The sequence below is a fragment of the Bombella pluederhausensis genome, assembly GCF_026385525.1.
Classification (GTDB): domain Bacteria; phylum Pseudomonadota; class Alphaproteobacteria; order Acetobacterales; family Acetobacteraceae; genus Bombella; species Bombella pluederhausensis.
In genome coordinates this window covers 1-54,317 of record NZ_JANIDY010000006.1, presented here as the reverse complement: position 1 = coordinate 54,317, position 54,317 = coordinate 1, and the positions used below count along the sequence as shown (strand labels likewise).

General features: G+C 56.1%; 51 protein-coding genes, 1 other RNA gene and 1 pseudogene. 25 read left to right on the top strand and 28 right to left on the bottom strand.

Annotation, left to right across the window (positions count from 1 at the left end):
- The first annotated feature begins 277 nt into the window (after positions 1–277).
- The 9 genes from NQF86_RS09060 (at position 278) to NQF86_RS09020 (ending at position 10,318) form a co-directional block, all read left to right on the top strand.
- A complete protein-coding gene (locus tag NQF86_RS09060; RefSeq protein ID WP_266117327.1) occupies positions 278–4,525 on the top strand; it encodes a hemagglutinin repeat-containing protein in 4,248 nt (1,415 codons plus the stop codon).
- A gap of 10 nt (positions 4,526–4,535) precedes the next feature.
- Entirely contained in the window at positions 4,536–5,075 is a 540-nt protein-coding gene (locus NQF86_RS09055; protein WP_266117326.1) for a hypothetical protein, read from the top strand.
- Positions 5,076–5,166: 91 nt separating this feature from the next.
- A complete protein-coding gene (locus tag NQF86_RS09050; protein ID WP_266117325.1) occupies positions 5,167–5,721 on the top strand; it encodes a hypothetical protein in 555 nt (184 codons plus the stop codon).
- A 40-nt stretch (positions 5,722–5,761) separates the two neighbouring features.
- A complete protein-coding gene (locus tag NQF86_RS09045) occupies positions 5,762–6,178 on the top strand; it encodes a hypothetical protein (protein ID WP_266117324.1) in 417 nt (138 codons plus the stop codon).
- 214 nt (positions 6,179–6,392) lie between these two features.
- Positions 6,393–6,944 carry a hypothetical protein gene (locus tag NQF86_RS09040; protein ID WP_266117323.1) on the top strand — a complete coding sequence of 184 codons (552 nt, stop codon included), beginning with the start codon at positions 6,393–6,395 and terminating at the stop codon, positions 6,942–6,944.
- Between the two features lie 425 nt (positions 6,945–7,369).
- On the top strand, positions 7,370–7,573 hold the full coding sequence (locus NQF86_RS09035; RefSeq protein WP_266117322.1) for a hypothetical protein: 204 nt from the start codon (positions 7,370–7,372) through the stop codon (positions 7,571–7,573).
- A 347-nt stretch (positions 7,574–7,920) separates the two neighbouring features.
- Complete coding sequence (locus tag NQF86_RS09030) at positions 7,921–9,567, top strand: DNA/RNA non-specific endonuclease (RefSeq protein ID WP_266117321.1); 1,647 nt, start codon at positions 7,921–7,923, stop codon at positions 9,565–9,567.
- Positions 9,551–9,940, top strand: a complete 390-nt coding sequence (locus NQF86_RS09025) for a hypothetical protein (protein ID WP_182082410.1) — start codon at positions 9,551–9,553, stop codon at positions 9,938–9,940. Before NQF86_RS09030 ends, NQF86_RS09025 begins: the two co-directional genes overlap by 17 nt.
- Positions 9,941–9,988: 48 nt before the next feature.
- Positions 9,989–10,318: a hypothetical protein gene (locus NQF86_RS09020; protein ID WP_266117320.1), complete on the top strand. Its 330-nt coding sequence runs from the start codon at positions 9,989–9,991 to the stop codon at positions 10,316–10,318.
- 9 nt (positions 10,319–10,327) lie between these two features.
- Here NQF86_RS09020 and NQF86_RS09015 read toward each other — a convergent pair whose 3' ends face one another.
- The 7 genes from NQF86_RS09015 to NQF86_RS08985 all read right to left on the bottom strand — a co-directional run bounded on the left by NQF86_RS09015 (position 10,328) and on the right by NQF86_RS08985 (position 16,185).
- Positions 10,328–11,185 carry an NUDIX hydrolase gene (locus tag NQF86_RS09015; RefSeq protein WP_266117319.1) on the bottom strand — a complete coding sequence of 286 codons (858 nt, stop codon included), beginning with the start codon at positions 11,183–11,185 and terminating at the stop codon, positions 10,328–10,330.
- On the bottom strand, positions 11,182–12,387 hold the full coding sequence (locus NQF86_RS09010; protein WP_266117318.1) for a hypothetical protein: 1,206 nt from the start codon (positions 12,385–12,387) through the stop codon (positions 11,182–11,184). Before NQF86_RS09010 ends, NQF86_RS09015 begins: the two co-directional genes overlap by 4 nt.
- 221 nt (positions 12,388–12,608) lie before the next feature.
- Positions 12,609–13,364, bottom strand: coding sequence for a lysophospholipid acyltransferase family protein (locus NQF86_RS09005; RefSeq protein ID WP_266117328.1), 756 nt, complete (start codon positions 13,362–13,364; stop codon positions 12,609–12,611).
- A gap of 67 nt (positions 13,365–13,431) precedes the next feature.
- Positions 13,432–14,100, bottom strand: a complete 669-nt coding sequence (locus NQF86_RS09000) for a YdcF family protein (RefSeq protein WP_266117317.1) — start codon at positions 14,098–14,100, stop codon at positions 13,432–13,434.
- Entirely contained in the window at positions 14,097–14,981 is an 885-nt protein-coding gene (locus tag NQF86_RS08995) for a hypothetical protein (protein ID WP_266117316.1), read from the bottom strand. Before NQF86_RS08995 ends, NQF86_RS09000 begins: the two co-directional genes overlap by 4 nt.
- On the bottom strand, positions 14,978–15,769 hold the full coding sequence (locus NQF86_RS08990; protein ID WP_266117315.1) for an ATP-binding cassette domain-containing protein: 792 nt from the start codon (positions 15,767–15,769) through the stop codon (positions 14,978–14,980). Before NQF86_RS08990 ends, NQF86_RS08995 begins: the two co-directional genes overlap by 4 nt.
- A complete protein-coding gene (locus NQF86_RS08985; RefSeq protein ID WP_266117314.1) occupies positions 15,748–16,185 on the bottom strand; it encodes a hypothetical protein in 438 nt (145 codons plus the stop codon). The genes NQF86_RS08990 and NQF86_RS08985 overlap by 22 nt, the downstream gene beginning before the upstream one ends.
- Before the next feature lie 130 nt (positions 16,186–16,315).
- Between NQF86_RS08985 and NQF86_RS08980 the strand changes: the two genes are divergently transcribed.
- From NQF86_RS08980 to NQF86_RS08970, 3 genes are all read left to right on the top strand, one after another.
- A complete protein-coding gene (locus NQF86_RS08980) occupies positions 16,316–18,286 on the top strand; it encodes a hybrid sensor histidine kinase/response regulator (RefSeq protein WP_266117313.1) in 1,971 nt (656 codons plus the stop codon).
- Positions 18,234–19,736 carry an ATP-binding response regulator gene (locus tag NQF86_RS08975; protein ID WP_266117312.1) on the top strand — a complete coding sequence of 501 codons (1,503 nt, stop codon included), beginning with the start codon at positions 18,234–18,236 and terminating at the stop codon, positions 19,734–19,736. Before NQF86_RS08980 ends, NQF86_RS08975 begins: the two co-directional genes overlap by 53 nt.
- A 90-nt stretch (positions 19,737–19,826) precedes the next feature.
- On the top strand, positions 19,827–20,270 hold the full coding sequence (locus NQF86_RS08970; RefSeq protein WP_266117311.1) for a SufE family protein: 444 nt from the start codon (positions 19,827–19,829) through the stop codon (positions 20,268–20,270).
- An 88-nt stretch (positions 20,271–20,358) separates the two neighbouring features.
- Here the strand turns inward: NQF86_RS08970 and NQF86_RS08965 are convergent, their stop codons facing one another.
- On the bottom strand, positions 20,359–20,676 hold the full coding sequence (locus tag NQF86_RS08965) for a hypothetical protein (RefSeq protein ID WP_266117310.1): 318 nt from the start codon (positions 20,674–20,676) through the stop codon (positions 20,359–20,361).
- A 222-nt stretch (positions 20,677–20,898) separates the two neighbouring features.
- Complete coding sequence (locus NQF86_RS08960; RefSeq protein WP_266117309.1) at positions 20,899–23,346, bottom strand: glucose/quinate/shikimate family membrane-bound PQQ-dependent dehydrogenase; 2,448 nt, start codon at positions 23,344–23,346, stop codon at positions 20,899–20,901.
- A 373-nt stretch (positions 23,347–23,719) separates the two neighbouring features.
- Between NQF86_RS08960 and rpmI the strand changes: the two genes are divergently transcribed.
- The 5 genes from rpmI (at position 23,720) to lpxB (ending at position 29,266) form a co-directional block, all read left to right on the top strand.
- Positions 23,720–23,923, top strand: a complete 204-nt coding sequence (gene rpmI / locus NQF86_RS08955; protein WP_043557923.1) for a 50S ribosomal protein L35 — start codon at positions 23,720–23,722, stop codon at positions 23,921–23,923.
- 14 nt (positions 23,924–23,937) lie between these two features.
- The gene (gene rplT / locus NQF86_RS08950) at positions 23,938–24,291 is read left to right on the top strand and encodes a 50S ribosomal protein L20 (protein ID WP_043557924.1); all 354 of its coding nucleotides are present in this window, start codon (positions 23,938–23,940) and stop codon (positions 24,289–24,291) included.
- A 174-nt stretch (positions 24,292–24,465) separates the two neighbouring features.
- Positions 24,466–25,536 (top strand): phenylalanine--tRNA ligase subunit alpha, encoded by a 1,071-nt coding sequence (gene pheS / locus NQF86_RS08945; RefSeq protein ID WP_266117308.1) that lies wholly within the window; start codon positions 24,466–24,468, stop codon positions 25,534–25,536.
- Between the two features lies 1 nt (position 25,537).
- The gene (gene pheT, locus NQF86_RS08940; protein ID WP_266117307.1) at positions 25,538–28,006 is read left to right on the top strand and encodes a phenylalanine--tRNA ligase subunit beta; all 2,469 of its coding nucleotides are present in this window, start codon (positions 25,538–25,540) and stop codon (positions 28,004–28,006) included.
- 36 nt (positions 28,007–28,042) lie between these two features.
- Positions 28,043–29,266: a lipid-A-disaccharide synthase gene (gene lpxB / locus NQF86_RS08935; protein WP_266117306.1), complete on the top strand. Its 1,224-nt coding sequence runs from the start codon at positions 28,043–28,045 to the stop codon at positions 29,264–29,266.
- 55 nt (positions 29,267–29,321) lie between these two features.
- Here the strand turns inward: lpxB and trpS are convergent, their stop codons facing one another.
- The 17 genes and pseudogenes from trpS to NQF86_RS08850 all read right to left on the bottom strand — a co-directional run bounded on the left by trpS (position 29,322) and on the right by NQF86_RS08850 (position 48,502).
- Positions 29,322–30,311: a tryptophan--tRNA ligase gene (trpS, locus tag NQF86_RS08930; protein WP_266117305.1), complete on the bottom strand. Its 990-nt coding sequence runs from the start codon at positions 30,309–30,311 to the stop codon at positions 29,322–29,324.
- 102 nt (positions 30,312–30,413) lie between these two features.
- Positions 30,414–30,905, bottom strand: a complete 492-nt coding sequence (locus NQF86_RS08925; RefSeq protein ID WP_407652900.1) for an FKBP-type peptidyl-prolyl cis-trans isomerase — start codon at positions 30,903–30,905, stop codon at positions 30,414–30,416.
- 97 nt (positions 30,906–31,002) lie between these two features.
- A complete protein-coding gene (locus NQF86_RS08920) occupies positions 31,003–32,235 on the bottom strand; it encodes an argininosuccinate synthase (protein WP_266117303.1) in 1,233 nt (410 codons plus the stop codon).
- Positions 32,236–32,346: 111 nt separating this feature from the next.
- Positions 32,347–33,570, bottom strand: a complete 1,224-nt coding sequence (gene rlmN / locus NQF86_RS08915) for a 23S rRNA (adenine(2503)-C(2))-methyltransferase RlmN (RefSeq protein ID WP_266117302.1) — start codon at positions 33,568–33,570, stop codon at positions 32,347–32,349.
- A gap of 63 nt (positions 33,571–33,633) precedes the next feature.
- Entirely contained in the window at positions 33,634–34,386 is a 753-nt protein-coding gene (locus NQF86_RS08910) for a TlyA family RNA methyltransferase (RefSeq protein ID WP_266117301.1), read from the bottom strand.
- Positions 34,386–36,344: a 1-deoxy-D-xylulose-5-phosphate synthase gene (dxs, locus tag NQF86_RS08905; protein ID WP_266117300.1), complete on the bottom strand. Its 1,959-nt coding sequence runs from the start codon at positions 36,342–36,344 to the stop codon at positions 34,386–34,388. Before dxs ends, NQF86_RS08910 begins: the two co-directional genes overlap by 1 nt.
- A gap of 6 nt (positions 36,345–36,350) precedes the next feature.
- A complete protein-coding gene (locus NQF86_RS08900; protein ID WP_266117299.1) occupies positions 36,351–37,259 on the bottom strand; it encodes a polyprenyl synthetase family protein in 909 nt (302 codons plus the stop codon).
- A 181-nt stretch (positions 37,260–37,440) separates the two neighbouring features.
- Positions 37,441–37,686 (bottom strand): annotated as a pseudogene (locus NQF86_RS08895) (exodeoxyribonuclease VII small subunit); the annotation flags it as partial.
- Positions 37,687–37,885: 199 nt separating this feature from the next.
- On the bottom strand, positions 37,886–39,217 hold the full coding sequence (locus NQF86_RS08890) for an NCS2 family permease (protein ID WP_266117298.1): 1,332 nt from the start codon (positions 39,215–39,217) through the stop codon (positions 37,886–37,888).
- 35 nt (positions 39,218–39,252) lie between these two features.
- The gene (locus NQF86_RS08885; protein ID WP_266117297.1) at positions 39,253–40,650 is read right to left on the bottom strand and encodes a glycosyltransferase family 2 protein; all 1,398 of its coding nucleotides are present in this window, start codon (positions 40,648–40,650) and stop codon (positions 39,253–39,255) included.
- A 4-nt stretch (positions 40,651–40,654) separates the two neighbouring features.
- Positions 40,655–42,457 carry a translation elongation factor 4 gene (gene lepA, locus NQF86_RS08880; RefSeq protein WP_266117296.1) on the bottom strand — a complete coding sequence of 601 codons (1,803 nt, stop codon included), beginning with the start codon at positions 42,455–42,457 and terminating at the stop codon, positions 40,655–40,657.
- Between the two features lie 77 nt (positions 42,458–42,534).
- Entirely contained in the window at positions 42,535–43,503 is a 969-nt protein-coding gene (locus NQF86_RS08875; protein WP_266117295.1) for a peptidoglycan -binding protein, read from the bottom strand.
- Between the two features lie 2 nt (positions 43,504–43,505).
- A complete protein-coding gene (locus NQF86_RS08870; RefSeq protein ID WP_266117294.1) occupies positions 43,506–45,080 on the bottom strand; it encodes a MotA/TolQ/ExbB proton channel family protein in 1,575 nt (524 codons plus the stop codon).
- Complete coding sequence (locus tag NQF86_RS08865) at positions 45,077–45,805, bottom strand: OmpA family protein (RefSeq protein WP_266117293.1); 729 nt, start codon at positions 45,803–45,805, stop codon at positions 45,077–45,079. Before NQF86_RS08865 ends, NQF86_RS08870 begins: the two co-directional genes overlap by 4 nt.
- Positions 45,806–45,905: 100 nt before the next feature.
- Positions 45,906–46,733, bottom strand: a complete 828-nt coding sequence (locus NQF86_RS08860) for an inositol monophosphatase family protein (RefSeq protein WP_266117291.1) — start codon at positions 46,731–46,733, stop codon at positions 45,906–45,908.
- 2 nt (positions 46,734–46,735) lie between these two features.
- Positions 46,736–47,302 carry an elongation factor P gene (gene efp / locus NQF86_RS08855; RefSeq protein WP_266117290.1) on the bottom strand — a complete coding sequence of 189 codons (567 nt, stop codon included), beginning with the start codon at positions 47,300–47,302 and terminating at the stop codon, positions 46,736–46,738.
- A 135-nt stretch (positions 47,303–47,437) separates the two neighbouring features.
- Positions 47,438–48,502, bottom strand: coding sequence for a lysine-2,3-aminomutase-like protein (locus NQF86_RS08850; RefSeq protein WP_266117289.1), 1,065 nt, complete (start codon positions 48,500–48,502; stop codon positions 47,438–47,440).
- A gap of 112 nt (positions 48,503–48,614) precedes the next feature.
- Here NQF86_RS08850 and epmA point away from each other — a divergent pair, with 112 nt between their 5' ends.
- Genes epmA through NQF86_RS08835 form a run of 3 tightly spaced genes read left to right on the top strand, consistent with a single transcriptional unit; the run spans position 48,615 to position 50,774 of the window.
- Positions 48,615–49,619: an EF-P lysine aminoacylase EpmA gene (epmA, locus tag NQF86_RS08845; RefSeq protein WP_266117288.1), complete on the top strand. Its 1,005-nt coding sequence runs from the start codon at positions 48,615–48,617 to the stop codon at positions 49,617–49,619.
- A gap of 49 nt (positions 49,620–49,668) precedes the next feature.
- A complete protein-coding gene (locus NQF86_RS08840) occupies positions 49,669–50,070 on the top strand; it encodes a hypothetical protein (RefSeq protein ID WP_266117287.1) in 402 nt (133 codons plus the stop codon).
- Between the two features lie 5 nt (positions 50,071–50,075).
- Complete coding sequence (locus tag NQF86_RS08835; RefSeq protein WP_266117286.1) at positions 50,076–50,774, top strand: hypothetical protein; 699 nt, start codon at positions 50,076–50,078, stop codon at positions 50,772–50,774.
- 22 nt (positions 50,775–50,796) lie between these two features.
- Here NQF86_RS08835 and NQF86_RS08830 read toward each other — a convergent pair whose 3' ends face one another.
- Positions 50,797–51,378 carry a thiamine phosphate synthase gene (locus NQF86_RS08830; protein WP_266117285.1) on the bottom strand — a complete coding sequence of 194 codons (582 nt, stop codon included), beginning with the start codon at positions 51,376–51,378 and terminating at the stop codon, positions 50,797–50,799.
- 49 nt (positions 51,379–51,427) lie between these two features.
- Positions 51,428–51,796 carry a hypothetical protein gene (locus NQF86_RS08825; RefSeq protein ID WP_266117284.1) on the bottom strand — a complete coding sequence of 123 codons (369 nt, stop codon included), beginning with the start codon at positions 51,794–51,796 and terminating at the stop codon, positions 51,428–51,430.
- A 112-nt stretch (positions 51,797–51,908) separates the two neighbouring features.
- Here NQF86_RS08825 and NQF86_RS08820 point away from each other — a divergent pair, with 112 nt between their 5' ends.
- The 5 genes from NQF86_RS08820 to NQF86_RS08800 all read left to right on the top strand — a co-directional run bounded on the left by NQF86_RS08820 (position 51,909) and on the right by NQF86_RS08800 (position 54,207).
- Positions 51,909–52,172 carry a hypothetical protein gene (locus NQF86_RS08820; RefSeq protein WP_266117283.1) on the top strand — a complete coding sequence of 88 codons (264 nt, stop codon included), beginning with the start codon at positions 51,909–51,911 and terminating at the stop codon, positions 52,170–52,172.
- Between the two features lie 5 nt (positions 52,173–52,177).
- Entirely contained in the window at positions 52,178–52,561 is a 384-nt protein-coding gene (locus NQF86_RS08815; protein WP_266117282.1) for a cell division protein ZapA, read from the top strand.
- Between the two features lie 78 nt (positions 52,562–52,639).
- A non-coding RNA gene (ssrS, locus tag NQF86_RS08810) (6S RNA) lies at positions 52,640–52,799 on the top strand.
- Between the two features lie 12 nt (positions 52,800–52,811).
- Entirely contained in the window at positions 52,812–53,381 is a 570-nt protein-coding gene (locus tag NQF86_RS08805; RefSeq protein ID WP_266117281.1) for a 5-formyltetrahydrofolate cyclo-ligase, read from the top strand.
- 10 nt (positions 53,382–53,391) lie between these two features.
- Positions 53,392–54,207, top strand: a complete 816-nt coding sequence (locus tag NQF86_RS08800) for a TIGR00282 family metallophosphoesterase (RefSeq protein ID WP_266117280.1) — start codon at positions 53,392–53,394, stop codon at positions 54,205–54,207.
- The last annotated feature ends 110 nt before the right edge of the window (positions 54,208–54,317 follow it).

Here is a 54,317-nt window from a genome sequence, read left to right as displayed (position 1 = left end):
TCAGTCCACGCCATTCATGGCGTCTGGTGAGACACTGGCAGGTAGTGCTCCTATTCCTACAACGGGGGATAAGAGTTCCCTGTCAGTAGGGTCTGTGCATCAGAGGAATGAAACAGGACAGCTCTCTGGCTCCTCCACATCACTCACGACAGCGAATGGAGTGTTACCAGGTAACGTCTCTGCTCCTACAGAGAAGGTAGGACAGTTTGCGAGCCCGTCTACGCCATCTATGGCGCCTGGAAGAACAACGTTCGCATCAGGTCCTGTTTCAGGGAAAATGCCGAGCAGTGCCGTGCTTCATGTGCCGGCGACCAGCCTTCAGACGGTCATAGCGTCCATTCCGGCGGGTGGAACGCTCTTTGTGCCCAATCCGTCTCCATCGGTACATTATCTGCTGGAGACCAACCCACGTTATGCGACATTTGCGGGGCTTTACGGGTCGGATTACCTGCTGGGGCGTCTGGGCCATTCCATGGGGGATTACCGTTTCCTTGGGGATAGCGGGTTTGATACGCAGTATGTGCAGCAGCAGATCGTCTCGGCCACGGGGCAGACCTTCCTTGGTGGCAGCTATCAGACAGCCAATCAGCAGATGCAGACTCTGCTTGATAATGCGTCTCAGCAGTCTGATCAGCTCGGTCTGACCTTTGGGGCAGCGCTGACACCTGATGAACAGTCCAAGTTGACGGATAATATCGTCTGGTATGTTCCTGCGTCCGTGAATGGTCAGACGGTTCTGGTACCAAAACTGTATCTGGCTCCGGGTAAGGCCAAGCTTGCGAATGGTGGAGTCATTTCTGCAGGGAATGAGCTGTCGTTGCAGGGAGGAAGCATCAGCAATAGCGGGGCGATTTCCGCCGGGAATTCTCTGAGCCTCGTGGCCAGTCAGGGCGATCTGGTGAATGATGGCGGGAGCATATCAGGGGGAGATGTAACACTTGCCAGCCTTGCGGGCTCTATTGCGAATGACAGTCAGCTCAGGACAACCCGGATTGTCGGGGGAACACAGCAGGACCTTGGACAGCAGGGAACAATCACGGCAAGCGGTAATGCGCGTCTGAATGCTGCCAAGGATATCCTCTTTAAGGGGGCATCACTCAAGGCAGGTGGGGATGCTACGCTTGTGGCGGGGCAGGGCATTAGTCTGGATGCCCTTTCGGCTCGTGGCGCTGGGGGTGTGTCAAGGCGTCATTTCACGCAGACAGGCAGCTTTGTTCGTAATACTGGCTCCAGCGTCATGGGGGATGGGAACGTCACGCTGGCCGCTCTGGGAGGTGATATCAGCCTTGCGGGGTCTGGCGTGGTGGCCGGGAAAGATGCCTTCCTGCAGGCGAAGGGTAATCTGGCCCTGAAAGCTGTAACGGATGAGGACCATAGCTATAGTCGCATCGTCAAGAAGGGGTTCCTGAGCAAGAAAACCATTACGACCCGTAATGACAGCACGACAGAGATCGGCAGCCTTGTCGGGGCTAATGATAATGTCCTGATGAGCGCTGGCGGTGACCTTTCCGTGAAGGGAACTGTCAATGGTGGACAGAACACGACACTGACGGCTGGCGGCTCGCTGAGTATTGATGCTCTCCGTAATACGGATGCTTCTTATTATGAGAAGAAGAAAAGCGGCTTTTCCTTTCACATAGGGAGCCGGACCTCCATAGGGTACGGCAAGACCCATATTACGAATACGAGCGATGGCGTGAGCTGGACGGCCAGCACGGTAAGTGCTGGCAAGGGTGATTTGACCCTGCATGCCCAGACTCTGGCAAGCATTACGGGGTCGAACCTGAGTGCAGGGCACGATATCAGCCTTGATGCGTCTTCCGTTGCCTTCAAGGCCGTTGAGCAGACGCTGAAACAGACACAGGACAGGAAGCAGCTTTTTGCGGGTATTTCTGCCGGTTTGACGTCTGATTCTATTGTGGGGCAGGTTGAACAGTCGGCTCTTGCTGCCAGCAAGGCGCAGGGCAAGGGCAGCAGCCTTGTGACCCTCATGAATGGCGGTCAGGCCAGCTATATGCTGGCACAGGGTGCTGACAATCTGGCCCGTGTCAAAAGCCTTGATGCCATGAACATGCCGCTGATCGGGGTTGAGGCAAGTCTCGGCTTCAAGAAGACGGTCAGCCATTCTGCACAGGACCAGAGCGCGGTGCTGGGGAGCAGTGTCACGGCGGGGAACAGGCTTTCCATCGTGGCCCGTGGGGATCATCCGGATGTGGCGGATGATGGGTCAATCAGTGCCATAGCTGCCCATCTCTCTGCCAAAGATATGAGCCTTGATGCCCGGAAGGATATCAGCCTTCAGGCTGGTTGGGACAGGGCGAACAGTTATCTGACGCAGAAACAGACCAGTGCTTCCATTGGTGTCAAATATGAGCTTGGCGGGCCGCAGACAGGCTTCGGGATTACGGCTGGAGGCAGTCATCAGAGCCGGAAGCAGGAGAGCCATCAGTCCACGGCCGCCGATACGACTCTGACAGCCAGCAACAGCATCACGCTGCATTCTGGTGGCAGCACCGTGCTGCATGGGGCTGAGGTCACGGCTCCCCGGATTGATGTGAAGGCGGCCCAGCTTGAGATCACCAGTCCGCAGAACAGCTATGACTATCACAGTGTGACCCGTACGGCCGGTGGCAGCCTGTCGGTTCCGCTGAACAACCCGGCGGCCACGTCTGCCGGGGGGAGTTTCCAGCATCAGGTTCTGAAGGATCATTTTGTCTCCACCGGGAAGACGCTTTCCGGTCTTTATGCGGGTGATCAGGGGATCGGGATTGATGTCGCGGGCAATACGAGCCTGACGGCGGGTGTTATTTCCAGCACGGCATCCCGGGAGAAGAACCATTTCAACACGGGCAGCCTAACGGCGCAGAATCTTGAGAATGTATCACGCTGGCAGCTTGAGAGTGCCGGTTTTCAGGGGAGTTTTGGGGGAGCGGGACAGGGTGATGCCCATAGCTGGCTGGGGCAGGTTGGTCAGGGCATGGCAGCGAACTCGATGTCGCTGCTGGGCGGTGGTCGTGATCATAATGAGAGAACAGTCAGCCATTCTGCTGTCAGTGACAATATCACCATCAACACGACCAGCATTTCTGGTGATCTGAGCCGTGACGTTGCCCATGCGAATGGAGCGCTGATTAACAAGTTTGATGCGCAGAAGCTTCAGAACCAGATGCAGGCCAGCCAGCTGGGGACACAGCTGGTTGGGGAGATTGTCGGTACAGCCTTCCAGAAGGTGCAGGAGAGGAATGACAAGGCCCGAGCAGAGGCAGGGCTTCCTCCTGAGGAGGCTGGAGGTCTGTTTTCCAGAAGGGAAGTGGCCCGTGACATTCTGGAAGCTGGGGGCGCTGCGGGTATTGCGGCTCTGACAGGCGGCAATCCGGCTGCGGCTGGGGTAGGCACACTTGCCGGGAAGGTTACGGCAGCGGCCACCCGCCCGCTGGCTGAAGCTGTAGCCACGGGGCTGACAGGGAATAGTGACGGCACGCTGCATGACAGCATTGCCAACATGTTCAGCGGCATTACTGCGGCGGCTGGTGGAGCTGTCGGTGGACTGGTTGCGGGTAGGGGTGGTGCGTCAACCAATGCCCTGACCGGCGCTGCAGCGGCGGCGGCGATCGAGCAGTATAATGATCAGAGTCATCCCAAAGAAGAACATACAGTTGTTAAAGGGAAAAGAGAAAGTGTTGCCTATCTCGTAGCATCACTGGGGCTTAGCCTGGTTGGCATGGTGCCTATTCTTAATGAAGTGACATCTGTGGCTTCATTATATCTGGATACTGCTACGGGTCACTATTCTGAGTTGCCTCTGGACGCGGCAGGTTTGATCCCCATTGGGGGGGAAATTACGAGCTTGTTTAAAGCCCAGAAGGCGGCGGTTGCTCTCGCCCATGTAGTGATGATGTCCCGGGGGGAGGAACAGGCGGTCCATGCAGTTCATGCAGCGGAAGATGCAGCTACCCTTGGGGGGGATGGCACCAAGGTTTTTCAGGAAGGGCATGAGGTAGCGCAGGCGGGTCGAACAGCAGAGAATGCCGGGAAAGCCGAGAGAGAAGTAAGCCATGTTACTGAGGGTTTTGATGTAATCCCGGGTGGAATAAGACGTCCTGATGGGTATGAATTTGATGAAAAGACCAACATTGTCAAATATACCAAATGGTATGGGCAGGAAGGTCAGGTTGCCCGAAACTCATATGATGTAGGCCAATTGGGAGAGAATCTTCTCATAAAATATCTTGGTGAGAAAGGTACTGTACAAAAACATATGTGGACAAAAGAAGGCGAGCTTAGAAAAATAGATTTTTTTACTGTAGGAAGGGATGCTCATGAAGTGAAGGTGGGGAAGGCCAAGATGAGTGCTTTCCTCCGAGCGCAGATTGCCAAGGATGTGAAACTGATGAAGGAAGAGCAGGTCGAGAGCGTGACATGGCATTTCTACAGGAGTCCTCGTACTGGAAAGATAGGTGCATCCAATTCTGTGCTGCAACGCCTGAAGGATGCTGGTATCAAGGTTGTGTGGCATGATTTTTGAGGAGATGAACATGCAGTATTCGTACGATTATATTCCACTGTGTGGCGAATTTGAGCAGGCCGGTACGAAGGAGATGAAGGCGTTCAGGGAGTGGTTTTTATCCACTCTGGATGACCGGACGGAAGTTTTTGAGAGATATGTGCGGTCCTGTGAAGGGTTTGAGGGATGGAAAGCGGATTACAGTGTGTCCTCCCTGAAGGAGCTGGGACGCTGGATGTATGTTCAGTCTTCCCTGAATGGATTGTATTATGAAGATGGCAATGTTACACCTTTATTTGAAAAAACTGTTGTAAATACATCTGTTTATTTTGCTCTTGTTTTTTTGCATAACTATAAAAGTCTGAGATGGGAGTTTAATCTTACAAAAAAAAGTTATATTAGTTATGGGCAGCCCACTATTGCGTATTTTGGCAAGCATGTTCCACTGGAAACTTTGGGGATAACGACGGTTCTGTTTGTAAAGATGCGAAAAGGAAAAAAGAATGAGAATGGGCTTTACGACATGTTCAAATACTGGGAGGAACATATCGAGAAAATTCAAGGCTGTTGATGGTAATCAGTATAATCAAGGGGACAGTTTATATTTTTCTTCTAGAATAAGATAGATTTTTTTTAACCATATTGGTTAACGGGGATCAGTGATGGAATATTCCTACTCTTATGTGCCGAACGCAGATGAATTTGGGGCACTGGGGCGCAGGGAAATCACTGCGTTTCAGAAGTGGTTTTTATCCACTCTGGATGATCGTATGAACGTATTGAGAGAGCGGGTACGTTCTTTTCCGGTGTATGAAACGTGGGCAGGTGATTTTAGCCTTGATTCATTAGAGGAGTTGAGTGGTTGGTGTTGTGATCGAGCTATAGAGAGTTTTAAGCACAGTCATCGTGTTGTTCTGGACTCATTTGGGGTTTGGATGGAGATTAATGTTGGGACATATATTTCTCTTGTGCTCTTGCATAATAATGATGGTGTAAAATGGTTTTTTGATAAAACCAGAAAGAGCAGTATTGATTATGGGCAACCGACTGTAGGGCCATTTGAGGGGGCGTTTGGTGAAATATATCGTAATTTAATGCGAATGACTGGGGTGGCTATTTTAAGGATGATGGATGGTAGGTATGGTAGAGATGGACTTATTTTATGCTACGATATGTGTATTAATCCCGTACCATTCAAGGGTGCTGATTTGGAGTAAATAGATAATAATTGATGCTGCTTGGTGGTAGTGGGAAGATATGCAGTATTCGTATGACTATATTCCAGATTGTGACGAATTTGTACAAGCGGGGCCGAAGGTAATGAAGGCGTTCAGGGAGTGGTTTTTATCCACTCTGGATGACCGGACGGAAGTTTTTGAAGGCTATGTGCAGTCCTGTAAAGGGTTTGAGGGGTGGAAAGCGGATTACAGTGTGTCCTCTCTGAAGGAGCTGGGACGCTGGTTGTATGCCCAGTCTTCTCGGGAGGAATTGTATGATGAAAATGAAAAGATCACTAACTTATTTAGGAAGATTGTTGTAAATACATCTGTTTATTTTGCTCTTGTTTTTTTGCATAATTATAAGCGTTTGAGATGGGAGTTTAATCTTACAAAAAAAGTTATATTAGCTATGGGCAGCCTACTATTGCGTATTTTGGCAAGCATGTTCCGCTAGAAACTTTAAGGGTAACGACGGTTCTTTTTGGAAAAATGATCGATGGAGACAGGGATGAGAATGGACTTTACGATATGTTTAAATACTGGGAGGAGCGTATCGAGAAAATTTAAGGCTGTTGATGGTAATCAGTATAATCAAGGGGACAGTTTATATTTTTCTTCTAGAATAAGATAGATTTTTTTTTAACCATATTGGTTAACGGGGATCAGTGATGGAATATTCCTACTCTTATGTGCCGAACGCAGCTGAATTTGAGGCACTGGGGCGCAGGGAAATCACTGCGTTTCAGAAGTGGTTTTTATCCACGTTGGATGATCGTATGAACGTATTGAGAGAGCGGGTACGTTCTTTTCCGGGGTATGAAACGTGGGCGGGTGACTTTAGCCTTGATTCATTGGAAGAATTGAGTGGCTGGTGTTATGACCGAGCGATAGAAAGTTGTGAGCGTAGTCATCGTGTTATGTTGGACTCATTTGGGAAATGGATGGTAATTAATGTTGGAACATACATTTCTCTTGTTCTCTTAAATAATAATGATGGTGTAGAATGGTTTGTTAATAAAACTAGGAAGGGTAGTATTGATTATGGTCAGCCAACTGTAGGTCCGTTTGGTAAGTCTTATTTTAATTTGATGCGAATGACTGGAGTAGCTATTTTAAGAATGATGGATGGTAGTTTCGGTAAAGACGGCCTTATTTCATGCTACAATATGTGCATTAATCCCATCTCATTTGAGGATTTTCTTTTAAAAGAAAGAAAATGATTAATATTGATTGTAGTATTTTAAATTATATAAAAAATTTTGTCTTTGGAGATAAATTTTCAAAGAAATTTGTTTATTCTATTGGGTAGTTCATTTTTGTGTATTGGGGTAGTTTGTTTCGTTAGAAAATTTAGGGATAATGACTGCTTTTTTTAAGTATACGGAATATAAAAGAACATGAAGATGGGTTTTATGATGTGTTTAAATACTAGGGCGTATTGAGAAGGTTTGAGTTCTTATTAGAGATATAGGTATATTATTTCTTATATCACAATGATTACATGCTGATTGGCGTCAGGTTCCAGTAACTCTAGAATATGGCGAGCATTGTGGGTCAGGCTGTTCAGTCGGCTGTGGCTGCCAGTAAGGCCTAGGGCAAGGGTAGTAGCCTTGTGCTCCTCATGAATGGCTGTTAGGCCACTTACATGCTGGCACGGGGCGCTGACAATCTGGCCTGTGGGGATCATCCAGATGTGGCGGATGATGGGTCAATCAGCGCCATAGCCGCCCATCTTTCTGCCAAGGCTATGATCCTTGATGCCCGGAAGGATATTAGCCTTCAGGCTGGCTGGGACAGGGTGAACAGTTATCTGATGCAGAAACAGATCAGTACTTCCATTGGTGCCTAATATGAGCTTGGCGGGTCGCAGACAGGCTTCGGGATTACGGCTGGAGGCAGCCATCAGAGCCAGAAACAGGAGAGCCGTCAGGCCACGGCGGCCGATACGACCCTGACAGCCAGCAACAGCATCACGCTGCATCCTGGTGGCAGCAACGTGCGGCCCAGCTTGAGATCACCAGCCCGCAGAACAGCTATGATTATCATAGTGTGACCCGTACGGCCGGTGGCAGCCTGACGGCACAGAACCTTGAGAACATATCACGCTGGCAGCTTGAGAGTGCCGGTTTTCAGGGGAGTTTTGGGGGAGCGGGGCAGGGTGATGCCCATAGCTGGCTGGGGCAGGTTGGTCAGGGCATGGCGGCGAACTCGATGTCGCTGCTGGGCGGTGGCCGTGACCATAATGAGAGAACAGTCAGCCATTCCGCTGTCAGTGATAACATCACCATCAATACGACCAGTATTTCTGGTGATCTAAGCCGTGATGTTGCCCATGCGAATGGGGCGCTGGACAATAAGTTTGATGCGCAGAAGCTTCAGAACCAGATGCAGGCCAGCCAGCTGGGGACACAGCTGGTTGGGGAGGTCATGGGGCGTGTTTCAGACGAGCTCTTTAGTCATGGCGTACCAGGCTTTGATGAGCGTAGTGCCACGAATAACTGGGCCCGTGCCTTGCTGGAGGCCGGTGGCAATGCTGCCGTAGCCACCGGAACAGGGGGGAATGTTGGCGCTGCCGCAGCAAGTGTATTTGCCGGGACGATTGTGTCCGGGGCGACCCGTAACTGGGCGGACAGCATGGCTACGGCCCTGACCGGCCAGTCGAGTGGTGGATATGGCTCACAGGCGAAGCTGCATGACAGCCTGATGAACCTGTTGAGCAACGGCATTGCCAGTGCGGCGGGAGCTGTGGGCGGTCTGGTAGCTGGGCCGGGCAGTAGTACAGTTAATGTTCTGAACGGTGCCGCAGCAGCTTCGGCCATCCAGCAGTATAATCAGGCGCAAAAGAAAAGGGATGATTTTGAAGGAGATGCGGCAGTATTGACTGCTGAGCTTCAGAAAAAGAGCCCCAGTTATAGCCCCGGACAGGTTATAGAGGATAAGGACCTGCCAGCGGGCGCCAAAGCATGGAACAGTACACTGTCGGATGGAACGCCAGAGAGTACTATCGCCCTAGAAGGTGGTAATGGTGTACGATACGAGGCTGTTTCTAATGCAGAAGGGCATGTTCTGACAGATATGAATGGAGATACGGTCTTTCGCTCTCCAAATGGTCAGTATTTTGTTGTTAAGGATAAGTACTTTTATCTTCCAACTTTGAAGAATGTGAATTCGTATGATCTTTCTGGTGGTGCTTCTTTAGGGCAGCATGATGGTACGATTGAAGGACTATTGGATCCACAATACCATACGAATATTGGTAGAGCTGTTGATGAGCAGGTTAGTAACCTATTTCCGAAAGGTAGTTTTTATAACTATCCATTGGGAGGCGTTACAAAGGATGGTAAGGTCCTGTTGACAGTTGACTTATTAGAGGCTGCTAGAGGGAGTTCTTCTTATTCTATACTAAATAACCTTCCAAAAAATGCCGAAGTGCATTTTGGCGAGGGCGAATATTTCAGGACAAATCAGTATGGGCGTGTTGAGGAAATAACCTATATCCCAATTGACCAGAAAATGCCGCGTGATAACAGACAGAGACAAGTTGGACTTGAAGGTTTACCTGACGATGTGGGGGGACATATACAGGCTTGTAGCCTCGGGGGTACGTGTCATAGATTCAATCTGTTTCCGCAGAATAAGCAGTTTAATAATAGTGGGTATAGGATATGGGAGAATAGTCTTCGTAAGGCCTTGCAAAATGGTGATCGTGTAGGACCTGTGAAGGTACAGTTCGGACGGCCAGAGGGGCAGGAAAGTAATTCCAGACCTGAGGTTGTGCATGTTGAGTATACGGTTAATGGAAATGCTTATGATGAGGAGTGGAAAAATGAATCTAAAAAGTAGTCCAGATTTGGATAATTTTGTTGATATTGTAATAAAATCTTTAAAATCCTTTCTTTTAAATAATAGTTGTGATGCGGTTTGTTTGTTGTCGAATACTTATTTTGAAAATAACGAATGTATAGGAACGGGATTTTGTTTTGTTTATTTTGTAGACGGAGTTAAAAAATCAATAGGATTTAGGGATGTCTATGAAGGAGATATCTCCTCTTTAAGAAGGAAAGAACTTCCTATGATTAATAGTAAAATGCAGAGTATGGTAGGCAAATTTTGGGATTATATGGTTATTACAATATATAAAAATGGAAGATTATCTATAAGATTTTTTTATGACTCTCCTCCGGGAGGGCATATGCAACATGAATTTTCTATCTAAAAAGATAGTTTTTCTGGTATGTAATATTTTCGGGGAGGAGCTGACTATATGCTTTCTTTTATGAAACAGAGGGAAATTATGGATGCCCTCTACGGAGCGATGCTTTCTAGCATTGAGGGTGACTTCGATAAGGCGGAGTGCGAGTTCTCATACGAGACATCGGAGAGTGGGGGTTATTCTGTCGGGTCGAGTTTTCACTATGAGCTGGATGGAAAGATTTTTCATTGTCCGCTCACCGAGCAGGCTTTGGGACAGGTCTCTGTGGCTGTGCCGGCACTTCATAAGCTCATGCAGGAGTCTGGTCAGGGAAATTGGGACAAATTTACGATGACTTTTCCCAAGAACGGGTCTGTTTCTTTGAAGTTTCATAACGTCTAAGACAGGCAATCAGGGGGTAGGCGTTTCCAGTGGCAGAAACGCTGCTTCCAGATAACATGACGCCATGGCAGTCGGGCGGAAATGGTATAGGCGGGCGGGGCGTCCTACGGTGGAGCGGTCATAGGTGCCGGTTTCTTTCACAAGTTTCTGGTGCAGCACAAGGCGGCGGAAGTTGGGCTTGTGCATAAGGCGGCCAGATACTGTCTCCATGGCCTGCTGTAGCTGCAAGAGCGTGAAAGCCTTCGGGAGCAGTTCAAAAACGGCAGGGCTGTAGCGGATACGAGCCCGCAGGCGGGAAAGAGCCGTGGCCAGAAGGCGGCGGTTGTCACCGTCTGTAGCATCGTCCGCCGGGATGGAACGGGGTACAAGTCCAGACTCCCAGAGCAGTTCATACCGTTCCAGCACACGGGTATCATCCCATGGCAGTTCATACAGCCCAAAGGCTGGCGCAATGCGGCTCTGACGCTCCTCATGGCCGGAAGCCCATTGCTCAATTTTCGTGATGAACCGTGCCAGTTTTTGGTTTCCGCTCTCGCTGCGGCGGTCTTCCCATGGGAAATGATGATAAAGCGATCCATGGCAGGATCGAGGATGGTTGGAGCTGAGTGCCAGATAAGTAATATGAATATGCGGCGTCTGGCCCTGATTGGGGAAAGAGCTGAATGTGTAAAGCTGCTCCATATGGCCAATGGGGCAGTGTGTCAGCGTTTCTGCCCAATGGCAGAGACGCTTCTGCAAGGAATGATGACTTTCTTCAAAGGTTGGTGTGTTCTGGTCGTGGCGCAGCAGGGCAACATGAGGGGCATCATCCCCAAGGGTCATTAGAACGGTGATAAGGTCGGTTGGGCAGAGGCTTTTAAAGGTCATGGGCGGGACGGAGCCAGTTGATGAAGGCGGTCATAAAGTGTCTGCAGCCGTTCCGAAGAAAGACCCGGTGGGACGCCGTGATCCAGTGGAATGGTCACTGTCAGAGGATGGCTGGCGAGGGACAGCATACGGGGACTGTTCATCATGTCATCAAGCAGGGATTGTGTGCTGGGAGGGATATTATGCTGAAACCATGCACTTGTAAGGAAACCATGCAATGGGCCTTGCCAGTTGGTCAGACTGACGGAGATCATGCCGGAAAAAGCTGGAACATATAAGTCTCCACCAAGAGAAATATGTGGCGGAGGGGCTTCCTGTTCTGTCTGGGTTGATGGATGAATGGTTGCACTTAGCTCATGCACACGCAAACGTAGGGAAATGTCTGGCCATGCGGGGTTATTGTCGTTCTCATGGTCGGTTGGGTCAGGGTCCTTATGGAGCTGAGGAGGCATGGGAGAGGCAGCATAGGGCAAAAGAGCAAATTTGCTGCTGACATTCCGTATCCGAAAATTCTGTAGCCATGAGGATGGATAGCGTAGTTCCTCTGCTGTGAGGGCGGCAGAAAGGAGAGCTCTATTTTGCAAGGCCGGGTCCGGATGAGAGAGGGATTGCGGCGCAAAACGGATCATTCCAGCAATGTGAAGCAAGGTCAGCCTATAGGGGAGGCGGGATGATGCGAGTTCCAGCCCGGCAATGTGAAAATGGGCTCGGTACAGGGGTAGCGTCCCATGAGGGCATAGAGCCGTAGGCGGGCAGGGTATGCTGTCCCGGCTAATGCGCAGGCGGGTCTTGTTCATGTGTAGGGTCAGGCTTTTACCATGCCGGACCATGCGCAGAATGATGCCTTGCGGAAGCTGTAGAGGAAGTTCCTGTCGTGTTGTCAGGGCGAGTGCCCAGTCCAGCCAATTCCCTCCGAGCCTCAGGGTGGGTGTGGCTCCGGCGAGGTCCGCACCATTAAGATGTGTATGGAATGCTACACCGTATAGTGTTCTCCATGCGCCAAAGGGCCAGCCACTCGCTTGTGAGTTCTGAATGGAGAGGGTTGGCGTAGGGCCATCTGAAGGAAGGGATTGTGTTGCCAGATGTGCCAGCTGGCGGGAGAGTACGGTCTGTGTATGGAGGTAAGCCCCCCAGCTTCCCCCTATGAGGGCGATGAGAAGAAGGGTGAGGGCTAGAATGAAATGGCGGCGGGTTCTGGTCATGCTCCGGCACCCCCTCTGTAACGTAATGGACTATTCGTTATTTTGTCCCCAGCAGGTGTTTCTTGCCTTATACAGTAATCATGCCAATATATTAAAAAATAACTAACAAAGAAAAAGAGCATAACCCCTGCAAAACGCCTTATATTTCATATGGTTGTGGTTTCAGGTAGCAGAACGATCCTCCATTCTCTATCCCCTCATTACTCCATGAGGGGGAATGATTACTGAGAAACCGTCTTCACATCCACAGAGTTTTCCACAGGCTCATAGGGCAGGTCATGTTCTTTGCAGAGTGTCTGCCATGCGGCATCTATGGCCGGAATAAGTGCCCGTCCTTTCGTATCCGCAGCGAGGGGCTTACCAATAACGACCTTCAGAGTACCCGGATATTTACGCCAATGAGAATGAGGCCAGAACAGGCCGGAATTGGTCACAACGGGAATAATGGGAGCGGTAGCCTGTCGAGCCAGAGCAATAACCCCATTCTGCAATGGTACCCGTTCTCCGGGGCGGGTCCGTGTGCCTTGTGGAAAGATGATGATCTGCCGCCCAGCATTTTGCGCTTTAGCCACAGCATCCATCATGCCCCGCAATGCCTGAGAGCCGCCAGAGCGGTCTACGGGGATCATCCCACTAAGGATGAGCATGGGGCCTACGAACGGAATGGATGTCAGTTCCTTTTTGATGACATAGGCTGGAAGGGAAACGATGTTCATCCACACAAAGCCATCAAAGAAGGACTGATGCTGTGATGCAATCAGGGCAGGCCCATCCGGGAGATTGTCCTGCCCGCTTATAACGATGCGAACACCACAGAGCGTTTCCAACCCCCACAGGACAGCACGAGCCCAAAGCTTGGCATAGCCAAGCGCTGCATCCCGCCGGCTGAGCAGGCGGATGGGAAAGGCAAAGACCCCCATGATGAGGGTCAGAATCAGGAGATATAGATTGAACAGGCTGCCGCGGATCAGACTCATCATAATAGATGTCCATGGCGCAGAACCTGCATTCAGGGCAAGGGAAAAGATCAGGGCGGGTGGTAAATCAGGTCGGGGCTGTCTGTGAGGCTGTGGATGAAGGGGAGCGGAATCCTTCCTGCACATGCTCCCGCTGATGGGAAACAACAATGCGGAGTAGAGCACCAACCAGCTTGCCATACTGGCTGACCATCAGGATCAGCGTGTGTGGGTGGAAAGGTGTATTCATGGCTGGGGGTTGTACCCAGTAAGGTGTAAGGCGGAGCTGGGGCGCAATGTCGTGGAACTCCAGCAGAGAGCGGCGCATGTGATACCCTGCCGTAACGAGTATGAGGTGATGCAGTTTTTTCTGCTGGGCCCATTGGGCGGTTTCCCATGCATTGCCGATGGTGGTGGCTGCCTGATGGCCAAGGCTGATCTGCTTCGTCAGGTCAGGAGAGAGAGGCCCTGCATCAATGGCGGCCAGAATGTGGCTCAGCTCTGTATGAGGCGACACGCCGGAGATGAGAAGCAGCCTTTGGGGCTGTTGTTTCAGCAGGGTGATCCCGGCTTCAATGCGGTTTCGCCCTCCGGTAAGAGCCACGATCCCATCACAGTCAGCGGGAATGGCATGCAGGTCCGGGGAAGGGCGCAGGGCATCGGCACAGAAATAGATGAAACTGCCGAGCAGAACCCAGAGCATTATGGTCAGGCTGGCAGAAATGAAGGACCAGACATGAATGCCCGACCATTTCATGATGTTTTGCGTCCCTGAAGGCTACAGACCAGATGCACCATTCCCCAGCTAAGGACCGCAATAAGGAAGGGCAGAAGGCCAATCATGCCAAGAAACGGGCGGGGAAGAAACAGGTCAGGGATAAAAGCGGATGAAAGCCCCGTGAAAGGCGGCAGGCGCAGCAGGGGGCGCAGGGTGGAGACAAGGAGGGCTAGAGCAGGCAGAAGCAGGACCAACCCGGCAAGGCTGCCCAGAAAGGCGATAAGTGCCATGCGCCGCGCCAGAATATGATGCAGGGATGAAGGCCGCCCTCCTAGTTGGGGCAATAGGGCTTGCTGGCTGGCATTGGCTAATGCCGTGGTACGGGCCCCCAGATAGAGCAATGCCGGTATGAGCAGGGCTGCGGCAAATCCGGCAGCAAAGGCTCCATGACGGGCAGCTTCATGCAGGCTGGTCATCAGCGGGGCGAGTTTTGCCTGTTGCGGCGGCGGCGGAATGATGATGGCCTCTGGCGCATATTTATGGACGAACCCTGTCAGCGCTGAGACGTCTCCACGGTAATACAGAGTGATGAGTGTCGGAAGGGGGCCATTCCACGGGGCTGACCAGTTTGCCAGTATCTGAGCAACGTCATGGTCGGGCAGGCGGGTTACGCCTGTTCCGGGGAAGGTGGATGCCAGCGCCTGCGGCAGGGCTTTGGTCTGGCTTGTTTCATCGTTGTCTTCGGTGGTGGGAAGGGCGATGACGATATGGTCGTTTAGCTCGCCCTTCCAGTGTTGGATGGCAGTCTCAACTCCATAAGGGAGCGCCAGTGCCAGACCAATCAGCCATGTGGCGAAACAGAGCCCAAGGAGTAGCGGCCATGGTGAAGGCCAGCATGTGGCACGGGACAGGCGTTTCATGAGAAGAATCCTCTATCTTCAGGGGAGGGTGGAGACAGGGGGCTTCCAGCATGGAATGAAGGCATATCGTCCCCGGAGGGAGGATCAGGCTGCCAAGGCAGGGTAATGACCCGTCCTGCAAGAGGTGTGTCTGGGGGTGGGGGCACCTGTGTGGCCAGAAGGGCTGCGGCACCGTTTGTCACAAGGCTCTGTATGGTCGTCAGAAGCTGGTCCCGGAGGTCAGGGCAGAGGGTTAAGGCTGGTTCATCAACCAGAATGATGGAAGGCTGGGTGACGAGCGCCCTGGCGCAGGCTGCTTTCAGGCGTATGGTTTGGCTCAATGTGGCTGGGTATGACTGGGCATGCGCCCCCAGACCGAACCAGCGCAAGATTGATTCCGTTTCCCGCTGAATATCCGTCTTATGGAAGTGATTGAGCTCCAGCGGCAAGGCAATGTTATCCGCCAGTGTCAGGCGCTCCATGAAGATAGGAACAGCGTCCACATAGCTGATGCGCTGTTGGAGAAGCCGGCATGTCCGTTTTCTGATGCGTGGGCCGGCATCATAATTCATGATGGTCATGGCCCCGCCCAGACTGCGGCGGCGGAGGGCGATATGATCCAGAAGGGTCGTCTTGCCGGATTCCGCCGGGCCAGTCACCCAGAGGGTTTCACCACGTTCCACCTTCAGGGAAAGGGATTGTTTCCCTTCTGGCATGAGGGCGGGACTGGCGGGGAGGAGAAGCTGCTCCAGAATAATCATGGAAGGGCCGGGATAGGAGGTGTGTTTCAGAGTCTCCGGGCTAGCCATGCTGCTGCCGTGGAGGAGGCTGCGGCAATGGCCATGAGCAGCAGGCCATCTTTTATCAGCCCGTGCGGCGTTAGTATATGCCCGGCAATCACGAGCTGATCGGGGATGGTGTGGGAGATATGGCTGACAATGTCATGCGTCTGCTGGTCCTCTGTCAGAGAGCCCAGATTAGCCGTTGCCATGGTAATGAGATGAGGCAGAAGGGACCAGCCAGCGCCGAGAATGAGCAGGATCGGTGCAAAAAGCTCTGTCAGCTGGATGAGGAAACTGAACAGGAAATGCGCCAGAATCCAGAGAATATTGAGCAGGACGCGCCCTACAGCGATGGCTCCGCCCTGCCGGCGTGAATGGGTGCCCGAAAGTAGACGCTCACCCCGGCTAGGGGAAGAATGAGTGGATGAGGGCGATGTATCCATGAATATTCAAGACCTTCCTGTAAGACAACAATGCGTGCAATGACGTAAAGTGGAAGGGAGATGAAGGGCAGGGTGAAAACTTTTCCCGTTCTGTCTCCTTACTTCTGCACCTAGCTTCAAGAGAGGCGTAATGCAAATCTTACCCACGCTGGATGAAAAAGACGTTCATATTTTGCTGCTGGACCCGGCTGGAGATGACCATAGCCGGGTTTACGGTCTGCTGCGTAATGAGGGAATGGACGTTACCTGCCGGCAGGGTGGTGAAGCAATGCTGGAGGTACTGGAAGCCTGCTGCAGGGAAAAAAGGCGGGTGGATATGGTCATCTGTTGCACTCTCCAGCGGGGAATGAGCGCCGGGCAGTTTGTGCGCCGTGTCAGGGCGACTCCTGCCATGCAGGACGTGCCTGTACTGATGCTGACAGAAGATGTTTCCCCACGGGTTGAGATGGATGGGCTGGAGAGTGGTGCTGATGCCTATCTGTCCAGTTCGGCTCATTCTGATCTTTTGCTGTTGCGTATCCGTACGCTTCTGCATCTGGCGGAGGAAAAGCGGCATCGTAATCCGCAATGGCATGCACGGCGGGCCAGAGTGGTTATCGTCCGGGCACCGGAAGATGAGTCGGTCTTGGATTTCTGGAATGACCCAAGTTTTTCCGCTTGCGGCAATGTCTCTGATGGAATGGAGGAAGTTGGTCTCGGGGAATTGCTCTGGCGGGATGGGCATACCGTGACCACCGTTACACGCTCCAGCGATCTGCTGAATGGAGGCTGGCTGACAGACCCGGATGGGCCGGACTGCATCGTGTTGGAGGATATGCAGGATAACGAGGCAGACCTCTCTTTTTGTCGTCTGTTGGACCAGCGCCGTCATGCCTTGCGGGCGCAGGGGGGGATTCCCTTTCGGATTCTGGGTATCGTGCCAGCGGAGCGGTTCCGTGGTGAGTCCTGTGTCGTGTTTCTGGAGGCTGGGCTGGAGGACCTTGTCCCCAGTGATATGACGCCGGTCGTGTTGGCGTTGCGTATCCGGGCGATGGTGCGGCGGCGGCGGGAGAATGAGGCCTTCCGCCAGCGTGAGATGGAAAGGCAACAGTCAGCTCTGGCGCTGGAGGCTGCACAGGCACAGGCGTCGCTGGCAGAAGCGTTGGCCCATGCGAACCGTGAGCTGGCCCAGATGAATGACGAGCTGATGCAGACACAGGCCAGACTGGTGCAGACGGCCAAGATGGCTTCTCTGGGGGAGCTGGTGGCCGGTATTGCGCATGAGATCAATAATCCGCTGGCCTTTACGCTGGGCCACGCCGATACGGTGGAGCGGTGCCTGCTATGGGCGCAGCGCATCATTCCGGGCAAGGCGGAGCGGGCCCGGATTGGACAGGCAACAGCCCGGCTTGATGCTATGAAGACGGGGCTGGGCCGGATACGGGACCTTGTCGTGCGTCTGCGCCGTTTCTCCCGGCTGGAAGAAGGCCAATGGTGTATGGTGAATGCTGGCGAGGCCATAGAGGCCGGTCTGGCACTGGTTCGCCACAGGCTGGGAAAAGAAATTACAGTGGAGTGCTGCCTTGATGCTCCATTAGGGCTGATCTGTCAGGAAACGCTGTTTCATCAGGCAGTTATGAATCTCATCGCCAATGCGGCGGATGCGTTGAATGATGCCCGGCAGGAAGGGAAGCTTCATCACAAAGGGCTGATACGGATTACAACACGCCTTTATGATGGTATCTATGAAATTAGGGTCAGTGATAACGGGCCTGGTATCGACTCAGCGGTTCGTCCTTGGATTTTTGATCCTTTCTTTACCACCAAGGCACAGGGGCAGGGGACGGGGCTGGGCCTGTCCATCGTTCATGGAATCGTTCAGGCTCATGGTGGGACGATTGATGTCATGGATACGCCAGATGCGGGAGACGCCTGTCCGTCAGAAGGACATGAAGGGGCCGCCGGGCGTGGTGCACATTTTGTGATTCGCCTTCCTGTTCATGAGACGGCAGAAGGATGGGCTGTACGAGAGCCAGAACGGCGCAGGGCACAGGAGGAAATAAAACTGCATGAACGAGCCTTACACTATAAAGGCCAGACCTTGCGTTCTTCTGCTGGATGACGAAGAGGAAATACTCGTTGCTCTTGGTGATCTGCTGGAAGAAAGCTGCACGCTGCTGAAGGCAACGGACCCCCATGAGGCCCTTGCCCTGCTGGCAGAGCATCCGGAGATTTCGGTCATTATTTCAGACCAGCGGATGCCCGGAATGACAGGCGACCAGTTTCTTGGTCGTGCCTGTTCCTGTTCCGATGCTCGTGCCATCCTGTTGACAGGCTATGCGGATCTGGACGCCGTGGTAGAAGCTCTCAACCACGGGAAGATTGTGGCCTATGTGCATAAACCGTGGGAAGCCGATCATGTATTCAGCCTCGTGCATGAGGCTCATAGAACATGGCAGGCTCAGCGGGCTCTAAAGGTTGAGCAGGCCCTTCTGCGTGGTTTGATGGAAGGATTGCCCTTTGGGCTGGTCTTCTCAGATGCGCAGGGGCGGTGCATTCGCAGTAATCGTGACTGTGACAGTCAGCTGGAGCAGGACCACTATGAACCCAGCCTTCAGCCAGTCATCGAGAGGATGCGTAAGCAGGTCTGGCGGGATGGGCAAGCTGAGGAGCTGTTGGAGGTCTGCACGAAGGACGGCAAGAGCATATGGCACGAGATTTTCCGCATGGCACTGAAATGGCCGGAGGGTGCCTCTTTTGCCGAGGCATGGCAGGTCAGTGTGGACAGGGACGTGACCCATCGGGTGATGATGGAAAATAGGCTGAACCGGGGAGAACGGTTGGAAGCCTTAGGCCGTCTGGCAGGCGGTGTGGCCCATGACTTCAATAATCTTCTCACCATATTGGGCGGGTGTCTGGATACGCTGGCCGAGCTGGATATCCATAGCGAGACCGTTCAGGACATCAAGCAGAAATGGCTGAATCGGGCTCTTGATACTGTCATGCGGGGAGAGGTGCTGACCCGCCGGCTTCTTCAGTTTGGACGGGCTGGCAAGAGTGAGAGCATGACGGTGCGTCCGCTGGATATGAACCTGTTTTTGAAGGAACGGGCCTGTCTGTTCCGGCAAAGCTTTTACGGGGCAGTCCCGGCTATCCGTTTTGTGCTTGATATCTCAGCCGAGACTCTGCCGCCTGTTCTGACGTGCCCGGAACAGCTGGAAATGGCCCTGCTGAATCTCTGTGTGAATGCCCGTGACGCCATGCCGAATGGCGGTATCGTGACGCTTGCAGCTTATCGCATTTCTCACAGATTACCCGCTGCACCGTCAGAATGTGAGCAAGACCATGCCTTAGCACTGGAAGTACGGGATGAAGGCGAGGGGATGGACGAGGACGTTCAGCGCCATATTTTCGAACCCTTCTTCACCACCAAACAGGCTGGGAAAGGAACAGGGCTGGGATTAGCAGGCATATACAGCTTCATTCTGGCGCATCATGGTGATGTTGTTGTGGAGAGTGCTCCCGGACAGGGCACGACTATGAGACTTCTGCTCCCCATATTGCAGAGCTGACAGAGCACCCTGTTGAGGGAGTGGTTTTCATTCTGCCAGAGCCGGGTATGATGCGCTTTCAAGATGGACCAAGGAGAAGGGCTGAGATGTATGGCCGATAAGACATCCTGTTTTGTACAGCCGCAGGAAGATAATGCCGCACAGGCCATTGCAGCGATTGGTGACGAGCTTTCTCTGTTTGATGACTGGATGGAGCGTTATCAGTACATCATAGAGCTGGGGCGAAAGATTCCGGCTTTTCCGCAGGAATGGCAGAATGATGCCCATCGTGTGCCGGGGTGTCAGAGTCAGGTCTGGCTGGAGGCAGAAGAACGGGACGGACGCCTGTTTTTTGCCGGAGCATCTGATGCAGCTATTGTTCAGGGATTAGTGGCCCTGTTGCTGAGGGTCTATTCAGGCCGAACACGGGACGAGATTTTGGAGACAGAGCCGGTCTTCCTGCACGAGTTGGGTCTTGTAAAAGCTCTTTCGGCCAATCGTGGGAATGGGGTCGAGGCAATGGCAAAGGCCATTCGACAGTGTGCCGCAGGTTGAAAACTGTATCTGGTAAATGAAAGAAGGCCCTCCAGCGTGATGACTGGAGGGCCTTCTTTCATGACGGGTCTATGCCCTTAGAGACGAGTCACGGTGCCGGTGTTGCAGCCGGTGCCGGGGTACCGGGAGCAGGCATATCAGACTTCATCGGGTTGGTGCTGTCTTTTACAGTGTCAGGGGCTGTTGTGGTAGCTTCAGCGGCTGGCTTGCTGTCCTTGTCTTTGCTGGCGCATTTGGTGAATTTGCCCTTCTGGTCCCGGCAGGGCTTGGCTTTCTGCTTCTCGCATTTTGTGAACTGCCCTTTTTCATTACGGCAGTGATGGGCCTTGCTGTGAGCGGCAAAAGCTGCCTGACTGGTCAGGGCGCTGGCGATAAGAGCAAATGCGGCCATGCGGCGGAACATCATGAGACTTTTCCTTCTGTCAGAACGGTAGGCGACTAATCTGACTCCACCCTATACAGAACGCCAGCATGGCGATAGTGAAGTCTCCGTCATTTTTAATAATAATATATATTTATTACTGGATGTTGTGGTCTGGGTTTAATTATCCGTAAATACGGCCACAAAAAAGGGGAGGTCCATAAGGACGCTCCCCTCTTTTTATTTCATGATGAACTGGTCAGCTCATCATTTTTTGTCGCTTTCCTCCGGCAGGGCATAGGCGATCAGATAATCACCCATCTTGCTCATGAAGGAGCCATGCCCACCAGCATAGGTCACGATGTACTGGCGACCGTTGATGCTGTAGGTCATGGGGGAAGACTGTGCCCCAGCAGGGAGACGGTCTTTCCAGATGACATGGCCGGTCGTCATATCATAGGCACGGATGTAGTAGTCCTGCGTGGATGTCAGGAAGGCTACGTTGCCAGCTGTTGCCAGCGGCCCGCCAAGGCTCGGTACACCGATCTTGATAGGCGGCAGCTGGATCGGCAGGATGGAGCCGTGCAGGGAGTCCCGCAGGGTTCCGTTGCGATGCTGCCAGACGACCTTGTTGGTCCGCAGGTCAATCCCGGCGACAGCGCCCCACGGTGGCGTACGGCACGGTACGAACAGCCCGATCTTAGCCAGTAGCGGGTCCAGGAAGGGATGGAGGTTGACGGCGTAAGGGATGCCGTAATTCGGCTGGAGCCCTGTTTCGCCGCCGCTACCGCCCTTGCTGTTGGCATCAGGCCAGCGTGGGTTACCCGGTCCACGGGGAACCAGTGTGGAAACGAACGGAATGGAGATCGGGTTGGTGAAGGCAACCTGACGACGCGGGTCAACAGCCAGCCCACCCCATTCGAACATACCCAGATCGCCCGGGAAAACCAGCGTGCCCTGTGTTGAAGGCGGCGTATAGGGGCCTTCATAGCGCAGGCTGTGGAAGTACACGCTACAGACCATCTGATCGAGGATCGTTGCCCCCCACATGTCACGGTCGGACAGCGGTGCTTTCGGGCGCAGGCTCAGATCAGAGTGAGGCTGTGTCGGGCTGGTATGGTCACCCGTAGCCGCACCACCCGGAACCGGAACTTCCGGTGCTGGGACAATCGGCTGGCCTGTACGGCGGTCCAGCACGAAGATGTCGCCGCTCTTGGTCGGGATATAGATGGCCGGAACCAGGCTGCCATCCTTCTGGGTGATGTCCACAAGGTTAGGCTGTGCGGAAGCATCCATGTCCCAGAGGTCATGATGGACTGTCTGGTAGAACCAGACGAGCTTACCCGTATCAGCGTTCAGTGCCACAACACCCGGCGGATAACGCTCGGCATCCTTGTCACGATAGCCACCCCACTGGTCAGGTGTACCGACACCCATGGGGATGTACACCATGTTCAGGTTCTTGTCGTAAGACGAGACAGACCAGGAGTTCGGGGAGTTGGGATGGAAATGCGGGTGTTCTTCACTCGGCATTTCGTTCGGGTCAGGGTTGGCGGCGTCAAATACCCAGACAAGCTTGCCTGTATAGACGTCATAGGCCCGTGTTGCCCCGGAAGGCTGATGGACAGACCCGTTATCCTTCACCGCACTATTGACGATAATCAGCTTGTCCGTAACGACCGGCGGTGATGTCGGTGCATATTCGCCGATTGTCGTATAGGGCTGATGGGAGAAACGCAGGTCCACCTGACCGTTATCGCCGAAGCCCTGGCAGGCCTTACCTGTCTGTGCATCGATCTCGACCATGCGGCCATCATTGACCATGGCGATGATGCGCTTGGCACAATCTGTTGTGGTGACAGGCTGGCCGCTGCTGTCAACGGCATTGGCAGGCATCGTATGGGCGCTGACGCCACGGCATGTCAGATGCTGGAAGCCAGGATTAACATTTACCTTGGGGTCGAACACCCATTTCGTTTTCCCGGTCACAGCATCAACGGCAAAGACCTTCTGATGCAGGGAGCAGAAATAGAGTGTGTTATCGAACTCAAGCGGTGTGGCTTCATTGGTGGCCTCACCCGGGTCACGGGACGGGTCTGGCAGGTCGCCAGTCCGCAGCACCCAAGCAACTTTCAGCTTGTTGACGTTATGGCTGTTGATCTGCTCCAGCGGGGACCAATGGTTGCCATCCTGTGTACGGGCGTAGGATGTCCAGTCACCGTCCGGCACATTGTCCGGGTTGGCCGGTGTGGCATTGACCTGCTCGGTCGGCAGGGATCCGCTGATGTCATAGGGGTCCATGAAGGCGGAGACCACAAGTGCCAGTGCACTGAGGACCACGCCTACACTCAGCGGGATGGTTGCCAGCTTGTTGGCAGCCAGCGGGCGGCGGATGAAGGGCAGCAGCAGCACAATGCCGATGATGATGACAACATCCAGCCGGGGCACGAGGCTCCAGAAGTTGAGGCCTACGACGCAGAGAGCCCAGATGAGGGTACCGAACAGCACGAGTGCATAGATCGCAAGGCCGATCGGTTTCCGTTTGTAAACGAAGAACGCGCTGAGCAAGATGCCCAGCCCGCTGATGAGATAATAGAGGGGGCCACCTTCGCTGATGGAGTAGATACCACCAGCAACCAGTAGCAGGCCGACAATCGCCATGAGGATGGCAACCAGCGGAACCCAGATTCCCCCTGTGCGGGAAGTGGAGGACATGAAGAAGCCTCAGTGTTGTTAAACTTGATCAATCATTTCAAGTATGCCCCAGCAGGGCAGACCTGCTACGGATGATGATCTTCTGTCTTTAAGCACAGGGAAGGGGTGAGGGGTCAAGCATATTGGGCCAATAATTCGGACCAGATAAGTGCTCCTGACATGATGATCACGCTTATGTGATATTTTTGCCGCGGCAATATGCCGGGTAGCATATGGCGTTATCCTGCGTTTTTTTCTTGAGGCACGGTTGCGTTACCCCTATAAGCGCCAGCAGGTTATGCACGCGCCCGGGCCGTATGATGTGGCATGCCCGGCCGTGCGGTCTCTTTTCCCTGTAAGGGGAGAGGGGACTTCAGAACTGAAGGAGATAAAAATGCCCAAATTGAAGACGAAGTCTTCGGTCAAGAAGCGGTTCAAGATCACCGCGACTGGCAAAGTGACCTGTGGTCCCGGCAACAAGCGCCATGGCCTGATTAACCGTCCGCAGAAGATGAAGCGCAGCAACCGCGGTCCGCAGACAATGACGGACATGGATGCTCGTACCGTCAAACAGTGGGCACCCTACGGGCTGTCATAAGGAGTTAAGAAACCATGGCACGTGTTAAACGGGGTACGACCACCCACGCCCGTCACAAGAAGGTCCTTGATCTCGCCAAAGGCTATCGCGGGCGTTCTTCCACAAACTACCGTATCGCTCTGGAGCGGGTCGAGAAGGCACTGCGTTATGCCTATCGTGACCGCCGCAACAAGAAGCGTGACTTCCGCTCCCTGTGGATCCAGCGTATCAGCGCCGCCGTGCGTGAGCATGGCCTGACCTACAGCCGTTTCATCAACGGTTTGAACAAGGCTGGGATCGAGATCGACCGTAAGGTTCTTGCTGCCATCGCTTATGATGATGCAGCAGCTTTTGCTGAGATCGTACGCAAGGCTCAGGCAGCCCTGTAAGAAGATCTCCCATCCTCTCCGGTTCGTTTCTGATGGACCGTGAGGGAAGGGACCGATGATTGGCGGGCTGTTCTGGTAACGGAGCAGCCCGTTTTTCTTTGAGGCTGCTTCAGGAACTTTTCGGACGTGGGAAAAGTTCCTGAAACAGGCTCATGAGATGATGGAAGACAGGCTATGGCCAATGACCTCGAAACTCTGAAAAATGAGACACTGGCGGCCCTGAAACAGGCCAGCACCCATAGCGAATGGGATGCTGTCCGTGTAGGGACGCTGGGGCGCTCAGGTAAGCTGACGGGTTTGCTTCGGCAGCTCGGTTCATTCTCGCATGAGGAACGCAAGGAACGGGGGCAGGCCCTCAACCGCCTGCGGGACGAGCTGACGGTGCTGATTGAGCAGCGTGGCAGGGAGATTGAGGAGCTGGCCCTCCAGCAGCGTCTGGCAGAGGAGACAGTGGATATTACCCAGCCGCCTGCCACGGCACCGGCTGGTCTCATCCATCCTGTCAGCCGGACGATTGAGGAAATCACAGCCATCTTCGGGGCCATGGATTTTCATGTGGCGGAAGGGCCGGATATTGAAAGCCAGTGGCATAACTTCTCCGCCCTGAACACGCCGGAGCATCACCCTGCCCGCACAGAGCAGGATACGTTCTATCTTCCGGCTGTTGGTGAGAGTGAGGAGTTGCGGGTGCTGCGGACGCAGACATCCGGTGTTCAGGTTCGGACCATGCTGGGCGAGAAACCGCCTATTCGCATCATCGCTCCGGGCCGGACCTATCGTGCCGATCATGATGCCACCCATTCGCCGATGTTCCATCAGTGTGAGGGGCTGGTCATCGAGAAGGGTATTACGCTGGGCCATCTGAAAGGGTGCCTGACGGAGTTCCTGCGGGCCTTCTTTAATCAGCCTGATCTGCCTGTCCGGTTCCGGGCGTCCTACTTCCCCTTCACTGAGCCTTCCATGGAAATTGACATCGGCTGGTCACGGGAAACTGGCGTGATCGGTGCCGGGGCTGATTGGCTGGAGGTTCTGGGGGCTGGCATGGTGCATTCCCGTGTGCTGAGCAATTGCGGGCTGGACCCGGCAGAATGGCAGGGCTTTGCCTTCGGTATGGGGATCGAGCGTCTGGCCATGCTGAAGAATGGCATCACGGACCTGCGGTCTTTCTACGAGAGTGATCTGCGCTGGCTGCGTCATTATGGTTTTTCATCACTGTCCCCGGCAACGCTGACGGAGGGTTTCTGATATGAAGTTTTCACTCTCATGGTTGCGGGATCATCTCGATTTCACGGCTTCTCTGGATGATATCTGCACCACACTGAACCGCATCGGCCTTGAGGTCGAAGGTGTGGATGATCCTACGGAGCGTCTGGCGGGTTTCCGCACGGCCAAGATTCTGGAGGCCACCCGCCATCCAGATGCAGACCGTCTTCAGCTTTGCCGTGTGTCTGCTGGCAAGGGCTTTGAAGAAGTTCAGGTCGTCTGCGGGGCACCGAATGCTCGCACGGGCCTGCATGTGATTTTTGCTCCGCCGGGTACATACATTCCCGGTAGCGACATGACGATCAAGCCGGGCAAGATTCGGGGTCAGACCAGCAATGGTATGCTCTGCTCCCTGCGGGAACTGGGGATCGGAGAGGAATCCAACGGCATTGCTGAATTGCCCGATGGCGCACCGCTTGGTGAGGATTATGTCCGCTATGCCAAGCTGGATGACCCTGTCATTGAGATTGCCATCACACCCAATCGTGGTGATGCGCTGAGTGTCCGGGGCATTGCCCGTGATCTCGCTGCTGCCGGTCTGGGCAAGTTGAAGCCGTGGCTGACGGAAACGGTGGAAGGGCAGGGTGAAAGCCCAATCCAGTGGGAGCTGAATCATCCGGCCTGTTCCTATGCCACTGGGCGTCTGATCCGTGGCGTGAAGAATGGTCCCAGCCCGGCATGGCTGAAGCGTCGTCTGGAGAGTGTTGGTCTGCGCTCACAGTCGGCTCTGGTGGATGTTACCAATTACCTGATGATGGATATTGGCCGTCCCCTGCATGTGTTCGATGCTACCCGTCTGACGGGAAACAGGCTGTCCCTGACATCCGGCACAGGAGAGCATTTCAAGGCACTGGACGGGCAGGAGCTTGTTCTGGGTGCGGATGATCTCGTCATTGCAGATGACGCTGGTGTGCAGTCTCTGGCGGGCATCATTGGCGGTGAGGCGAGCGCCGTTACGGATGAAACGGTGGATGTCTTCGTGGAATCCGCTCTGTTTGACCCGGTGCGTATTGCGCTGACAGGGCGCCGTCTTGGTGTGCAGACAGATGCCCGTTATCGCTTTGAACGTGGTGTGGACCCGGCCCTTGTCCGCTCCGGTCTGGAGGCTGCTACGGCTCTGATCGTGGAGCTGTGTGGTGGTACACCCAGTGACGTGACCGAGGCTGGTGCAGAACCGGCATGGCAGAGAACAGCCAGTCTGCGTTTCGAGCGTCTTGCTACGCTTGGGGGGCTGGAGATCGAAGCCGATAAGGCTGTGGAGATTCTGGAGGCTCTGGGCTTTGAGGTGCAGGAGCGTGCGGCCGATAAGGCTGTGTTTTCCGTGCCATCATGGCGGAATGATGTAGCGGCTGGTCATGGTCTGGCGCAGGCGGAAACGCTGGATGCTGCCACTGCCGAACGGGCCGCTGCGCATGTGGATGCCATGGAGGCCGAGGCCGATCTGGTAGAAGAAGTGCTGCGTATCCGTGGGTTGGATGAGGTGCCGGCGGTATCATTGCCTCGGGCTCATATGGTTCCGGCTCCGGCCGTGACGGCACAGCAGGCCAGAGCGGCTCTGTTGCGGCGCCTGTGCGCCGGTCGTGGCCTGATGGAGACGGTGGGTTTCTCTTTCGTCTCCGATCAGGATGTGGCCCTGTTTGAAGAAGGGCGGGAGCAGGATCGCCTGCTGAACCCGATCGCTACGGACCTGAATCAGCTTCGTCCGACACCGGTCATCAATCTGCTGCGGGCGTTGGGGCGTAATCTGGCCCATGGTCAGGGCTTTGCCGGTGATGCGTCTTTCTTTGAGCTCGGTCCCTGTTTTGGGCAGCAGGGCACCCGTCTAGTGCTTGCCGGTGTGCGTGGTGGCGTCAGCGCCCGTGCGCCCGGTCAGTCTGCGGCTGAACCGTCATGGATGGATGCCAAGGAAGACCTGATGGCCGCCCTCACGGCTCTGGGTGTGGCGGAAGCCTCGCTGAGCAGCACACCAGATGCGCCAGGTTATTATCATCCGGGCCGGTCTGGTGTTGTGAGACAGGGGCCGAAACTGGTTCTGGGTCATTTTGGTGAGCTGCACCCTCGTGTTGCCCGTCATTTCGGCCTGAGCGGTACAGTGGCGCTCTTTGAGGTAACGCTGGATAAGGTGCCTCTGCCTAAGGTGAAACGAAAAGTTGCCCCAACTCTGTCAGCTCTCCAGCCGGTGCGCCGTGACTTTGCCTTCCTCGCAGGGGAGGATGTGCACATTCAGGACGTTCTGAAAGCCGTGCGGATGGCAGACCGTAAGCTGATTACGGATGTGCGTCTCTTTGATATTTTCGAAGGGGGTTCAGTCCCGGCAGGACATCGCTCTCTGGGTGTGGAGGTCACGCTCCAGCCGCAGAAGGACAGCCTGACAGATGCTCAGCTTGACGCTCTGATGACGGCGGTGGAAGCTGCTGTTCAGAAAGCCACAGGGGCAACGCTCCGCCGTTGAACCTCCTGTAACTGAGAGACGAAGGGAACGGATATCATGGTGGATGCGGGTGCTCCTGTAGAAGGTGAAGTTCCCCTTCACCATCATGGCCGGGTGATCTGGATTCTCGCAGGTGAACCAAGCGGGGATAGCATCGGGGCACGCCTGATGCAGGCCCTGCACCGCATCGACCCGACACTGGTGTTTGCCGGTGTCGGAGGCGGGCGGATGGAAGCCAGAGGACTGCGGAGCCTTTTCCCGATGGAGGAGCTCACGGTCATGGGCTTCATGGAGGTGCTGCCCCGGGTGCGCCTCCTGTCCCAGAGGTTGCTGGAGGCAGAACAGGATATTGAGCTGCGCCGCCCGGATATTGTCATTACTATTGATAGCCCGGGTTTTTCTTTCCGTCTTCTAAAGCGTATTCGCAAGCTGAAGGTCCGGCGGCTGCATTATGTGGCCCCGCAGGTCTGGGCATGGCGGGAGAACCGGGTGAAGGGGTATCGGGACCTGTGGGACCGTCTGCTTTGTCTGTTCCCTTTTGAACCGGAATGGTTTGCTGGGCGTGGTTTTTCGGATGCGCATTTTGTGGGGCATCCTATTCTTCAGTCGGGTGTGGCACACGGGGATGCGGAGCGTTTCTATAAACGGCATGATCTTAGGCCGACTAGCCCCGTTTTGATCCTCATGCCGGGTAGTCGTTCTTCCGAGGTGCCGAAATTACTGCCCGTCTTTGAGAAAACTCTGACTATTCTTCATGAGCGTTTCCCGGATTTACAACCTGTCATTCCGGCTACGTCCGGCATGGCACCGCTCGTGAAGAAAATGGTGAAGCATTGGGCTGTTCATCCGTCCATTCTGACGGATACAGAGGATAAGCATGATGCTATCCGTGCCGCTGATTGTGCATTGACCAAATCAGGTACCTCCATTTTGGAGCTGGCTATCGGAAAGGTACCGATGGTCGTTACATATAAGGTCAATCCTGTATCGGCGCTTTTGGGGCGTCTGTTCCTGCGGTTGCCTTACGTGTCCATGATTAACATTCTGGCGGGGAGGGCGGTTGTGCCGGAGTTGATTCAGCATGACTGCACACCGCAGAAGCTGGCGGACGAGATCACGTCTCTCCTGACGGATGAGACAAAGCGCAGGGCCCAGCAGGAAGCCTTTGGGTCTGTGTTGGCCATGCTGGAGGCCCCGGAAGGTGACCTTCCGGCTGTATCGGCCGCCAAGCAGGTGCTGGACTTGATCGAGACACCCTTGTCTGAATTAAGGGCATCATGAAAAAAGGCCCGCTCCCATAAAGGGGGACGGGCCTTTTCTGTAAGGGGGCTCTCTCTTAGCGGAGGAAGCCAACCAGCTTTTCAGCTTCGGTCACGATGGGTTCGGAAACTGCACGGGCACGTTCGGCACCTTGACGCAGAACCTGCATGAGATGGGCCTTGTCATCCATCAGGCGGCGGGTCTCATCAGCAACCGGAGCGAGTGTCTCGACCAACAGGTCGGCCAGTGCCTGTTTGAAGGTACCAAAACCCTGCCCGGCAAACTGGGTTAGCACGTCTGCCAGTGTTTTGTTGGACATGGCGGCATAGATGGTCAGCAGGTTACGGGCCTCTGGGCGGCCTTCCAGCCCGGCTTCCTCGCTGGGGAGGGGCTCGGCATCCGTGCGGGCCTTGCGGATCTTCTGGGCGATCTCGTCAGCCGTGTCATTCAGGATGATGCGGCTCTGGGCGGATGGGTCGGACTTGGACATCTTTTTGCTGCCATCCCGCAGGCTCATAACACGGGCTGCATGAGGCGGAATGAGCGGCTCGATCTGCGGGAAGAATTCAATACCCATATCGTGGTTGAACTTCTGGGCGATGTCATTAGCGAGCTCAAGATGCTGCCGCTGGTCATCCCCGACAGGGACCCGTGTGGCGTGGAACGCCAGAATGTCCGCTGCCATCAGGTTGGGATAGACATACAGGCCAGCAGAATGGTTTTCCCGGTTCTTGCCTGCCTTGTCCTTGAACTGCGTCATGCGGTTCAGCCAGCCTAGACGGGAGACGCAGTTGAAGATCCAGCCAAGGCGGGCATGGGCACTGACGGCGGACTGATTGTACAGGCGTGTCGGGTCAATGCCAGAGGCTAGAAGGCAGGCGGTGGAAGCCAGTGTCTGTTCACGCAGGGCTTCCGGTGACCACGGCATGGTCAGGGAGTGCATGTCAACAAGGCAGAACAGGCAGTCATGGTCCTTCTGCAAGGTGACCCAGTTGCGGATCGCCCCAAGATAGTTACCAAGATGGGGAATGCCTGTTGGCTGAATGCCGGAAAAAACGCGCTGCATGAACATGATCCTGGCGGTAGGAAAAGACAAAACCGTCCCGCTCAAGGATGAGGGGACGGTGAGGTGCCCTGCTAATAGGGCAGAGAAAGCAGAGGAAGACCCTTACTGTATCGGGTTGTCATCCTCGACACCCAAAAGCTGAATCTTGAAGATCAGTGGGCTGTTAGGTGGAATGACCCCCATGGAGCGCTTGCCGTAGCCTAGCTTGGGCGGCACATAGAGCTCCCATGTATCGCCAACGCGCATCATGGGGAGCCCTTCCATCCAGCCTTCAATGACACCATCAAGAGGCATCTCCATATAGGCGGCCCCGGTGTGCATCTCTGATGAATCAAAGATACCACCGTCCGGCAGACGACCTTCATAGATGACCATCATCGTGGCACCCTTCTGCGGGTGAGCGCCATCTTTAGGACCGGACTTCAGCACTTTATAGGCCAGGCCGTCTGGCAGTTTGTGCACGCCCGGCTGTTTATAGACCTGATCCATGAACTGCTGGGGTGTCAGGTCCGGTTTCGGTTTGCCAGCGCAGCCTGTCAGGCCGAGCAGACCAGCCAGCGCACAAGCTGGCAGATAACGGAAGAAAGAACGCAGACAATGGGACATGGAGATGCCTCTTTGCAGACTGATGGGACGGGACAAACCCTGCCGTCTTATCCAGAGGAAGGACGGCAGGGGAGGACGCATAGGCTCAGGGTGTGCCGCCGCGGCGTCCCTTGTTGGCACCCAGCCGCAGGCGCAGGGCATTCAGGCGGATAAAGCCCTGAGCATCAACCTGGTTATAGGCGCCTTCGTCATCCTCAAAGGTCACGACACGGGCATCATACAGGCTGTCGGGGCTCTCACGGCCCACGCAGATGACATTGCCCTTATAGAGCTTAAGGCGGACACGACCATTCACATGCTGCTGGCTGCTGTCGATCAGAGCCTGAAGCATGTGACGTTCCGGGGAGAACCACAGACCGTTATAGATCAGCTCGGCATAGCGGGGCATGAGGCTGTCCTTGAGATGGGCAGCTTCACGGTCCAGCGTGATGGATTCCATGGAACGATGAGCCTGAAGCAGGATGGTCCCGCCCGGTGTTTCGTAAATCCCACGGGACTTCATGCCGACAAAGCGGTTCTCCACGATGTCGAGACGGCCAATGCCGTTGGCCTTGCCCAGCTCGTTGAGGCGGGCGAGTAGAGTGGCCGGAGACAGGGCTTCGCCATTGATGGCCACCGGGTCACCATGCTTGAAGTCGATGGTGATCTCGGTTGCCTTGTCCGGGGCAGCTTCCGGGGAGATGGTGCGCTGGAAGACGATCTCATCCGGCGGCAGTGAGGGGTCTTCCAGAATCTTCCCTTCGGAGGAAGAATGAAGCAGGTTGGCATCCACGGAGAAGGGGGCCTCACCACGCTTGTCCTTGGTGACGGGAATCTGGTTCTTCTCGGCAAAATCCAGCAGCTTGGTGCGAGAAGTCAGGTCCCATTCACGCCATGGGGCGATGACCTTCACATCCGGCTTCAGGGCGTAATAGGCTAGCTCGAAGCGGACCTGATCGTTTCCTTTACCTGTGGCACCATGCGCCACGGCATCAGCCCCGACAGCCTCGGCAATCTCAATCTGACGCTTGGAGATCAGCGGGCGAGCGATGGAGGTGCCCAGCAGATACTGGCCCTCATAGACCGTGTTGGCCCGGAACATCGGGAAGACATAGTCTTTGACGAAAGTTTCCCGCAGGTCCTCGACAAAGATTTCCTTCACGCCAAGGGATTCAGCCTTGCGGCGCGCGGGCTCCAGCTCCTCACCCTGACCGAGGTCAGCCGTGAAGGTGACGACCTCGCAGCCATAATGCTCCTGAAGCCAGCGGAGAATGACGGACGTATCCAGCCCACCGGAATAGGCCAGAACGACTTTCTTGATGCCTGAGGCTTTGCTCATGATTGCTCCCTGTCCTCTGCTGAAAAACAGAACCAGATGTCGTTAAGTTATTATGGTCTTGTAACAGTTGTCAGGCCATTGGGCCAGAGGCCCATACCCGCAGAGGCGGGCTTATGCCTCGTTTTTGCGGGATTCAGCCTGCCGTTTCCGTTCACTTTGCGTCTTGAGCTGTCCACAAGCGGCGAGAATGTCTTTGCCCCGGGGCATCCGGATGGGGGCTGCATAACCAGCATCCATGATAATCTGGGCAAAGCTGGCCAGTCGTTCCCGTGTGGAGGGGCGGAAGTCTGATCCCGGCCATGGGTTGAAGGGAATGAGATTGACCTTGGCAGGTAGACCACGGATCAGCCGTACCAGCTCTCTGGCCTCGGCATCGCTGTCATTCACATCCCGTATCATGATGTATTCAAAGGTGATGCGGCGGGAATTGGAGGCTGCGGGATAGCGGTGGCAGGCGGCCATCAGTTCTTCAATCGGGTATTTCCGGTTCAGCGGGACAAGCTGGTCCCGCAGGTCATTGCGGACAGCATGGAGGGAAATGGCCAGATTGATCCCCAGCTCGTCCCCACAGCGGTCCATCATGGGCACAACGCCAGAAGTGGAGAGTGTGATGCGGCGGCGGGAGAGGGCAATGCCTTCGCCATCCATGATGATCTTCATGGCCTTGGCGACATTCTCGTAATTATAGAGCGGCTCCCCCATGCCCATCAGCACGATGGTGGAGAGTAGGCGGGGCGTGTCTCCCTTGGGGCTGGGCCATTCGCCATAGCTGTCCCGTGCGGCCATGAACTGCCCGACAATTTCGGCAGCACCCAGATTGCGGACGAGCTTCTGCGTGCCCGTATGGCAGAAGGTGCAGGATAGAGTGCAGCCGACCTGAGAGGAAATGCAGACAGCGCCACGGTCTTCCCGCCTGTCCGGGATATAGACGGTTTCTGCCTCCTGCCCGTCCCGGAAGCGAAAGAGAAATTTGCGTGTGTCGTCTTTGGAGGTCTGCTGTGTTGTCAGGCTGGGGCGCCCGACAATGAAATGTTGCTCCAGTTTAGCCTGTAATGGCTTGGCGATGGTGGACATGCGGGAGAAGTCCGTCACGCCCTGATGATATATCCAGTGCCAGAGCTGCTTGGCCCGGAAGGGCTTCTCGCCAATTTCAGTCAGGACCTCAGCCAGCTCCTCCCGGGACAGGCCAACCAGCTCACGCCGGCCATCTTCCGTGACAGGTGTGGGCGGAGCAAAAAGGGCTGACTTGGCTTCGATGCGTTTGCGCTCGCTCTCATTGAGGGCATTTACGGCATCGGAGGAAATGGGGGAGGAAGAAGGCATCGGATGTGTCATGAGGCGGCTATAGCATGGGAACCCGTCAGCGGGTCAGAAAAGTGATGAGAAAGGCAGGAACGCTTAAAGAGCGTCCTTGCGGGCGGCAATAAGGAACTCTTTATTGCCTTCTGGTCCAGTGATTGGGCTGGGAACAAGGCCTAGAATGGTCCAGCCGGGGAGGGCGGCAAACCAGTCCGTGATGTCCTGACAGACACGTTCATGCACGGCAGGATCACGCACGACCCCTTTGGGGCCAATATCGGCCCGGCCTGCCTCGAACTGAGGCTTGATGAGGGCCACGGCCCATGCCCTTTCCTTTGCCATGCCAAGGGCCGGAGCCAGCACGGTTTTCAGGCTGATGAAACTGGCATCGCAGACGACAATATCCGGTGCTTCGGGAACGTGCTCTGCATTCAGATGGCGGGCATTTGTTTTTTCCAGCACCACGACACGTTCATCAGATCGTATCTTCCATGCGAGCTGACCATGCCCGACATCCACGGCGTAAACTTTTGCGGCGCCGTTCTGGAGCAGGACGTCAGTAAAGCCTCCCGTGGAGGCCCCGACATCCACGGCGATTTTCCCTTCTGGGGAGAGCGGGAAATGTTCCAGCGCATGAGCCAGCTTCAGCCCGCCACGGGAAACCCACGGATGGTCCTGCCCTTTCAGGGTCAGGGGCATGTCCTCGGCAAGCTGATCGCCTGCTTTTTTGACGGGCTTGTCACCATGTGGGCCAGCATAGACCAGCCCAGCCATGATGAGGGCCTGCGCCCGGCTGCGTGTTTCGACCAGCCCTCTTTCCACAAGGAGCTGGTCCGCACGGCGTTTTGCCATCAGGCCCCTGCCTTGCCATCAAGTGTCTTGCGGGCCAGATCAGCAATATGACGGGCGGTCAGGCCTGCTTCCTCATATTGGGCAGCGGGTGTGTTATGGTCGATCCATGTATCAGGCAGAGCCATGGGGCGGAAACGGACCTGATCGAGCAGGCCGGTTTCCGCCAGATGCTGCACGACCTGCGTGCTGAAGCCACCCGGGGCACCATCCTCAATAGTGATGAAGACCTTGTGCTGACGGGCGAGTGCCTCGATCAGGGCCCCGTCAACCGGCTTAGCAAAGCGGGCATCGGCCACGGTGACAGCAACGCCTTCTTTTGCCAGTGTCTCAGAGGCTTTCAGGGCTTCATGAAGACGGGGGCCAAGGGCAAGAATGGCAACGCCTTCTCCTTCGGAGGCACGCACGATGCGGCCCTTGCCGATTTCCAGAACCTCACCTTCTGCAGGGAGTGTCAGGCCCAGACCGGCCCCACGGGGATAGCGGACAGCAATCGGGCCACTATCATGGGCCCATGCCGTGGCCGTCATGTGAAGCAGTTCCACTTCATCAGAGGGAGCCATGACGGTCATGTTAGGCAGGCAACAGAGATAGTTGAGGTCGAAAGACCCGGCATGTGTTGCGCCATCGGCACCAACCAGCCCGGAACGGTCCACAGCGAAGCGGACGGGCAGATTCTGGAGTGCCACATCATGCATCACCTGATCGTAGGCACGCTGGAGGAATGTGGAGTAGATGGCGCAGAAGGGGCGCATTCCTTCACTGGCGATACCGGCGGCAAAGGTCACGGCGTGCTGCTCGGCAATGCCGACATCGAAGTAACGGTCAGGATGGCGCTGGGCCATTTTATCCAGCCCGGTGCCGGACGGCATAGCCGCCGTGATGGCAACGACCTTGTCATCCTGATTGGCCCGGTGAAGCAGCTCACGGGAGAAAACATCCGTATAGCTGGGAGGACCAGCCGGACCTTTCTTCTGTTCACCTGTTTCCACATCAAAGCGGGAAACGGCATGGTATTTGTCACCGGCTGCTTCGGCAGGCTTGTAGCCACGGCCTTTCTCGGTGATGACATGCAGCAGGACAGGCCCTTTATCCTCGGCATCCCGCAGGTTGCGGAGAATGGGAACAAGCTGGTTCATGTCATGCCCGTCAACAGGGCCGATATAGTAGAAGCCGAGTTCTTCAAACAGCGTGCCGCCGGTAATCATGCCACGGGCATATTCCTCGGCACGCTTGGCAGTCCGTTCGATGCGAGAGGGGAGGCGTTTAGCCAGTTTGCCAGCCATGTCCCGCAGCGTCAGGAAGCGGCGGGAGGACATCAGGCGGCTGAGATAGTTGGACATGGCCCCGACAGGCGGAGCAATGGACATCTCATTGTCATTCAGGATGACGATGAGCCGTTCTGCTCCCTTGCCACCCATGGCGCCCGCATTGTTCATGGCCTCATAGGCCATGCCAGCGGAGATGGATCCGTCTCCGATGACGGAAATGACGTTCCGTTCCCGGTAGGAGGGATGATCTTCCGCATAGAGGTGGTGGGCTACAGCCATGCCCAGACCAGCAGAGATGGAGGTGGAGGAGTGGGCAGCCCCGAATGGATCGTAGGGGCTTTCGGAACGGCGTGTAAAGCCGGATAGCCCGCCGGGCTGACGCAGCGTGCGGATCTGGTCACGCCGGCCTGTCAGAATTTTGTGTGGGTAGGCCTGATGGCCGACATCCCAGATCACCCGGTCATCCGGCGTGTTGAAGACGGCATGGAGAGCCACTGTCAGCTCGACAACACCGAGAGAGGCACCCAGATGCCCGCCCGTTGTGGACACGGCATTGATGGTCTCGGAGCGGAGTTCTTCCGCAAGGGTGGTGAGCTGCTCGATGGACAGGTTCTTCATGTCCGCCGGTACGGTGACACGGTCCAGCAGAGGATAGCGGCCCATGGTAGGGATGGAGGAAGACGTGCTCATGGACAATCAGTTCCTGCGTTCAACGAAATAATCAGCGAGAGCACGGAGTGTGTCCGCACGTGGACCGAAGGAAGACAGAGACTGGCGGGCCTGTTCGCTCAGGCGCAGTGCTTCCTTACGGGCTCCTTCAATACCGAGCAGGGAGACATAGTTGGACTTGCAGGCATCTTCATCCTTGCCGGCTGTCTTCCCCAGCTCCTCGGTGCTGGCTGTGGTGTCCAGAATATCATCGGCCACCTGAAAGGCAGTGCCGAGGTCAGCACCATAGCGGACGATGGCTTCACGCTGGGGATCACCCGCTTTGAGCCCGGCCAGAATGGCTCCAGCCTCTGCGGCATAACGGATGAGAGCACCTGTCTTCATGGCGTGGAGGCGCTTGACCTTTTCCAGCGGCAGGGCCTTGCCTTCGCCACGGATGTCAATGACCTGACCGCCGACCATACCGGCACTGCCTGAAGCACGGGCGAGGGCCAGAGCCAGCTCGGCACGGATGGCCGGGTCTTTGCTGGTGGCGTCCTCCAGCAGGACTTCAAAGGCGCTGGTCTGGAGAGCATCACCGGCGAGAATGGCGAAAGCCTCGTTGAATTTCTTGTGCGTGGAAGGCTGCCCCCGGCGGAGGTCGTCATCATCCATGGCGGGTAGATCATCATGGACGAGAGAATAAGCGTGGAGGAACTCGACCGAAGCTGCCACACGCAGGGCGGCCTCACGAGGTGCGCCGAACAGGGCGGCAATTTCCAGCACGAGGAAGCCACGCAGACGTTTGCCGCCATTCAGAGCCGCATAACGCATGGCTTCAATCAGCAGGGATTCATCACCCGGCACCATGGGCAGCAGAGCATCAATGCTGGCTTCAATGTCACGACAGGCCTGACGAAGTGCGTCCTTAAGAGGGAGGGCAGGACTGTCGGTCATCGGGAAGTCTCCTTGCGGATGGGGGCGGTCGGGAATGTGTGTGGGCAGTTATTCATCAGAATGGGATTTCATCGTCCAGAGCGGGGCCTGAAGCAGACCAGCCATCATCCTGCGGCGGGGGGGATGGCTGCTTTCTGGGCGCCGCTTTCCTGCGGGGAGCGGGGGCTGGGCGCTTCTGGTCATCGAGAGCTTCCTCGGAGAGAGAGCCATCAGCCTTCTGGACGATGGCCTTTACCCGCATTTCCGCTTCACCCAGCTTTTCTTCACAGTGGCGGCGCAGGGCGGCCCCCCGTTCGTAAGCGGAGATGGCATCTTCCAGCTTCATCTGGCCGCTTTCCAGCCCGCGCACGATCTGCTCAAGCTCGGCCAGTGCGCTCTCAAAGGAAAGCTGATGCAGCGGTGCGGTCTGTGTCGTATGAGACGTCATAGGGTCGGGCATGAACTATCCAAGCCGGGGTTCAGATCATGAAACTTATAGGCCATTACAGGGATACAGAGATTTTTTCCACCCCTCATCCTGTCCAGCAGGCAAGATCACGAGGCTTTTGATCTTCCTGAAGACACTGACAACCATGCCGGATGAAGCACCTCTCTGGCGCTTCAGGGCTGGTGTGCTGGCTGTCAGTTTAAAGCTGGCCTTGTAGAATCATGTAACAGAGAAAAGTGATATCAAGCCCTATGATGATAGGGGTTATTTTATGAAAAGCCCGTCTGACTATCAGAATGGTTGTGTAGAGCAGCATTCCGCAGGCCAGAGCCAGCATGAAATTGCCGGTTACCACCGTGAGAAGAAGCATGCAGAGCGGTGGGAAGGCGTCATCCATGGTGCGGGGGAGATCGGTCAGGCTACCCAGCATGATGATGCCCACAAAAACCAGTATGGGCGCTGTGGCCAATGCAGGAATGGCCGTGATGAGAGGCCAGAGGCAACATGACACGGCAAAGAGCAGGGCAACGGTTAGAGCGCTGAGCCCCGTGCGTCCACCTGTCTCGGCACCCGTTAAGCTTTCCAGATAGGCAGAGACCGTGCATGTGCCCAGTAGGGCACCGAGTATGCTGGCTGCACCGTCTGCCGTGAAGGCACGGGGGTCAAGCTCCGGGTGCTCTTTCGTGCCGTGTAGCCCCGCTCTGCGGGTGACGGTCAGCATTGTGGCTGTGGCATCAAAGAAATCACTCAGCAGCATGTAAAGCGTGATGGGGAGTAGCAGCCCGATATGATGAAAGAAGTCCCCAAAGCTGAAAGGGGCGAGCATGTGTACCGGGTAATGGGGCCAGTCGATCAGACGGGCGGGTAGCTGGGTCAGGGGGTGGCCATCCGTGCCGGGTACGACAAGGCCTAGAAGGGTCAGGATGATGATGGTGATGAGCAGCCCTGCCGGAACCCGCAACAGCTGCAGAAGCAGGCATAGCAGGATGCCTGCCAGAGCCAGAATGACGGAAGGGTGGGAGAGGGGAGCAAAGCTCAGTCCATTGCTGGAGGGGACAGCGATCCCGGCAGTCACAAGACCGATCCGAGCGATAAAAGCGCCTATGGCGACTTGTATGCCCAGCACGATGCTGGGGGGAAAGCTCTGTATGATTTTCAATCTAAGGCGGGTCAGGGACAGCAGGGTGAAGCAGAGACCGCTGAACAGCACGACCGTGAAGGCGGTTGGCGGGCTGACATGCGCCTGCTGGACGATGACCTGAGTGAACAGGACATTGCTGCTCATGGCCGGAGCGAGGGCCAGCGGAAGGCGAGCCCAGAGCGCCATAAGGAGCGTCCCCGCTACGGCGCCAGCGATGGTTGTCATCACCATGTCATGCCGGGCCAGTCCTGCCCCGGCGAGAATGGCCGGATTGACCGCCATGATATAGGCCATCGATCCGAAAATAGTCAGTCCTGCAATAATCTCCCGTGGGATAGTCGAGTGGCGCTGACTGATCTGGAAAAACTGGTCAAGATGGGATCGGAACACAGCGTCATCTTTTCAGGAAGAACAGGCGGGGACTTCTAGCGTTTCCAGTGATGGAAAAGCTGGTGAAGCAGGGGGGTAAAGAGTGTGCGGGCGTCCTCTACGGGAAGCTGGGCATAGAGGGCCCCGATAACAGACGGTGACAGCCAGCTGCTACGTTTGATCGCCTCATGGAGTCCCGCTGCACCGAAGCCGTGCATTGTGAAGTGATGTAGAGCGCTCTCCATCGGGTCTGGCCGGGATGATTGCGGCGTGTCGATTGAAACCAACCGGAGAGGGCCTTCATCCGGCAGGGCCATTCCTGTGGGTTTAAGGGTCAGTTTGACTGTGTCCGTGCCTTCATCGTCCTCAAGATGGAGGGGGAGGCAGTCGAGTAAGGTTGTGAAATAGGTGGAATCCGCTGCGTAAGCGGGCAGATAAGGCAGGGGGGCTGGCTGTTCTGCATGGAGCCACGCACAGGAAGTCGGTTTGCTGTCTGTGTCGTTCAGTCTGATGAGGCAGAGCGGAGACAGGTTGTCATCAGTATGGACTGTTTCTGCCGGGCGGAATCCGATCGTGCGGCTGGTTTTGTCCAGAACGAGCTGGTCCTGCCCCCGGTGCAGATGGAACCGGCTGAACGTATGGTCTTTTGTAACAGGTGCGGGCGTGGCGGAAGGCGGTGTCACCTGTCCATTCTGTATGGCGTAACAGGCGCCTAGTATCAGCCCCTGTAAAAGATGGGCCCCTACATCCAGCGTTTGAGGTATGAGAGCCTGCCCTTTTTGAAAAAGCAGGTCATTTCGATCAAAATGGCGGCGTGTCTGGGGGGTATGGCTGCTGCTGGCAGCATCATGAAGGATGCGGGCTGAAGACCAGTCTGGCGGTGTGTCGATATGGGCGAACGGGTCCGGCGGTGTCTGCTGGCAGGCGGGCCGGAAGAAATCCCGTGTGATGCGATGTTCAGGGAGCTTTTCGCTGGCATGGGTCAGGAAAATGGCCCGTGGATGTGGTGTTTGCCCGTCCAGCGGGTGCTGGCTCCATGCGCCCAACCCCGTTATGCACCAGCTGACAGGAATATGAGTGGCCTGCAGGAAGGCCTCTGTACCCATACGCGTTTGCATTTCGGTAAAGAAGGCCGGGACGGAGCCGCTGGCGGGAGAAAAATATTCATCCACGGCCAGATGGATGACCCAGTCGAAATGCTGTCCTTCCTGACGGATCATCCGTGTCAACGCATCATGCTGGCGTTGCAGGCGGTCTGGTTCTCGCTGGTCGGTCGCCAAAAGGCGGATGTCATAATTCCGGGCCGCCTGTGCCAGAATGTCCTGACTGCCATCCGTTGAATGGTCGTCACAGACAAGCAGGGCCGAGAAGCCCGCCGCCACATGGTGGGCGATCCACCAGCCCAGCCTGTTGGCCTCATTGTGAATACAGAGAAGGGCGGCGGTCCGGATCATGGGGTCAGTCCATTTTCAGGGCAGCGAGGAAGGCGCTCTGCGGGATTTCGACCTTGCCGAATTGCCGCATACGTTTCTTACCTTCCTTCTGTTTTTCAAGGAGCTTGCGCTTACGGGAAATATCACCGCCATAGCATTTGGCCGTCACATCTTTGGAGAGTGCCCCCAGTGTTTCACGGGCGATCACTTTGGAGCCGATGGAAGCCTGAATGGCGATCTTGAAAAGCTGGCGGGGAATGAGGTCTTTCAGCTTGGCGCAGATGGCCCGGCCCCGTGTCTCGGCCACAGTGCGGTGGGCGATGAAGGCCAGCGCATCCACTGGCTCGTGATTGACGAGAATGGAGATACGGACCAGATCGCTCTCCTCGTAACCATCCATCTGGTACTCGAAGGAGGCATAGCCCCGTGTGAGGGATTTCAGACGGTCATAGAAATCGAACACCACTTCATTGAGGGGCAGGCGATAGACAACCATGGCCCGGTCGCCAACATAGGTCAGGTCGATCTGCACGCCACGGCGTTCGGTGCAGAGGGTGAGGACGGACCCCAGATATTCATCCCGCACGAGGATGGAAGCCTTGATCCACGGTTCTTCAATATAGTCGATCTTGCTGATCTCCGGCATGTCTGCCGGGTTGTGCAATTCTTCCATCTCGCCGTTGTTCATGTGCATTCTGTAAACAACGGATGGTGCTGTAGCGATGAGGTCCAGATTGAACTCACGAGACAGCCGCTCCTGAATGATTTCCAGATGCAGCAGCCCGAGGAACCCGCAGCGGAAACCGAAGCCAAGAGCCGCAGAGGTTTCGGCCTCAAAGTGGAAGGACGCATCATTCAGCCGCAGCTTGCCCAGACTGGTGCGCAGCTTGTCGAAATCATCCGCATCGACCGGAAAGAGGCCACACCAGACGACCGGCACGGACGGCTTGAAGCCGGGAAGGGCCTTTTCTGCCGGACGGTTGTCCAGTGTGATGGTATCACCGACATTACAGTCCGCTACGGTCTTGATAGCGGCATTGATATAGCCCATCTCGCCCGGACCAAGAGACTCAACCGGCTTCATCTTGGGCAGGAACACACCGACCTGATCGACATGATAGGTTGCGCCCGTCTGCATCATGCGGATTTTGTCGCCCCGTTTCAGGCGACCTTCTTTGATGCGGACCAGAATGATGACGCCGAGATAGCTGTCGTACCAGCTATCCACCAGCAGCCCCTGTAAGGGGGCTTCGGCATCGCCTTTCGGGGCAGGCAGGCGCTGGACGAGAGCCTCCAGAACGCCCTCAATATTCAGGCCCGTTTTGGCGCTGATCTCCACGGCATCATCTGCCGGGATGCCGACAACTTCTTCAATCTGGGCACGGACACGTTCCGGCTCGGCAGCGGGAAGGTCAATCTTGTTGAGAACAGGGACGATCTCATGATTGGCATCAATGGCCTGATAGACGTTTGCCAGTGTCTGTGCCTCGACACCCTGTGAGGCATCCACAACCAGCAGAGAGCCTTCGCAGGCGGCGAGGGAGCGGCTGACCTCATAGGCGAAGTCCACATGGCCGGGTGTGTCCATGAGGTTGAGCGTATAGACGTTGCCATCTTTAGCCGGGTAGGTCAGGCGGACGGTCTGAGCCTTGATGGTGATACCACGTTCCTGCTCCAGCTCCATGGAATCAAGAACCTGCCCTTTCATTTCACGGGCTGTCAGGGCACCGCAGGCTTCAATCAGCCGGTCTGCCAGAGTGGATTTACCGTGATCGATATGGGCGATGATGGAGAAATTGCGGATGAGGGAAAGCGGTGTGTCGGTCATGACGCCCTAATTAGGTGATTCGTGAAGGTCTGTCAGCAGAAAGGACGGTGGAGAGGGAACCCCACCGCCTGATGGGATCAACGGTCTGTCAGGCGGAACTCGATCCGCCGGTTGCGGGCCAGAGCTTCGGGGCTCGTGCCGTTATCCAGCGGCTGATAGCCGGAGAACGCCGTTGCGGCAATGTGGTGAGGGTCCACGCCACTGGCAATCAGGGTTTTGACGACCGTGATGGCACGGGCTGATGAAAGCTCCCAGTTGCTGGGATAAGCGGAGCGGATTGGCTGGCGGTCCGCATGGCCATCGACACGCAGAATCCACGGGACATCCTGTGGAATGGTGGCCGCCACTTCTCGGAAGGTACGGGCCAGTGTGTGAATCTGTTTCTGTCCCGTAGGGGTAAGGGTTGCGCTGCCACTGGGGAACAGGATTTCCGACTGGAAGACGAACCGATCGCCCACGATGGCAATGCCCGGCTGATTTTTGAGGATATCCCTCAATCTGCCGAAGAACTCGGAGCGGTAACGCTGGAGCTGGTTAACCTTGTCCGCCAGAGCGATGTTGAGCTTCTGGCCCAACTCGGCGATGCGGGCATCCTTGTCCATCTCGTTTTTCTTTTCCAGCTCCAGAGCGCTGGAAACCGCCTGAAGCTGACGTGTCAGCTCCGTGATCTGGGAGGAAAGGTCAGCAATATTACCAAGCTGAGCGCCTTCCACTTCTTTGGCATGGTTTTCGGCATCATCCAGCTTGTGCTGTTTTTCATCCAGCTGGGTCTGGAGGCTGGCCACCATGGCGCGCTGGTCTTGCTCGGCTTTGGCGAGTGTCTTCACTTTCGCCTCGCTGAGGGACAGCATCTCACTGAGATGGCTGAGCTCCTGCTTCAGGTTCTCAAGCGCATGTTCCCTCTGGCTGATGGTGGCAGACAGGAACTCCTGCCCCAGCACGAAGACGAGCAGCACGAAGGTGACCACCATCAGCAGGGAAGATAGGGCATCCACATAGCCGGGCCATGCGTTGATCGAACCGGAACGATGACGGCGGCGGGCCATGGTCAGCCCTCCTCATGCCGGGCAGAACGTGCAGGATTCTCGCCTTTGGCCAGCAGGACGATGTCATTGCGCAGGCCGAGCAGTTGCCGGTCCATGTCCTGAAGAAGCTGAGTAACGGCGGGGTCCTCGAAATGACGCTGGCTTACACTGTTACTGAGGGCCTTCATGGTCCGCAGTGTGGCGTGATTGCTTTCCTCAATCTGCTGGAGCGTGTCCTTGAGCGGTGAGAGGTCCAAAGCTGGCGCAGCATTGTGGTTATGGCGAAGCGCTTCGCTGATTTCCGCCAGCTTCTGGATGATGGCATCCTGTCCCTTCTGGAGGGCTGCATCCTGTCGCTGGGTGGTGGCCTCACGTGTGTGATGAAGGGCGGTGCTGATCTCGGTCAGCTTCTGGATGATGGTGGCTTGCCCGTCCCGCAAAGCCTTGTCCTGCTGCTGGGGAGACGCCTCACGGTGGTGAAGCAGGTTTTCGCTGATGCGGGTCAGCTTCTCAATGAGGGAGCCCTGACCTTCACGGGTAGCGTTTCCTGTCTGGGGTTGTCCGTGACGGAGAGAGTCGCTGATCTCCGTCAGCTTGCTGGCAATAACGGCCTGATCGTCACGAGGGGCGCTGAGGGGCTGTTGAGCCATGTCAGCACGGACTTTCTGGAGAGTTTCGTTCAGGTTGCGCAGGCCGACTGTGAGACGGTCTTTCTCATCCTCATCATTTTCCAGAATGCGGCGCAGAATGGTGATGTTCTGCTGAAGGAGAGCCACGTTTTCCGTTGTGAGGCGCATGAAATCCTGCACACGGGGGAGCCATGCCTCCAGAGCTGTGTTCTTGTCGTTCTGGGCATGGGGCGCTGTGGTGGCAGGCTGGTCAGTTTCGGTGTTGGGAGCATCAAGGAATGTCTGGTCAGCCAGCCATTCTTCAATTTCATTGGCAAAGCGGTTCTGGGCCTGCCCGGCTGTCAGGTCGAGGAAGCCAAGGATGAGCGACCCGGCCAGACCATACATGGAGGCAGAGAAGGCCGTGGACATGCCGCCAAGCGGTTTGACCAGCCCGGCCTTGATATGATCGAACATGGCAGAAAGGTCAGCCCCACCAGACGGCATGGCGCTGATGACATCCGCAACGGAGCGCACGGTCAGAATCAGGCCATAGAATGTCCCCAGCAGACCGAGGAAGACGAGAAGCTGCGTGATGTAGCGGGAAATTTCTCGCCCTTCATCCATCCGGGCCTCAAGACTTTCCAGCATGGCACGGGTTGTCTGGGTGGAGAAAGCGAGCTGGGGATTCTGGTCCCGCCGGGCACGCAGGACACGGGCCATAGGGGAGAGAAGACGGGGTGGTTCCGGCACCTTCAGTCCTGCCCGTGGCTGCCGCAGGATGTTGACCCAGTGGACTTCCGGGAAAAGGCGGGTCGTCAGATGGATATTCCAGATGATGCCCAGCAGGAGGATGGCAATAATGACCCCATCCAGCCCCGGATTCACCATGAAGGCATGGATCAGCACGCTCCGCAGGGCGAAAGCCAGCCCCAGAATGATCAGAAGAAAGACAATGATGCGGACAAGATAGCGTGTCGGGCGTGTCATGGCGCCGTGTTTCCTTTTTCAGAGTCGTCTGAAGGAGCAGGGTTGGCTTCGGGGAGGATGTCCAGCCGGTCCGCTGGTGCGGTGTCGGTGCTGTCGGGTCGCCCCTGAGCAATGGGATAGATTCGTGTTGTGGCTACACCGCTCTGCACCAGAAGGCTACGGACAGCCAGAGCCCGGGATAGTGATAGGCGGCGGGGCATGGATACGTCATTGCCCGGCAACGTGGCGTAGCTACGAAGAACAAGACGGGTCTCACTTTCGGGGGCCATGCCTGTGGCATAATGGCGGATGGCCTCGATCGTGGCGGCGTTCAGGGTGGTGCTGTTTGTATCGAACAGGACACGCAGGCCATTGGGCGGAAGCTGTTCAGTCCGGCTGTGGCTGTTTTTATCGGGCTGGACATCTGCTGCGGGGACAGGGGGGTGCAGCACGACCGGAAACTCTGGCGGCGTTATGGCGACCGGTTTGGGGGCTTCCGCCGGAATGCTGGGGACCCGTGTGTAGCCGGGGGGTGTAGGCGGTGTTGGGGGAGTGCTCTCATGCGGCGGCTGAGCAGCAACATGGCTGTGCTGGACAGACGGATGGGCCGCTTTCTGGGCGGGAGGAGCGCTGGGCAGGGCGTCCAGATTGGTGGACACCTGAGCCTGAACGGCTGGTGCAGCCGCAAGCCCTGCCAGAACAGGGGCAAAAAGCAGAGAGGAGAGGAAGGCCGACCGATTTTTCATGCCTGCATCCTATGCGGGGGAGCCGTATCCTGCAATCTTTATAGCGTAATCACGCCCGTGGATACGGCTCCCGACCCCGGCCTGTATAGTCAGGGAGGGATCAGTCCTGTGTGATGGCGTTGTGGACCAGTTCCCGTAGGGGAGCGTGGAAGTGCTGGTTACCAGCCACTACGTTCACGTCATCATCAAGGGCGCCGAGGTCACGGCCCTGATCGTCCGTGGCGTGACCACCGGCCTCACGCACCAGCAGCAGGCCAGCGGCGCAGTCCCATGGTTTCAGTCCCAGTTCCCAGTAGCCTTCATAGCGACCGGCGGCCAGCCATGCGAGGTCCAGAGCGGCGGCACCGCAGCGGCGGATGCCGGCTACCTTTGGCATCAGGCTACTCAGTACACGGCCAAAAGGCAGGCGGTGCTGAGCGGGAACCTTGGCGAAAGGAATGCCCGTAGCGAACACGGCTTCAGACAGCTTGCGCCGGGCAGACACACGGATGCGCCGCTCGTTCAGGAAGGCACCGACACCTTTCTCTGCCCAGAACATTTCATGAGAAGCCGGGTTATAGACAACGGCAGCCACCAGCTCGACATCCCCATTGGGATGACGGCGCTGGAGAGCAATGGAAATGGCCCAGTGGGGAATACCGTGCAGGAAGTTGGTCGTGCCGTCCAGCGGGTCCACGATCCAGCGCCATGTCCAGTTGTCACCGCCGGAGGCACCGCTTTCTTCCATCAGGAAGGCATAGCCGGGGCGGGCACGGGCCAGTTCTTCACGGATAGTCTTTTCGGCCCTCATATCGGCCTGGGAGACGAAGTCTCCCGGACCTTTGATGCTGACCTGAAGCTGCTCGACCTCAGCAAAGTCACGCAGGAGGGACCGCGCCGCTTTCTGCGCGGTGTTCTGCATGACAGCCATATGGGGAGAAAGACGCATGATCAGTCCTTGGCACGCTCAACGTAAGTGGCGTCTTCCGTGCGTACGACAATGCGTTCACCAGCTTCGATGAAGGGCGGCACCATGACCTTCACACCGTTGGAGAGAACAGCAGGCTTGTAGGAGGAGCTGGCTGTCTGACCCTTGACGACCGGATCGGCCTCGGCAATTTCCAGCGTGACCTGAGGTGGCAGGGTAACAGCAACCGGGTCGCCCTCAACCAGCTTGACGCTGATCGTCATGTTGTCCTGAAGGAAGGGGAGTTGATCGCCAAGGATGTCCTTCGGCAGCATGGTCTGCTCGAATGTCTCCGGGTCCATGAGGACGATGTTGTCGCCATCCATATAGGAGTAGATGTAGTCGTTGTCTTCGGTGATGAGACGCTCGACTGTATCGGCGGTACGCCACCGCTCGTTGCTCTTGTTGCCACTGGCGAGGTCACGCATCTCCACCTGAATGAAGGCACCGCCCTTGCCGGGTGTCAGAATCTGCTGCTTGAGAACGGTCCAGCGGCGGCCGTTATGTTCAATGACCTGCCCGGCCCGGATGAGGTTGGCTTGCTGTTTCATGTCAGCTCCTGATGTACATGCAAAAGATCGGGTATTGCTCAGGGCATTCTGCCATATGGTCGGGCAGAGGCGCCGAAGCTCTGGGAGACTTCTAGCCGTGTCGATGGGGGCTGTGCAAGCTCCCTTCTGCACGCTCTAGGTAAAAGGATAGTGCTTTCCGTCCGGTCCCCGTGCCTGTGAGGGGGCGGAGGTTTCATCAGGTGATGAGGGGACAAGATAATCTGGCCCGAGCGGGACTTTGCCTTTCCCGCCGGGAATATCCACGACATAGGTTGGCCAGACCAGACCGGAGACCCGGCCCCGCAGGCTTTCTAGCAATGCACGGCCTTCCTCTACTGGGACATGGAAATGTGCCGTTCCGGGAGCGGAATCGAGATGGTGGAGATAATAGGGCTTGATGCGGGCGGCGATCAGCGCACGCAGCAGGGCTTCCAGCGATTCAGTCGTGTCATTCACGCCCCGGAGGAGGACGGATTGGGAAAGGACAGGAATACCCCGGCCGAGCATCTGCCGCACGGCCAGACGGGCTTCTTCCGTCAGTTCCCGGGCATGGTTGATGTGGGCAACCATCCAGAGGGCACGGTCGGTTTCCAGCGCATCCAGCAGTTCCGGGGTCAGGCGTTCTGGGGCGGCAACGGGGACACGACTGTGAATGCGGATGATGTCGATATGGGCGATGGAGGATAGCCGCTGGATGATGTGCTTCATCCGGCGGGGGGAGAGCATCAGTGGGTCTCCGCCTGTTAGGATGATTTCCCGTATCTGCGGGTGCGTTTCGATCCAGTGGAAGGCGTTTTCCAGCGCTTCCTCTCCCAGAAGTCCTCCATCAGGGCCGACATGTTCCCGCCGGAAGCAGAAGCGGCAGTAAAGCGGGCAGATCAGGAGCGGCTTGAGCAGGGCCCTGTCTTCATAACGATGCACGATGCCGGGAACGGGGGAGAGGGCGTCATCCCCAATCGGGTCTTCACTTTCATGAGGCATGGTCTGCAATTCCCGTGCATCGGGAATGACCTGCCGGGCTATCGGATCATCCGGGCTGGTGATGAGTTTCTGGAAGGCTGGGGGAATGGCGGTGGCATAGCGTTCGGCTACGGCCTCCAGCGCAGGAACCTGCTCCGGCGTGATGAGCTTTGCCTCCAGAAGTGCCTGAGTGCTGCGGAGGGTTCTGTGTGATGCGGAGGGTGAGGCAGGGTCTTGCATGGGGCTGCTCTAGCGAAAGGAGACGGCTTTCTGCAAGGAAACTCTACTATGGTGCTGCACAGGGTGGCTGCCTTATGAAAGAACGAGAGCCATAGGAATGGAAAGGATGGGCATGACGGACAGGAAAGTAGGGCAGGAAACTGCCCGGATACAGGAGCGCCTGCCGTTTCTGCGCCGCCGAGCCCGGATGGTGCGGGGCGTGCGGGCCTTTTTCGAAGGGCGTGGCTATCTGGAAGTCGAGACGCCTTACGCTGTTCCTGCGCCGGGGGAGGAGGTGCATCTGCGCTGTTTTCGTACGGTGCTGGATCATCCCGATGGGACGGCAGAGCCCCGTTACCTCCATACCAGTCCTGAATTTGCCATGAAGCGCCTTGTGGCGGCGACCGGGCTGCCCCTGTTCCAGCTGGCCCGTGTCTGGCGCAATGGCGAGCGGAGTGCGACCCATATGCCGGAGTTCACAATGTTGGAATGGTACCGTCCCGGTGCGTCCCTGTCGTCTCTCATGGATGAAACGGAACATCTATTACGTTCTGTTCTTCCGCCCCATCTGTCCTACGGAGAGGATGCGCTGGACCTGACGCAGCCTTTCGAGCGCCTGACGATGCAGGAGGCTTTTGCCCGCCATGTTGGGGTGGACCTGCTGGCCAGTGCCGGGGATGCTACTCGTCTGGCGCATGATGCCGGTGTGGCGCTGCGGAATGGCGAGAGCTGGGAAGATTTGTTCTTCCGTCTGCTGCTGGACAGGATCGAGCCACATATAGGGCGGGAACGTCCTACCTTCCTGACGCACTGGCCTGCTGAACAGGCTGCTCTGGCCAAGCGTGATCCGGCTGATCCACGAGTGGCTCTGCGTTTTGAGCTCTATGCTGCCGGGCTGGAGCTGGCCAATGCCTTTGAGGAACTGACGGACCCGCAGGAGCAGCGCCAGCGTTTTGAAGCAGACCGGGCACGGCGGATGCAGATCACGCCGGAACAGGACTGGCCATTGGATGAAGCCTTTCTTGAGGCGCTGGCTGATATGCCCCCAACCTCCGGCATTGCATTGGGATTTGACCGGCTTGTGATGCTGGCGACAGGAGCCCCTCGTCTTGAGGAGATTCTTTGGTTACCCTGTTGAAACAGCTTTTGATGAGAATAGTCTGGATTGAATGATCGGGGGGAGGGGTATGAGACAGAAGGCAGGTGGTGCAGCCATATGGGGAAGATGGCTGGCGCTGGGCGGGGTCATGCTGTTGGCGGGGTGTTCTACGCCCGCACTCCAGCGGCCGAAGGTGCTGAATGCCATGGTGGGACAGTCCACGGTGGACGTGTTACGGCGTTTTGGTGTGCCTGCCCGTACCTACGAGGTGCAGGGGCATAATTTCATCTCCTATATCGAGACGGAAACGCAGTATTCGCCGGGCTATTCCAGTTGGGATTGGGGCTGGGGCGGTGGTTACGGCTATGGCTACGGTGGATGGGGTGGCATCAACATTCCACCAAGCTATTACAGCTCTACCTGTCAGACGACCTTTGAGGTGGTTGGGGACAGGGTCGTAGGGTGGAAAATGCATGGGGGAGGATGTTGAGCGCCATGACGCAGTTCCGTTACAGGCATTCCCTGCCTGCGCTGTTCGGCTTTGCCTGCATGGCTCTCTTGGCAGGGTGCAAGACCAGCCCGCTGGACAGGCAGGACCCGCTCTCAGTGCGGGGCTCCATGCGTGTGGCCCCAGCGCCGGAAGCCAAGAGCATCACGGGTCATTATAAGCCTGCTCCGTATGATGCGCCTCCCAACCCCCGAAGCGCCTATCATGTGCCGCCGGTCTTCTTCTATGAAGACCGTCCGTTGAGTGATAATCTGGTGAGTGCCATCGAGCTGGCAGATTTTGAGGCTGCTGTCATCAGAGCTGGATACTGGCCTTATCTTGATGGTGGAAAAGATCACACCGTTTTGGCTGTACCCAACGAACCCTTTGAGATGTACCGTCATGAAGATATGCCGGACCTCATGAAACCGGCAAAACATGCTTATCTCGCCGGGCTAATCGGCCAGATGATCCTTATCGGGCATTGGGATTTGCCAACAATCCGGCGGCAGGCAGCCAAGAAAGGCGGGAGCATTCAGGTGCCCACGCTGGCGGGGCCGGGGCACGATGTGATTCTCAAGCCCATGGAAGGGGGCGGTGTGGAGGTCATTGGCAAGGATGGTACGGTGACCTTGACCGGAAACGGGTATCGGCAGTCCAACGGTGTTCTGTACGTCACCGATTCGATCCTGCCTTATTACCCGTAACGGTCTGGCCTGTCCTTCAGTTTCAGGAAGACAGGGCAGCGCTTATGGCTTTAAAGCGTTCCATGGCATCACTGTCTGAGGTGAGGGATATGGCCAGAAAATCCGCTCCAGCCTCTGCAGCGGCACGGGCCTCCTCGGCGGAAAGAACATTTTCCGCTACGGCAGGAAGCTCGGCAATCAGGCTCCATTGTGTCAGTGCTGTCAGCCCGGTGGCTGGCAGGCTGACATAGTCTGCCCCCCGTTCTCCGGCGGACATGGCATCATCAAGCGTCAGGCAGGTGCAGCCAATTTGCAGGTTCTTAGGGCGGTCTTTTCGCTCGGCAAATGGTTTGACATCCGCCGGGCTGGAGAGATGGATACCGTCAATTTCTCTCAGTGAAATGTCTTTCAGAAGGGAAAGCTCGGCTGGAGCAAGGATGAGGGCCACATCGTGCTTCCAGACCATCTGGCGGAGTGTTTCGAGCTGCTTCTGGTCAGGCTGCTGGTCGAAACAGAGCCGCAGGGCTGTAACGCTGTCCTGCGCCAGTAGGGATGGGAGATGCTCCTGAAGTTCTGTCAGAACAGGGAGTGAGGGAATGACAGGGTAGAGATCGCAGTGATTCATGATCGTCAGATGTGGCAGATTGCTCCCTTATTGACCAGTATTTCATTCTTTATGTGATAGTCAGGGCAAGAATGTCGGTACAGGGAGGGCGGTGAGAGAGCAGGCGGCCTTTCATTCCAGAAGGTAATCCGGCTCGGAAATCACGGCAGATGACCCCGGCAATGCCTGCATGCAGCGCCTCAAGGGCGAGGGCAGTGCTGGCTCCGCAATCAAGTAAGGAAGGAATGGCCGTACCTTCCATGAGGCTGAGCCACCAGTGGATCCCAAAACTGGCCCCAGCATGAGCGGGGGAGAGTGTGGTAAAGGGGCGTTCACCAAAATACTGGCAGGCCCGTAGAAGGGCTGGACGGGTGGAAATGGCAATGACAGGCTGCGGGAAAGGCGGAAAGATGCTTGACGCGCTGCGAAGATCGGTCATTCTGGCCTCATCATGTATAGAGGACGGTCATGCGCCTGCCTTGGGAAAGAGGCTTCCGCCTGTGGGAGAGTCGTACCGGATGGAAACGCATCATAGGCCATAAGGGAAGGGGATGTCAGTGCAGGAGGGGAACCCGTTGGGGATTATGCAGAAAAATCCGGATCTTGAGCGGCTGGAGATTGCTCTGGTGCAGCTTGGCTTTGCTCTGGAACAGCAGGAGATTCAGGCCGAGGCAGAGCGGACACACCAGAATGAGATAAAAAAGGCTCTGCTGGAGAGGATCGAAGCGTTAGAAGCCCGGCTGCGTGATCTCCTCGCCATGGGCGAAAAAGGTGACGGTGATGTAGCCTCTCCCACGGCAAAAGAGGAAGGATAAGACCTATGGCTCATGTAACGCTTCCAGTTGGTGGTGTCAGCTATACGGTTGGCTGTCAGGATGGTGAGGAAGAACATCTGAAAGAGCTGGCGGATTCCATTGCCAAAAGGCTGGAGGATGTCCGCCGGACGCTGGCCCCTCGTGGGGATGGTGAAGCTTTGTTTCTTGTCTCCCTCATCATGGCAGATGATCTTTATGAGGCCCGCAAGAAACAGATGACGGATGAGGAGCGGGCTCAGCTGGAACGCAGCCGTCAGATTGAGGCTTCCTATAGGCAGACGGCAGGACGGCTCGCTGATGCTGCCGACATAGCCAGTAATCTTCTCCAGCGGGTGGAGGATAGTCTCAGCCCTGCACGGCAGAAAGATGATGAGGCTACAGAGTCCTGAAGACTGTCATCAGGACAATCAGTAGGAAAGTGACTGCCCGGTGCTTGTCTATCTCCGGGCAGAAGTGCAATATGAGGCATGAAGCTGCCTGGCGCGTCAGGCACGATCAACCTCTGGGCCGATAAGCACTTCCAAGGGAACTGGCTCTGTCGTGGCTGTGGTCACGTTACTACCGGTGCCCACCTGCCCTAGCAGGTCCGGGAGGGCTGATGAGACCAACGGTCAAGGCAGCTTCACGAGTACGGATTTTATGGTCACGTCCCTGTCTTCATCCGATCAGGATAAAGCCACCATTCGGCGAGAGGTTCTGGCATCCCGCCGTACTGTCACGCCCCGGCAGAATCGTCAGCTTTCTTCCAGTCTTCTCGGCCTGATTCATCATCTTCGTCCCACGGTTGTGGCGGCTGTTTGGCCACTGCCCGGAGAAGTCGATCTACGCCCTTTTTGTAAGCATCTGGTACGGGCCGGCTATCAGGTCGTTTTGCCGGAGACACCTCCTAAAGGAAATCCCCTGATTTTCCGGCAATGGCGGGAAGATATCCCCATGAGGAAGGGGCGGTTTGGCACAAGCCATCCGATTGGAGGGAAGAAAATACCAGATGTTATTCTGGTGCCTCTGGTGGCGTTCGACCGGCAGGGGGGGCGGCTTGGTTATGGTGGCGGCTACTACGATCGGACCTTGCCCCTTTACCCGAACGCTACTCTGATAGGATATGGTCTGGCATCGCAGGAGCGGGCAAACCTGCCGATGGATGAATATGACAGGCGGTTGCCAGTTATCGTAACGGACCGTGAGATCATTCACATTGCAGAAGAATGAAGGATAGATTTTGAGACTGTTATTTCTGGGAGACATCGTTGGCCGTTCCGGGCGGGAAGCTGTTCTGGACGGGTTGAAGGGCTGGCGTGAACAGCTGTCGTTGGACATGGTCGTGGCGAATGCAGAAAATGCGTCCCACGGGTTTGGCCTGTCTCCTCAGATTGCACGGGACCTGCTGGATGGTGGTGTGGATGCCATAACGCTGGGTAATCATGCATGGGACAGGAAAGACCTGATCGGTCAACTGGACCAGCTTCCAGCTGTTGTCCGTCCAGCTAACTATCCTGAAGGAACGCCGGGGCATGGGAGTTGTGTTGTTACACTACCCTGTGGGCGGAAGGTTCTGGTCATCAATGTGATGGGGCGTGTCTTTATGGATGCGCTGGATGATCCGTTCCGGGCCGTGGAAACTATTCTCTCAAAACACCGTCTGGGTGGGACCGTTCATGCGGCTGTGCTGGATGTTCATGCAGAGACAACGAGCGAGAAGATGGGGTTTGGTCATCTCTATGATGGTCGAGTGTCGCTTGTTGTTGGTACGCATACTCATGTACCGACAGCCGATCATCGTATTCTGAGAGGTGGCACGGCGTATCAGACAGATGCTGGTATGTGTGGTGACTATGATAGTGTGATCGGCATGGAAAAGGAAAATGCCATCCGTAAGATGCTCAAGAAGGTTCCAACAGAGCGGTTTCAGCCTGCGGGAGGGAAAGCGACAGTTTCCGGCCTGATGGTGGAGACGGATGATGCGACAGGTCTGGCCATTAAGGTCTGTCCTTTCCGGCAGGGGGGAGATTTGTTGCCTTCCATGCCGAACTTTTAAGGCGAGGGGAGAGGGTCGGGTCCATGTGATCCGGCCTTTTTCGTTTCTGGAAAGCGATTCTGAAACAGGGTCCGAGAAAATAAATGGCAGTTTACTGCCGTTCTTTAATC

Bases quoted from the DNA above. Each gene is read 5' to 3' on its own strand.
- NQF86_RS08965 (WP_266117310.1), bottom strand. From the start codon at position 20,676: ATGATGTTCCGCCGCATGGCCGCATTTGCTCTTATCGCCAGCGCCCTG.
- rpmI (WP_043557923.1), top strand. From the start codon at position 23,720: ATGCCCAAATTGAAGACGAAGTCTTCGGTCAAGAAGCGGTTCAAGATC.
- NQF86_RS08875 (WP_266117295.1), bottom strand. From the start codon at position 43,503: ATGGCCCGCCGCCGTCATCGTTCCGGTTCGATCAACGCATGGCCCGGC.
- NQF86_RS08960 (WP_266117309.1), bottom strand. From the start codon at position 23,346: ATGTCCTCCACTTCCCGCACAGGGGGAATCTGGGTTCCGCTGGTTGCC.
- NQF86_RS09050 (WP_266117325.1), top strand. From the start codon at position 5,167: ATGGAATATTCCTACTCTTATGTGCCGAACGCAGATGAATTTGGGGCA.
- NQF86_RS08995 (WP_266117316.1), bottom strand. From the start codon at position 14,981: ATGAAACGCCTGTCCCGTGCCACATGCTGGCCTTCACCATGGCCGCTA.
- NQF86_RS08920 (WP_266117303.1), bottom strand. From the start codon at position 32,235: ATGAGCAAAGCCTCAGGCATCAAGAAAGTCGTTCTGGCCTATTCCGGT.
- rlmN (WP_266117302.1), bottom strand. From the start codon at position 33,570: ATGACACATCCGATGCCTTCTTCCTCCCCCATTTCCTCCGATGCCGTA.
- NQF86_RS09035 (WP_266117322.1), top strand. From the start codon at position 7,370: ATGCTGGCACGGGGCGCTGACAATCTGGCCTGTGGGGATCATCCAGAT.
- NQF86_RS08805 (WP_266117281.1), top strand. From the start codon at position 52,812: ATGGTCACGTCCCTGTCTTCATCCGATCAGGATAAAGCCACCATTCGG.
- NQF86_RS08830 (WP_266117285.1), bottom strand. From the start codon at position 51,378: ATGAATCACTGCGATCTCTACCCTGTCATTCCCTCACTCCCTGTTCTG.
- NQF86_RS08910 (WP_266117301.1), bottom strand. From the start codon at position 34,386: ATGGCAAAACGCCGTGCGGACCAGCTCCTTGTGGAAAGAGGGCTGGTC.
- NQF86_RS09040 (WP_266117323.1), top strand. From the start codon at position 6,393: ATGGAATATTCCTACTCTTATGTGCCGAACGCAGCTGAATTTGAGGCA.
- pheT (WP_266117307.1), top strand. From the start codon at position 25,538: ATGAAGTTTTCACTCTCATGGTTGCGGGATCATCTCGATTTCACGGCT.
- NQF86_RS09010 (WP_266117318.1), bottom strand. From the start codon at position 12,387: ATGACCAGAACCCGCCGCCATTTCATTCTAGCCCTCACCCTTCTTCTC.
- NQF86_RS08885 (WP_266117297.1), bottom strand. From the start codon at position 40,650: ATGATCCGGACCGCCGCCCTTCTCTGTATTCACAATGAGGCCAACAGG.
- NQF86_RS09030 (WP_266117321.1), top strand. From the start codon at position 7,921: ATGGCGGCGAACTCGATGTCGCTGCTGGGCGGTGGCCGTGACCATAAT.
- efp (WP_266117290.1), bottom strand. From the start codon at position 47,302: ATGAAACAGCAAGCCAACCTCATCCGGGCCGGGCAGGTCATTGAACAT.
- NQF86_RS08975 (WP_266117312.1), top strand. From the start codon at position 18,234: ATGAACGAGCCTTACACTATAAAGGCCAGACCTTGCGTTCTTCTGCTG.
- NQF86_RS08870 (WP_266117294.1), bottom strand. From the start codon at position 45,080: ATGACACGCCCGACACGCTATCTTGTCCGCATCATTGTCTTTCTTCTG.
- NQF86_RS08825 (WP_266117284.1), bottom strand. From the start codon at position 51,796: ATGACCGATCTTCGCAGCGCGTCAAGCATCTTTCCGCCTTTCCCGCAG.
- rplT (WP_043557924.1), top strand. From the start codon at position 23,938: ATGGCACGTGTTAAACGGGGTACGACCACCCACGCCCGTCACAAGAAG.
- NQF86_RS08990 (WP_266117315.1), bottom strand. From the start codon at position 15,769: ATGGCTAGCCCGGAGACTCTGAAACACACCTCCTATCCCGGCCCTTCC.
- NQF86_RS09055 (WP_266117326.1), top strand. From the start codon at position 4,536: ATGCAGTATTCGTACGATTATATTCCACTGTGTGGCGAATTTGAGCAG.
- NQF86_RS08840 (WP_266117287.1), top strand. From the start codon at position 49,669: ATGAGACAGAAGGCAGGTGGTGCAGCCATATGGGGAAGATGGCTGGCG.
- NQF86_RS09025 (WP_182082410.1), top strand. From the start codon at position 9,551: ATGAATCTAAAAAGTAGTCCAGATTTGGATAATTTTGTTGATATTGTA.
- NQF86_RS08985 (WP_266117314.1), bottom strand. From the start codon at position 16,185: ATGGATACATCGCCCTCATCCACTCATTCTTCCCCTAGCCGGGGTGAG.
- lepA (WP_266117296.1), bottom strand. From the start codon at position 42,457: ATGACCGACACACCGCTTTCCCTCATCCGCAATTTCTCCATCATCGCC.
- NQF86_RS08980 (WP_266117313.1), top strand. From the start codon at position 16,316: ATGCAAATCTTACCCACGCTGGATGAAAAAGACGTTCATATTTTGCTG.
- NQF86_RS08815 (WP_266117282.1), top strand. From the start codon at position 52,178: ATGGCTCATGTAACGCTTCCAGTTGGTGGTGTCAGCTATACGGTTGGC.
- NQF86_RS09020 (WP_266117320.1), top strand. From the start codon at position 9,989: ATGCTTTCTTTTATGAAACAGAGGGAAATTATGGATGCCCTCTACGGA.
- NQF86_RS09005 (WP_266117328.1), bottom strand. From the start codon at position 13,364: ATGAGTCTGATCCGCGGCAGCCTGTTCAATCTATATCTCCTGATTCTG.
- NQF86_RS08865 (WP_266117293.1), bottom strand. From the start codon at position 45,805: ATGAAAAATCGGTCGGCCTTCCTCTCCTCTCTGCTTTTTGCCCCTGTT.
- pheS (WP_266117308.1), top strand. From the start codon at position 24,466: ATGGCCAATGACCTCGAAACTCTGAAAAATGAGACACTGGCGGCCCTG.
- NQF86_RS09000 (WP_266117317.1), bottom strand. From the start codon at position 14,100: ATGAAATGGTCGGGCATTCATGTCTGGTCCTTCATTTCTGCCAGCCTG.
- dxs (WP_266117300.1), bottom strand. From the start codon at position 36,344: ATGAGCACGTCTTCCTCCATCCCTACCATGGGCCGCTATCCTCTGCTG.
- lpxB (WP_266117306.1), top strand. From the start codon at position 28,043: ATGGTGGATGCGGGTGCTCCTGTAGAAGGTGAAGTTCCCCTTCACCAT.
- NQF86_RS08850 (WP_266117289.1), bottom strand. From the start codon at position 48,502: ATGCAAGACCCTGCCTCACCCTCCGCATCACACAGAACCCTCCGCAGC.
- NQF86_RS08900 (WP_266117299.1), bottom strand. From the start codon at position 37,259: ATGACCGACAGTCCTGCCCTCCCTCTTAAGGACGCACTTCGTCAGGCC.
- trpS (WP_266117305.1), bottom strand. From the start codon at position 30,311: ATGCAGCGCGTTTTTTCCGGCATTCAGCCAACAGGCATTCCCCATCTT.
- NQF86_RS09045 (WP_266117324.1), top strand. From the start codon at position 5,762: ATGCAGTATTCGTATGACTATATTCCAGATTGTGACGAATTTGTACAA.
- NQF86_RS08835 (WP_266117286.1), top strand. From the start codon at position 50,076: ATGACGCAGTTCCGTTACAGGCATTCCCTGCCTGCGCTGTTCGGCTTT.
- NQF86_RS09015 (WP_266117319.1), bottom strand. From the start codon at position 11,185: ATGACCTTTAAAAGCCTCTGCCCAACCGACCTTATCACCGTTCTAATG.
- NQF86_RS08860 (WP_266117291.1), bottom strand. From the start codon at position 46,733: ATGCGTCTTTCTCCCCATATGGCTGTCATGCAGAACACCGCGCAGAAA.
- NQF86_RS08970 (WP_266117311.1), top strand. From the start codon at position 19,827: ATGGCCGATAAGACATCCTGTTTTGTACAGCCGCAGGAAGATAATGCC.
- NQF86_RS08820 (WP_266117283.1), top strand. From the start codon at position 51,909: ATGTCAGTGCAGGAGGGGAACCCGTTGGGGATTATGCAGAAAAATCCG.
- epmA (WP_266117288.1), top strand. From the start codon at position 48,615: ATGACGGACAGGAAAGTAGGGCAGGAAACTGCCCGGATACAGGAGCGC.
- NQF86_RS09060 (WP_266117327.1), top strand. From the start codon at position 278: ATGCCGAGCAGTGCCGTGCTTCATGTGCCGGCGACCAGCCTTCAGACG.